Source organism: Scandinavium manionii (genome assembly GCF_024764775.1).
GTDB lineage: Bacteria > Pseudomonadota > Gammaproteobacteria > Enterobacterales > Enterobacteriaceae > Scandinavium > Scandinavium manionii.
Genome location: NZ_JALIGC010000039.1, coordinates 344550 through 402220 on the forward strand (window position 1 = coordinate 344550; position 57671 = coordinate 402220).

Below are 57671 nucleotides of genomic sequence, written 5' to 3' on the forward strand. Positions count from 1 at the left end.
GGTGCGTAAACAGCTTGGGCTGTACTGCTTCGTTGAACCGGATGTGCCACAGCAGTTGTCGGGTGACCCAATGCGTTTGCAGCAGGTGATTTCCAACTTGCTAAGCAATGCGATTAAGTTCACCGACGTCGGCTGCATTATTCTGCATCTGCGCCGCGATGAGGACTATCTGAGCATTAGCGTGCGTGATACCGGGGTGGGGATTCCGGCGAAAGAAGTGGTCCGTCTGTTTGACCCGTTCTTCCAGGTCGGAACCGGCGTGCAGCGTAATTTCCAGGGAACCGGGCTGGGGCTGGCGATTTGTGAGAAGCTCATCAACATGATGGACGGCGACATTTCGGTGGATACCGAGCCGGGCATGGGCAGCCAGTTCACCATTCGTATTCCGCTGTATGGTGCGCAAAACCTGAATCCTGCCGCCATTGATGGCCTGTCCGGCAAGCGCTGCTGGCTGGCGGTACGTAATGCGTCGCTGTCGCAATTTGTCGAATCCCTGCTGTCGCGCCACTGCGTGGAAGTGATGCGCTACGAGGGCCAGACGCCACAGGCTGACGATATGCTGATTTCCGACGACGAGCTGGCCCAGCCATGGGGCGGGCGTGGGGCGATTATATTCTGCCGTCGCCATATTGGTATTCCGCTGGAACGTGCGCCGGGCGAGTGGATCCACAGTGTGGCATCACCGCATGAACTGCTGGCGCTGCTGGGCCGAATTTACAGTATTGAAGTCGAAACTGCTGAAAACGGTGGAGCGCTGCCTTCGGTGGAAAACACCGCCGATACCAACGATGACATGATGATTCTGGTCGTCGACGATCATCCTATCAACCGCCGGTTGCTGGCCGATCAGCTCGGATCCCTTGGCTATCAGTGCAAAACCGCCAATGACGGCGTCGATGCGCTGAATGTGCTCAGCAAAAACCATATCGATATCGTGCTCAGCGACGTCAACATGCCAAATATGGACGGTTATCGTCTCACGCAGCGAATCCGTCAGTTGGGCTTAACGCTGCCGGTTGTGGGCGTGACGGCGAATGCGCTGGCGGAAGAGAAGCAGCGTTGTCTGGAATCAGGTATGGATAGCTGCCTGTCGAAACCGGTGACGCTGGATGTGATTAAGCAGACGCTGGCGGTCTATGCAGCACGGGTCCGAAAGGCAAGAAAGTAGAGTAGGGAGTAAGATTCCCCCGGTGAGCACCGGGGGATGAACAGCTTAGTCTTTGTCGGCCGCGCTCAGCGTGACGGAAGACAGATAGTTCAGCAGGGCGATATCATTTTCCACGCCCAGTTTCATCATCGCCGACTTCTTCTGGCTACTGATGGTTTTGATGCTGCGGTTCAGCTTCTTGGCAATTTCGGTAACCAGGAAACCTTCTGCGAACAGACGCAGCACTTCACTTTCTTTCGGTGACAGACGTTTGTCGCCATAACCGCCCGCGCTGATTTTTTCCAGCAGGCGAGAAACGCTTTCCGGGGTAAATTTCTTCCCTTTCTGCAGCGCCGCGAGGGCTTTCGGCAGATCGGTTGGTGCACCCTGTTTCAGGACAATCCCTTCAATATCCAGATCCAGAACGGCACTCAGAATGGCCGGGTTATTGTTCATGGTCAGAACAATAATAGAAATAGCCGGGAAATGACGTTTGATGTATTTGATAAGCGTAATGCCATCACCGTATTTGTCTCCAGGCATGGAGAGATCGGTAATCAGCACATGGGCGTCAAGTTTTGGCAGATTATTGATAAGCGCAGTGGAGTCTTCAAATTCGCCGACGACATTCACCCACTCGATTTGCTCAAGTGATTTGCGAATACCGAACAGTACAATCGGGTGATCATCGGCAATAATAACGTTCATATTGTTCATGTATTAGGCTACCTTGCTACATCAAGCTTTTGACGTAGGCGTCAATGTCGCTGATATATTTTTCTGTGCCGGGTGCATCCTTCTCACGAATGAGATGCTCCAGCGTTTCACATAACTGCTTGCCGGGTACCAGATTGAGCATGGCAAACACCCCTTTCAGGCGGTGAGCTGTCTGTGCCAGCGCAGCAAAGTCAGTTGTCGCTGACTCAGTATACAACCTCTTAACATCTTCCGGTACCGTATCAACAAACAGCGCATAATAACCGCTGGCATGGAGCTCGGCGTTTTCATTTACACCCGCGGGTGTTCCCAGCAACTCTCCCTGTGCCAGTTGTTCTTCTATAAGTTGTAGCACTGCTTCCTGCATGGCATTACTGATATTGAAGTTGACCCGTAGCTGACCTGGACCAATCTTACGAATACCGGCCTCATCATCGCTTAAAAGCAAGCCAGGCGCAGTAAGATTAGACGGATTATCAGTTAAAAACAGATCATATTCTTGACTTGTCAGGCGCTCATCCGGGGAAATGCAGCTCGCGCCCCAGTTTTCCAGCAGTCGAACGACCACGCTTCGCACTTCGTTGGACGTAATATCAATCATTGCAATGACGTCGTCGAGTAGCTTCTCTTGCGATTCGGTTTCTTCTTCACGTGGCGCCATTTTGACGTGCAGTGAGTAACGCGTGCCCAGCGATTCTCGGGCTTTAATATTCAGATGGCCGCCAAGTTTACGCGCCAGCTGATCGCACAGCCAGAAGGTGAGGGCGTTGGCTTTACCGAACCGGTCTTCCTGAGTGTCGTTCAGGAACGGGAAGTGAAGATTGTCGATTTCACTGTTCGAGACGCCGTTGCCGGTATCCAGAATACGGAAGGTGAGTCTGTCTTCCGCGGATTCATCTTTCCCGACTTCAAGCGTCACTTTGCCAATTTGAGTGGTTGTTACCGCATACTGGATAAGCAGCAGCAGGATCCGTTTGAGCCCTTCACGATCGCCATGACGCTGTTCGCTAGCCGCCAGATGGTTGTTGATCAGCAGTTGCAGGCCTTTACGCTTAATCACCGGTAAAACGTCCGGCACCACTTCGTCGATCAAATCCTGAATCGAGAACAGTGCGGATTGTCCCTTCCAGCCATCGCCTTCCAGCATATTCGCCAGTTGGATCTCGTCGACCAGACGCACCAGCGTATCGGCGTGCTGAGCGAGTTTCTGATTTTCATCACCCTTGAGTGCTGCGGCGTCTTCGGCCAGCGTTTTTACCGGCTGCTTCAACGCTTCGCCAATGTTCTGCATAAAGGCGATGCGGCCTTGCTGGTTTTTCTCATACAGACGCTGGGCCTGTTTAAGCTTTTTGTTCACCAGCACTTCTTTATCCTGGTCGCGAATAATGAAGATTTGCGTGCGCGGAGCCACCTGGCTGCGGAACTGGCGAATTTCGTACAATTCGTTATTGATAGTCGCCTGAATGACGCCCTGATGCTGGTCGGCCATGCTGGTGATATTTTGCAGATTCAGATGCGGCAGCAGGTGATCGGCAATTTTGTTGCTGATAACCGTGCGATTGGACTCCTGGTCATGCACCAGCAGCCCAAGCGGTAACACCGAGACAATCTCTTCATTAATAGCTTTCAGCACCCGCAGCTCATTGCTGGCAGCGCCTGGAGTGGCGTTATCCGTCTGCCGGCGGCCGGAATAATGACGGAAGGTGTTATAGCCAAACAGCGCCAGCGCCAGCAGGCCGATGTTCAGCAGCAGCGGCAGCAAAATGTTTTGCAAGGTATCGAGCAGCAGCGTACCGAATGGCACCTGCCACACAAGGCGCATGCCGGTGGAATTGACCGATGAGGCAATCTCAATGCGCGAACTGTTGAAATTGATGCTCACGCTGTCTACGGCTTCTTTATCCTGACTGCGCAGATTTTTCTGTTTAGGATCCGGCTCAAGGCGGAAACTGTCCAGCGTCATGCCCGGCGGGATAAGATCGTTAATCGGTAAATCGAAAGCCACGACAGTGGCCAGATGGCCCGGCTGATTGAAGGTCGTGCGCAGCGTAAAGTAGTGACCGTTCTGCCAGGCGAGACGGCGCAGAGCCGAAAAGGTTTCGCGCTCATCAAGCGTATTGGCTTGCTGCAACATTTCTGCCCGACGTGAATCGACGATACTGCCCACGCTGGACTCTTTGAAGCCAGCGGACAAGTCTTTCAATGGCAAGGTGGAGATGAGGATCAGGCTGTTATCCTGACCATTGAGATAGTACATCGACCAGGGTACGGTTTCCGCGCCCCACAGCGTATCAAGGTAGTTCGACATTTTTTGCGTCATGTCGAGGGTGGCACCGTCGTGAGAGCCGAAAATCAGCGCTTCTGTTTTTCGACGCGGTTTCTCGAGGTAATACACGTCTTGCTTCAGGCGAGTTTCCTGAAGGCCATCGCCGCCAGAGGCTGACGTCGCGGACGCAGCGATGTTGTCATAAATCTGCCAGGTGGCGTAGCGCCAGGTATCGATGCGTTTATGGATGGAATGTGTCATATCGACAATCTGGTAGCTTTTATCCTTCAGCCAGGCATTCACCGCACTCTGGGTAATCACGCCCATCGTCACCAGCAGCACGACAATTAGCAGCAGAAAGAAACGGTTAATGCTCCCTGGAATAAGGGAAAACTTGTTGGAGATAGTCGGGTCGGAATGACTCATTCGTGTGTGTAATCCATGATGACTGCACCAATTAACAGGCGTTGAAAGCGGGTTTGCTGCCTTTGGTGAAAAGCTGTTGCCGGTTTTCTGCTGGGTTTAGTTACGGCAACTCCAGCAGGCAGTATAAAGGGTAATGCGCCAATTTCCACATTCTCAGGTCGGTTGTTGACTTTGTGAACAATCTGCACAGTTGCCTCACAGAGATGTACATAGTTACATTTTTTGTACAAATATTTACGCTGAGATCCATAAGAATAGCACTAAATAACAAGCGAATATTTAACCCGTAGTACCTAAAGGGAATTTTTCCAGTGGGGTTGATTGCTTAATAGTCGTTATGATTTCGAGGGGGTAGCACACGGCTATTAATTTGCGTAAAGAAAGGTAAAAAAAAACCGGATGCGAAGCACCCGGTAGAAATATGAGTAAACAGACATTCAGAACTGAATGACGGTAATAAATAAAGTTAATGATGATAGCGTTGATTATTTTAGAGATCGTTGATGAATTTGTTTTGTCATTCAGTGCTATACGTGAAATGGCTTTATATGCATTGATTTGATTGAGTTTTTTATTTATTTTGATTTTTGATGCTATATTTTTTGGCTTTTCGTGGCATGAAAAAGTTCCGTGAAATTTACATGTTGAAACATCTAGTGGGTAATTTGAAACACCTTAAAAGTTCTCGTATCATTTTCTTGTTGGATATTTCTGGATTTTGCAGCACAATGGGTTTGCCGACTGATTAGAGGGTTAATCAGTAAGCAGTGGCATAAAAAAGGCATATAACAGAGGGTTAATAAAATGAAAGTTAAAGTACTGTCCCTCCTGGTACCAGCACTGCTGGTAGCGGGCGCAGCAAATGCGGCTGAAATTTATAACAAAGACGGCAACAAATTAGATCTGTACGGTAAAGTAGACGGCCTGCACTATTTTTCTGACGACAAGGGCGCTGACGGCGACCAGTCCTACATCCGTATGGGCTTCAAAGGCGAAACTCAGGTTAACGACCAGATCACCGGTTACGGCCAATGGGAATACAACGTTCAGGCGAATAACACCGAAGGTTCTGCTGATCAGGCATGGACTCGTGTAGGTTTCGCAGGTATTCGTGTTAAAGATGCCGGTTCTTTCGACTACGGTCGTAACTACGGCGTTGTTTATGACGTAACGTCCTGGACTGACGTCCTGCCAGAATTCGGCGGCGACACCTACGGTTCTGACAACTTCATGCAGCAGCGTGGTAACGGCTACGCGACTTACCGTAACACCGACTTCTTCGGTCTGGTTGACGGTCTGAACTTCGCTATCCAGTATCAGGGTAAAAACGGCAGCATCAGCGGCGAAGGCGCAACTGCCAATGGCCGTGGTGCTCTGAAACAGAACGGCGACGGAGTCGGCGGTTCCGTAACTTATGATCTGGGCGAAGGCTTCGGTCTGGGTGCTGCAATGTCCAGCTCCAAACGTACAACCGATCAGAACGATGCATTTACTGGTGCAAATGGCATTGTTTACGGTGAAGGCGATCGCGCTGAAACCTACACTGGCGGCCTGAAATATGACGCGAACAACGTCTACCTGGCAGCTCAGTACACCCAGACTTACAATGCAACCCGCATCGGTTCCCTGGGCTGGGCGAACAAAGCTCAGAACTTCGAAATGGTTGCTCAGTACCAGTTCGACTTCGGTCTGCGTCCATCCGTGGCTTACCTGCAGTCTAAAGGTAAGGACATCGAGAATGGTTACGGCGACCAGGACGTCCTGAAATATGTTGATGTTGGCGCGACTTACTACTTCAACAAAAATATGTCCACCTACGTTGACTACAAAATCAACCTGCTGGACGAAAACAACTTCACCCGTAACGCTGGCATCTCTACCGATGACATCGTAGCTCTGGGGCTGGTTTACCAGTTCTAATCGACTGCTAATCAGTAAAAAGGGTCCTTCGGGACCCTTTTTTTATCCTTTGTTTAAGCAGATTGGTGTACCCTTGCGCGCAAACATGAGGGGCATTACGTATGGATTTCACTTATTTCCGCGCGGCACTGATGGCCGTCGCTCTCGTTATTTCCGGCTGCGATAACAGCCCGCCGACACCACCTGCGCAAAAAGCGCCAGCGACCGTCCTTGAAGGCAAGACGATGGGGACATTCTGGCGGGTCAGCGTCATCAATCTCGACAGCAGCAAAGCAGAGGCCTTGCGACAGAAGGTGCAAAGCCAGCTGGACGCCGACGATCAGCTATTGTCCACGTGGAAAAACGATTCCGCGCTGATGCGATTCAACCATTCCACCAGTACCGCGCCGTGGCCGATCAACGAAGCGATGGCGGATATCGTCACCGAATCACTGCGTATAGGTGCGAAAACCCAGGGCGCCATGGACATTACCGTCGGGCCGCTGGTGAATCTGTGGGGCTTTGGCCCGGATAAACAGCCGGTAAAAACGCCGGATCAGGCGCAAATTGACGCCGCAAAAGTGCGTACTGGTCTGAAACATCTGACGGTGATTAACCAGTCTGGCAGCCAGTATTTACAAAAAGACATTCCCGACTTGTATGTTGATCTCTCGACCGTGGGCGAAGGCTACGCCGCCGATCATCTGGCGCGCTTAATGGAACAGGAAGGCATTGCCCGTTACCTGGTCTCCGTGGGCGGCGCGCTGTCGAGCCGTGGTATGAATGCCGAAGGCCAGCCGTGGCGGGTGGCGATTCAGAAACCGACGGATAAAGAAAATGCGGTGCAGGCGATTGTGGATATCAACGGCCACGGCATCAGCACCTCGGGCAGCTATCGTAACTACTACGAGCTTGACGGCAAACGTATCTCCCATGTAATCGATCCGCAAACCGGTGCACCTATCCAGCATAAACTGGTATCGGTCACGGTGATTTCACAGACTGCGCTGGAAGCCGACGGCTGGGATACTGGGCTGATGGTGCTCGGTCCGGATAAAGCCAAAGAAGTTGTGCGCGAGCAGGGGCTGGCGGTTTACATGATCATCAAAGATGGAGACGGCTTCAAAACGTGGATGTCTCCGCAGTTCGAAACCTTCCTGGTCAGCGGCAAAAATTAAAAAGCAAGAATGGCGGTTTTTTTAGCTGCCCTCTGCGCCAGACTCAGGCTACCCTGAATAGAGAGCCGGAGACTGTATGAAACGTAATGCTGCTATTAATGATGAGATCCGCTGGCAGGCGGTCCTCGACAGAGATTTGGCCGCCGATGGTCAGTTTGTTTTTGCGGTACTGACCACCGGGATCTACTGCCGTCCGTCCTGTCGCGCGCGCCATGCTCTACGCCAAAACGTCCGTTTCTACCCGAATACCAGCGCCGCCGAGGCTGCCGGTTTTCGGGCCTGCAAACGTTGCCAGCCTGATAAAGCTGACCCTCAACAACAGCGAATAGATAAAGTCGCCCAGGCTTGTCGATTGCTGGAGCAAGAGCGCACCCTGACGCTTGACGAACTGGCACGGGAAGTCGCCGTCAGTCCGTATCATTTCCATCGGCTGTTTAAATCCGTAACCGGTATGACGCCCCGCGCCTGGCAGCAGGCCTGGCGAGCGCAAACATTGCGTGACGCACTGAAAGAAAGCCCAACAGTCACCGATGCCGTACTGGCGGCTGGTTTTCCTGGCAGCAGCAGTTTCTATCGCCATGCAGACGACACGCTCGGCATGACGGCACGCCAGTTTCGTCGTGGCGGCGATGACCTGCGTGTGCGCTACACGCTTCAGCCGTGCCTGCTCGGACGTTGTCTGGTGGCGGCCAGTACTCGCGGTATTTGTGCCGTTTTGCCCGGAGATAAGGATGAAATGCTGATTGCCGAACTTGAGCAGATGTTTCCCCATGCCCAGCGGGAAGAAGCCGACGACGGATTCCGTCAGCAGGTCGCGCAGGTGATTGCTTTGTTAGACGGGCAGCGGGCAACGGTTTCGCTGCCGCTGGATATTCGCGGGACGGCGTTTCAGCAGTCGGTCTGGCAGGCGCTGCGTGATATTCCGACTGGTGAAACCCGTAGCTATCAGCAGGTAGCAGACAGCATCGGCAAACCGAAAGCGGTGCGCGCCGTGGCGAATGCCTGCGCGGCCAATAAACTGGCGCTGATCGTGCCTTGTCATCGTGTGTTGCGACAGAGCGGGGCGCTGTCTGGTTATCGTTGGGGTGAAGCGCTAAAAGCGGCTCTGCTGCTGCGCGAAGCAGGGCAGGAGAGATAACAATGCTGGATTTGTTTGCCGATACTCCGCCGTGGCAGGAGCCGCTCGCGCCGGGGGCGATTATTTTACGCCGCCGCGCGCTGGCCAATGCCGAAGAACTGCTCGCCGAAATCAATCGAGTGGCGGCCCAGTCTCCCTTCCGGCAAATGGTCACACCCGGTGGCTACACCATGTCGGTGGCGATGACCAACTGCGGGCACGTCGGCTGGACGACAAATCAGCACGGATATCTGTATGCCAGCCTTGATCCGCAAACCGGGCAGCGCTGGCCCGCCATGCCCGTGGCTTTTTTAACGCTGGCCCAGGCATGTGCGCAGGAAGCGGGCTATGCCGATTTTCAGCCGGACGCCTGTCTTATCAACCGATATTCGCCGGGGGCCAAACTCTCGCTGCATCAGGATAAAGATGAAAAAGACCTGCGCGCGCCGATTGTCTCGGTCTCGCTGGGCTCGCCTGCGGTGTTCCAGTTTGGCGGGCTGAAACGCAACGATCCGCTGCAACGCGTGCTGCTTGAGCACGGTGATGTAGTGGTGTGGGGAGGCGAATCGAGGCTGTTTTATCATGGCATTCAGCCGCTTAAAGAGGGCGATCATCCGGCAACCGGCGCATTCCGTTTCAATCTCACTTTCCGCCATACCTGAAACAGCAATAAAAATAAGAATTATTCTTGATGTAGAACGCAAGCCGTTTAAACTGCTGGCTGTTTTGGTCGTCCGGAATCGTTTTTATGCAGCTTCTTCTTCTGGTCTGGCGGCAGTACCGCTGGCCTTTCATCGCCGTCATGGTGCTGAGCCTGCTGAGCGCTGCGCTCGGTATTGGCCTGATTGCGTTTATTAACCTGCGCCTGATCGAAAGCGTCGATGCATCACTGACGGTGCTTCCGGAATTTCTCGGCCTGCTGGCGCTGCTGATGGCCGTCACGCTCGGCTCGCAGCTGGCGTTAACTGTGCTCGGGCACCACTTCGTCTATCGCCTGCGCAGTGAATTCATCAAACGTATTCTCGACACTCAAATTGAGCGGGTCGAAAAATTGGGCAGCGCCGCGCTGCTCGCCGGGCTAACCAGTGATGTTCGTGCCATTACCATTGCCTTCGTGCGTTTACCGGAGCTGGTGCAGGGCATCATTTTGACCTTTGGTTCGGCGGCGTATCTGTTCTTCCTGTCCGGCAAAATGCTAGTGATCACCGCGTTGTGGATGGCGTTGACCATCTGGGGCGGCTTCGTGCTGGTGGCGCGAGTGTACAAACACATGGCGACCCTGCGTGAAACGGAAGACAAGCTGTACCACGATTATCAGACCGTGCTGGAAGGGCGCAAAGAGCTGACCCTCAACCGCGAGCGCGCGGAGCACATCTTCAACACCCTGTATATTCCTGACGCCAAAGAGTATCGCCACCACATCATTCGCGCCGACACCTTCCATTTAAGCGCCGTGAACTGGTCGAATATCATGATGCTCGGGGCGATTGGTCTCGTGTTCTGGATGGCGAACAGCCTCGGTTGGGCAGACACCAACGTCGCCGCGACCTATTCACTGACGCTGCTGTTTCTGCGTACGCCGCTGCTTTCCGCCGTCGGCGCGTTGCCGACGCTGCTCAGTGCCCAGGTGGCGTTTAAAAAGCTGAACACTTTTTCGCTGGCACCGTATCGCACCGAGTTTCCAAAGCCGGAAGCCCATCCGCACTGGCAAACGCTGGAGCTGCGTGACGTGGAATTCCATTATCAGGACAACAACTTTGCCGTCGGGCCGATTAATCTGACGCTGAATCGCGGGGAACTGGTGTTTCTGATTGGCGGCAACGGTAGCGGGAAATCAACGCTGGCGATGCTGCTCACCGGGCTTTATCAACCGGTTTCCGGGACGATTCTGCTCGATGGTCAGCCGCTGGCGGTGGATAAACCGGAAGATTATCGCAAGCTGTTCTCGGCGGTGTTTACCGACGTGTGGCTGTTCGATCAGCTGCTCGGTCCGGAAGGGCATCAGGCGAATCAGACGCTAATCGACAAGTGGCTGGAACAGTTAAAAATGGGCCACAAGCTGAAGCTTGAGAACGGTAAAATTCTTGACCTGAAACTCTCCAAAGGGCAGAAAAAGCGCGTCGCGCTGCTGCTGGCGCTGGCCGAAGAACGTGACATCATTCTGCTGGATGAATGGGCCGCCGATCAGGACCCCCATTTCCGCCGCGAGTTTTATCAGGTTCTGCTGCCGCTGATGCAAGAAATGGGGAAAACCGTGTTTGCTATCAGCCATGACGATCACTACTTCATTCACGCCGACCGCCTGCTGGAAATGCGCAACGGTAAACTCAGTGAACTGACCGGGGAGGAGCGCGACGCCGCTTCCCGGGATGCCGTTGCCCGCACCGCGTAACCCTTTATGCCCCTGTTTCAGGGGCATTTGCTCTCTTTTTCACCGTTCCGGCCCTTCGTTTATTATTTTTTACATTGACTCGCGCTATGCTTAGAGGCTGGAAAACCGCCCCCGCTCAAGGATTGCCAACCGATGTCCGTGTTTCATAAAAACAGCGCCCGACTGCGTGACCAGGAACGTGCCCGACTTATCTGGCTGCTGACTACCGACAAAGCCATTACGTCCGCGCTAACTAACAAACTGACGCTGGCAGAACAGTATGACGAAGGGCAGCTGGCGGATGATATTGCCGAAGTGGGTGCGCTGGTGGCGCACCTGCCTGCGCCCGATCTGGCGGATACGCTGGAGGCACTGCCGTCCGATGAACGTCATGCGCTTTGGGGGCTGGTGGAAGACAGCAAGCGCGGCAACGTGTTGCTCGAAGCGTCCGAAGGCGTATATGAAGACCTGATCGAAGGAATGAGCGACAAGGCGCTGCTTGATGCGCTGGAAACTCTCGATATCGATGAAAAAATCTATCTGGTTCAGCACCTTCCGCGCAATCTGACCGGTCGTCTGTTGGCGACGCTTGCGCCAGCCGAACGCGACCGCGTGCGCCAGGTGATGAATTACGCCCACGACAGCGTGGGTGCGATCATGGAATTCGAGGTGATCACCATTCGCCCGGACGTCACGCTGGGCGCGGTGCAGCGCTACCTGCGCCGACTGGGAAAAATGCCGGAGAACACCGACAAACTGTTCGTCACCTCGCGCGATAAAACGCTGCTTGGCGAACTGGAACTGCAAACCATATTGCTCAATCCGGCGCAGCGCCGGGTAAACGACGTGATGGAAGCAGAGCCCGTTACCTTCCATCCTGAAGAAGATGCTGAAAAAGTTGCGCGTACCTTTGAACGTGATGACTTGCTGAGTGCCGCCGTGATTGACGCCGAAGGCAAACTGCTCGGGCGTCTGACCATCGATGAGATTGTTGACGTGGTGTACGAAGAAACCGACAACGATATTCGCCAGATGAGCGGTCTGAGTAACGATCAGGACGTATTCGCCCCGGTCAGCAAAGCGGTGAAAACGCGCTGGGCGTGGTTGGCGGTCAATCTGTGTACCGCATTTATCGCCTCAAGGGTGATTGATAGCTTCGAACACACCATTTCCCAGCTGGTGGCGCTGGCCTCGCTGATGCCCATCGTGGCGGGGATCGGCGGTAATACCGGCAACCAGACCATCACCATGATCGTTCGTGCGCTGGCGCTCCAGCATATTCAGCCGGGTAACTTTTCGTTCCTGATCCTGCGTGAAATGGGCGTGGCCTTGATTAACGGCCTGGTGTGGGGCGGCATAATGGGCGGAGTGACGTGGTGGCTGTACGATGACCTGCAGCTTGGCGGCGTGATGATGCTGGCGATGGTGCTTAACCTGCTGGTGGCGTCGTTGATGGGGGTACTGATCCCGATGATCATGACCAAGTTTGGCCGCGATCCGGCGGTAGGCTCCAGTGTGATGATCACCGCGATCACCGACACTGGCGGCTTCTTTATTTTTCTGGGGCTGGCGACGGTGTTTCTGCTTTAGCCGCGTGATGGCGGCGGATACGCTTCGGAATCAACACCAGCGCCACAATTCCGGCCAGCACACCAATGGCCAGATTGCCGGTGCTGACGGTCGCCGCGACGGTGACCAGCATCACCAGCGTCACCGACCACGGCGTTTGCTTCAGGGTGGCTGGCTGGATGCTGTGCCAGCTAAAGGTTTTGAACGCCACAATGGCCATGATTCCGGCGAGCACCGCCATGGGGATTTTGGCCATTACATTGCTCAGCCCGGTCACCAGTAACAGCAACACCAGGCCTGCCACCACGGTAGACAGGCGGCTGCGGCCTTTACCCATTTCCACATTGACGATGGTCTGACCGATCATCGCGCACCCGGCAATCCCGCCGAAAAAGCCTGCCATAATGTTGGCGATACCAAGCCCGGCGCTTTCACGCGCTTTGCTTGACGGCGTGGCGGTTAAGTCATCGACCAGTTTTGCCGTTAGCAGCGATTCCATCAGCCCGACAAAGGCGATACTTAGTGCGCAGGGCCAGATTATTTGTAATGTTTGCAGATTGAGCGGCACCAGCAACTGGGTCAGGCCGGGCAAACCGCCTGACATCGAGCCTTCATCGCCGACGGTCGGCAGAATCTGGCCGCTATAGACGGTGTACAACGTCAGAATAACGATAGCGAGCAGCGGCGAAGGCACGCTTTTAATTACTCGCGGTGCCCACAGTACAATCAGCAGCGTGGCGGCAAACAGCGCCAGAATCAGCGGCTCTTTGCTCCAAAAATGCGGCACCTGGGCAAAGAAAATAAGAATACCGAGCGCATTCACAAAGCCGGTCATTACCGCCTGCGGGATGAATCGCATCAGCCTCGCCATGCCGAACACACCAAATAAAATTTGAATCACGCCCGCCATCACCACTGCAGGCAGGATGTACGCTACGCCGTGCTGATGCACCATCGGGCCGATGACCAGCGCCACTGAACCCGCCGCCGCCGTAACCATCGCCGGACGCCCGCCGAGGAACGACATCGCCAGACACAGCACAACCGACGCAATCAGGCTCACTTTCGGGTCAACGCCTGCAATCACCGAAAAAGAAATCACTTCCGGAATCAGCGCCAGGGCGGTGATCACCCCGGCCAGCGACTCGCGCAGCAGCAGGGCAGGAGAGCGCACGATAGTGGCGAGCGCATTTTGTTCAGCAGTCGTTAACGATGAAGAGGTATCAGGCATAGAGAAATTAAGGTTATGGATGACCGGTTAATCATAAGCACGAGATGTGCTGTATGTCACAAAACGGGCGATATTACCGCGTTGCGTCACATTTCGCCAGTACCAATACTCATCCGTGTGACACATTTATTAAACATTTTTATAACAGTTATCAAAACAGGACTTAAAGATTAAACAATATTTAAATCTTTCACCGTCAGTGCTAACGTGGATTTCCCCGAATCGTTTCACCTGCGCTAAAACAAAAAACGCGAGTACAGTAAGGCTCATTACGATGACTAAAAAGATGGCCGTACGCAGCTCACAGGCAGTTGGTTTAGATGCCGAACCTCTGGCAGACCAGACCCACGCCCGTACCGAGCATGAGACGGATGTGTTGTTGATTGGCGGTGGCATCATGAGCGCCACGCTGGGAACCTGGCTTCAGGAACTGGAGCCGGATTGGTCTATTACCATGGTTGAACGTATGGAAAGCGTCGCCGAGGAGAGCTCCAACGGCTGGAATAACGCCGGTACCGGCCATGCCGCCCTGATGGAACTGAATTACACGCCGCAAAAAGCGGATGGTTCTGTCAGCATCGACAAAGCCATCGAGATTAACGAAGCCTTTCAGATCTCGCGCCAGTTCTGGGCGCACCAGGTGACACGCGGCGTTTTGCAACAGCCGAAGACCTTCATCAATACCGTACCGCACATGAGCTTTGTGTGGGGCGAAGATAACGTCAACTTCCTGCGCGCTCGTTATGCAGCACTTCAGCAGAACTCGCTGTTCCAGGGAATGCGTTATTCCGAAGATACCGAACAGATTAAGAAGTGGGCTCCGCTGGTGATGGAAGGGCGCGACCCGCAGCAGAAGGTCGCTGCGACGCGGACCGAAGTCGGCACCGATGTGAACTACGGTGAAATTACCCGTCAGCTGATTGCCGGCCTGCGTCGTCATGACAATTTCTCGTTGCAGCTCAACACCGTGGTACGCCGTTTTAAACGCAACGCGGATAACAGCTGGACGGTCACCGTTTCTGACGCCAATAACGCTAAAGTTCGTCGCATCATCCGGGCGAAATTTATCTTTATCGGCGCGGGCGGGGCGGCACTCAAACTGTTGCAACAGACCGGCATTCCACAGGCGAAAGAGTACGCGGGCTTCCCGGTCGGTGGCCAGTTCCTGGTGTGCGAAAATCCTGAGGTGGTGAATCATCATCTGGCGAAAGTGTATGGTCAGGCCTCCGTGGGCGCGCCGCCAATGTCGGTCCCGCACATTGACACCCGCATAATCGACGGTAAGCGCGCGGTGCTGTTTGGGCCGTTCGCGACGTTTTCGACCCGATTCCTGAAAAACGGTTCGCTGTGGGATTTGCTCGGCTCGACCAATAAATCAAACATTCTGCCGATGATTAACGTCGGACTGGATAACTTTAGTCTGGTGAAGTATCTGGTTGGGCAGGTGATGCAGAATGATAAAGACCGTCTGGCTGCACTGCAGGAATACTATCCGTTAGCGAAGAAAAGCGACTGGCGGTTGTGGCAGGCGGGTCAGCGCGTGCAAATCATCAAACGCGACGAAGACAAAGGCGGTGTACTGCGCTTAGGTACGGAAGTGGTCAGCGATGATGAAGGTACGGTTGCCGCACTGCTTGGCGCCTCGCCGGGCGCCTCAACGGCGGCACCGATCATGCTGCATTTGATGGAGCAGGTATTCAAAGAGAAAGTGAATTCGCCTGCATGGCAGGAAAAACTGCGCTCGGTGGTGCCGACTTACGGCAGCCGTCTGAGCGGTGACCCACAGGCCATTCAGCAGACGCTGGCGCACACCAGCGAAGTGCTTGGCCTGCGTTATGATGCCGACACGCCGGCCGATCCTGTACCGCAGGCGCAGTTCACGCCTCCGCGGGTGGAGCTGCAACCGGTGGCAGATATCGCCCTGTAACAAAAAAGCCCCGCTTAACATGAACTGTCCCACCGTATAGGGTCAGTCTATTAACGGGGCTTTTTTTAACGCTGAATTAGCGCTTTTCGGCGTTCTGCACTTTGTCTTCGGCTTTCCAGATGCGGTATTTCACGTCGATGTTAGCTGGCGTGTAAACCACAATTGGGAGCTTACTGTTGTAGCGCACCATCGCGTCGTCACCCAGATACGCGGTCACGAATTTCTGTGTTTTCTTGCCGTCCGGGCAGGCCATCATAGTGGACGCCGGGGACGTCACTTTATCGAAGACGTAGTAGTCGTAACCCCAGCCTTCCAGCGTTTTGCTTTCCAGTTCACCACCCAGGCGATGCTGGTTGCAGTCCACTTCCAGGGTTTGACCAATCAGTAGCTCCACTTTGTAACCAGACTCGTCTTTCTGCTGCGGAAGCGTAATGACCTGACGCTTCATCCCTTTTTCCGCCTGCGGGTAAGGGGCCACTTTTTCAAGCGGCGTATTGGCCGCGAAGGCACTGGCAGAAACACAGGCCAGAGAGAGCACGGCAGCAGCAAGTTTGGATGCGTTTTTCACTGTTAATCCTTTTGATCAGTTAGCAACAAGCAGATCGTACCATCACCACAGTTAATGGTAAGTGTTATTTACCAATATTTTAATTTTGTGTGGTGATATGTACTAAGGCCAATCGCCCGTGAAACTCAGGAACCCGGTGTGGCGTAGCCACCGATGATAAACCAGGCCAGGAAGGCGACCGCGACGATAAAACACAGGATAGGGAAGGCGATTCCAATGCGCATAAAACCTCTTGATGTCCTTAATCAGGAACTGATTTGCGTAATTCACGAAGCGAAGAGGATAACACATTGCTAACAATGAGCGCGGTTGTGTTTTTGCACAATGTCTACTCATTATAAAATGCAGTTATCGTTTAACTTTATGATTTTAGGTGTTTTTGTCGAGCGAGGCTGGTTATTGATTGAGCGTGGTGAGCGAGTAATATCGTTTCGGAAAATGATTTTGGTCGGCACGGAGAGATTTGAACTCTCGACCCTCGCCACCCCATGACGATGCGCTACCAGGCTGCGCTACGTGCCGACGCTGAAAAATAATACTACCTTTTTCAACGCCGGATGCAAGACGGTTTCCGCCAACTGATTTAAAAATAATCAATCAGTTAGCGATGAAACGTTTCTCTTCGGTCAGCACCTGGAGCAGCAGACTCAGCTGTGGCTTCTCGTTCTCCACTTTCTCATCGTCGCGATTCCACGTGTGGTAGTTACCGTTGTGATTCAGCACGACGGTCACCTTCGGCGTGGTTATCGCCAAGTCAGTATTGCTCGCGGCGGTGACCCAGTTATGGCGGCGCGTGGCGCTGAACAAGTCCTGCCCCTGAGAATATTCATTGGCAGGCGTGCTGACGTGCAGCAGGCGCTGCATCAGCGTGGTCATCACATCTTTATGGTTAGTCAGAGTGGTGATTTCCTGCGTTGGCGTACCCGGCCAGTGAACCACCAGTGGAACCTGAAGCTGCTCGCGAGACCAGTCGAAATTCGCGCCTTTTTTATCCAGTGATACGCCGTGCGCTGCCGTGATAATCACCACGGTTTTGTCGAACTTGCCGGACGCTTTCAGTGCGGTCAGCACGCGGTCAATCTGCTTATCAACATCCCCGGCAGCGCGGGAATAACGGCGGTTAAAGCCTTGCTTCTGGGTGTCGGCAAGGGTGGTTCCGTTGAGCGAAATCCAGGAGAACCAGCGGTTCTCTTCCTGCGCATAGCTCCCCAGCCAGTTGATCCACTGGGAAGCGGTATCCGCATCGCTCTGAGATTTGGACGGTGGCAGCGAGAAGTCTGACAGCAGCGCCTGGCGATACATTGGGCTGCTGAATCCGTCAGAGGAGAACAACCCAAGCTGATAACCCTGCTGATTCAGCGCGGAAATCAATGCCGCCGGAACGCGTGCGGACAACACGCCATCCATATAGCTTGGTGAAATCCCGTAGAACAGGCCGAAGATCCCGCTGTCGGCGGCATTACCGGCGCTCAAGTGCTGAGTAAAGTTAAGGTTTTGCTGCGCAAAACTGCCCAGGGCAGGCATCTGCTTCTCAAAACGGGAATAATTCAGGCTATCGACCGTAATCAGCAGAACGTTCTGTCCGGTGCCCATATCGCGGTAGCGCAAATCGCTCAGCGGATATTGCACGGAAACGGCTTCCGGATCGCCTTGCTCCACCAGACGGCGCTGATAATCCTGCGCGTCCAGCAGGCCGTGTTTCTCAAGGAAACGACGGGCGGTCATCGGATAGGAAAGTGGCAAATTCGCGCGCTGCATGGTTATCGGGCGATAGAAATTCGCATCGGCCCAGATGTACATCACATGCGTGGCGATAAATGCAGTAAACAGAAACCAGGCGACCGGGCGAGCATAGTGGCGGCGGCGCGTAAGGCTACGCAGCTTTTGCCAGCTCCAGGTAGCGAATAGCATCTCAATCAGCAGAATGACCGGCACGCTGATAAACATAAGCTGCCAGTCGCGGGCCATTTCGTTCTGATCGGGGTTAATCACCAACTCCCACACTACCGGATTAAGGTGCAAGTGGAAGCGAGTAAAGACTTCGCTGTCGATAAGCAACAGCGTCATGCCCACAGTGGCAAGAATGGCGGAGAAGAACCGCATCAGGCGCTGGGACATGACAACGAAGGTGAGCGGGAAGAGGATCAGCAGGTAGGTGGCGAACACCAGAAAGCTGAAATGCCCGACGAGGCTGATGTACGAGTACACGCGACCGGACAGCGTGGTCGGCCAGTCGGCGACAAACAGATAGCGGCTACCGAGAACTGCGGCCAGCAGAATGTTGAACAGGGCAAACCAGTGCCCCCAACTGACCATCTGGGACACTTTTTCTCGATAGGGCTGACGATGAGTCACCATAAACTGTTTGTCGTCTTCCTTTTGCGCTTAGTGCGCTGGGTCGTCGCTAACCGAGGATTGCAGCGCCTGAGCAAAGGAGCGGACAATCGCCTGGCGCTGTGCTGGCGCGACGCTTGTGTTAATCAGGTTAGTCACCATATTGCCCAACACCATCAGTGAAAGGTCAGTCGGTGCCTTGTGTTTTTCCAGCACGTTGGCAAGCTCAGTCAGCAGCTGTTCAACGTGTTCATCACTGTAGCGGGAGATTTGCGGCATAAATCCAGAATCTGTTTGTTCATGAAAGGGCAACATATTACCGTAGCAGCAGCTTTTTTTCCGCTTTTTTTCGCCTTTACACAGTTGCGTCCGCGATGGTTGAATACCGTCCGGTCTAAAAGGAGAGTTTAACATGAGTCTGGATATCAACCAGATTGCCCTGCACCAGATGATCAAGCGTGATGAAGAGAACCTTGAAGTGGTGCTGCGCGATACTTTGCTGGAGCCGACGGCAACGGTCGAAGAGATGATGGCTGAGCTGCATCGGGTCTATAGCGCAAAGAACAAAGCCTATGGCATGTTCAATGAAGAGAGCGAGCTGGCCCAGTCTCTGCGCCTGCATCGTCAGGGTGAGGAAGATTTCCTGGCCTTTAGCCGCGCAGCGACCGGTCGCCTGCGTGACGAACTGGCGAAATACCCGTTCGCTGACGGCGGCATCGTACTGTTTTGCCACTATCGCTATCTGGCGGTGGAGTATCTGCTGGTGGCGGTGCTCAACAATCTGAGCAGCATGCGCGTGAACGAGCAACTGGATATCAGCTCCACGCACTATCTCGATATCAATCATGCCGATATCGTGGCGCGTATTGATTTGACCGAATGGGAAACTAATCCGGACTCCAGCCGCTACCTGACTTTCCTGAAAGGGCGAGTCGGGCGCAAAGTGGCCGATTTCTTTATGGATTTCCTCGGGGCAAGCGAAGGGTTGAACGCCAAAGCGCAGAACCGGGGTTTGCTGCAGGCAGTTGACGATTTTACTGCCGAAGCGGAGCTCGATAAATCTGAGCGTCAGAACGTGCGCCAGCAGGTTTACACCTATTGCAACGAACAGCTGCAGGCCGGGGAAGAGATTGAACTGGAGTCGCTGTCCAAAGAGTTGTCGGGCGTCAGTGAAATGAGTTTCCACGAATTCACCGCCGACAAAGGCTACGAGCTGGAAGAGAGTTTCCCGGCCGACAGAAGCACGCTGCGCCAGCTGACCAAATACGCCGGAAGCGGCGGTGGGCTGACCATCAATTTTGATGCGCTGCTGCTGGGCGAACGTATTTTCTGGGATCCGGCCACCGATACGCTGACCATCAAAGGCACGCCACCCAACCTGCGTGACCAGTTACAGCGCCGCACCAGCGGCAAGTAACCTAAAATCAGCGATAAAAAAACCCCGCCGAGGCGGGGTTCTTCACAACTTGTCAGCGATTACGCGCGAACGAAGTCGATGTGAGTCAGTTTTGGCTTGAACGGGTGACGCTGAACAGCCTGAACCTTCACTTTCTCTTCTTTACCACCAGCAACCACGATGGTCAGAACTTCGGTGTAGAAACCTTCTTTAGTCTGCAGGTTCCACACTTTGTCGTGGTCCAGTTCCAGAGCTACTGGAGCAGCTTCGCCACCGTAGACGATTGCTGGGAACTGGTTAGCGGTACGCAGGCGGCGGCTCGCACCCTTACCCTGCTCTTTACGTACTTCTGCGTTTAAAGTAAACATTGATGTCTCTCTATATGTAATCCTGTTACAGGCGACCCAGCAACAGGCAAGTGATCTGCTTTGCACATGCAAAAGCGGGCGGGATTATAGCCTTCAATCCCCACAGGGGCAATTGGAAACTACATACCTGATACGGGCAATCGCCGGTCGGTACACGAAAATTGAGGGATTTTTCCCGCAATATTAGGGGGCGCTTAAGGGCGCTTGCGTTGATCGACTGCGGGGGCCGGGCTAGCGCAGCTCATTGGCGCGACGGAAACGGCCTTCATAATCAAAGATTTTTTCGCGCACCTGCCAGAATTGCCCTTTTTTACGCGCGACAACAAAATCCGGATGACGCAGTAAAACTTGCTGAGCAAGGATATCGGCAGGCGTTATCCAGCGCAGCGGCACGCCGGGCGTGCGAGTATGAGGGCGCATAAAAAGCTGCTCGAAGGCGGTTTTCAGTGCGGGCGTTTGCAGGCGGAAGCGCTCACTCACATCGGCCCCGTCTTCGTCGTGATAGGTGACTTTCAGCCACGGGCCTTTTTCGTCAGCGCCGTCCTGTAACGTCATGCCGCTACAGCGCAGCACCAGCGCATCTTTAAGCTTCAATGCCGCTTTCAGCATATCGTCCGGGTCAACCAGCACCGTGTCACATTCGCGGCAACGCCGCGCCGCGATATCATTTTCCGCATTACACTGCGGGCAGTTTTTAAAGCGGAAGCGGAAATCACACTGCTCGCGATGGCCATCGTCATCTTCAAACCAGCCCTGACAGCGGCGGCCAAAATGTTCGATAAGCGTGCCGTCCTGAGTTGTTTTTCCCCAGAACGTATTGGCGAAACCGCAGGCAGGGCAGAAAACCTGTACTGGTACGTTGTCACTTTTGCCTTTCGGCGCGCCGACTTCCGGGGCAAACAGGTCATGCGGGTTTCCGGCGTAGTCGAGTATCAGGCAATCGGTCTTGCCAGGCGACAGGCGCAGGCCGCGGCCGACAATTTGTTGATAAAGGCTGACGGATTCCGTCGGGCGCAGAATGGCAATCAGGTCGACGTGCGGCGCGTCAAATCCGGTGGTCAGCACCGCGACGTTCACCAGATAGCGAAACTGCTGGGCTTTGAACGCCTCAATCAGTCGGTCTCGTTCCGGCGTGGGTGTATCGCCGGTGATCAGTGCCGCCTCTGAGGCTGGTAGCAGGCCGGTGACTTCTTTGGCGTGCTCTACGGTTGAAGCGAAAATCATCACCCCTTTGCGATTCTGCGCAAATTCAACAATCTGGCTGATGATGTGCGGCGTTACGCGCTGCTGTTTTTTCAGCTCAACGTTAAGATCTGCCTCACTGAACAGGCCGTTGCTTTGCACCTGCAGGCGGCTGAAATCGTATTGAACCACCGGCATATCCAGTCGTTCCGGCGGCGTCAAAAAGCCGTGCTTAATCATGTAGCGCAGCGGCAGTTCATAAATGCAGTCGCGGAACAGCGCTTTTTCATCACCGCGTACCATGCCGTGATAATGAAAGCGATAAATCCAGCCTTTTCCCAGACGGAACGGCGTGGCAGTCAGCCCCAGCAGGCGTAAGTGAGGGTTCACCTTTTTAAGGTGATTAAGAATTTGCTGGTACTGGCTGTCATCGTCATCGCTGATGCGGTGGCATTCATCGACAATCAGCAGCGAAAACTCGGCCTGAAACAGCTCAAGGTTGCGCGCCACCGACTGCACGCTGCCGAAAACCACTTTGCCGTGGCTCTCTTTGCGCTTTAGTCCGGCGGCAAAAATATCGGCCTCAAGCCCTAACGCCCGGTACTTCGCGTGGTTCTGCGCCACCAGTTCTTTGACGTGAGCAAGCACCAACACACGCCCACGCGCCAGGCGAGCAAGCTCGGCTATCACCAGGCTTTTCCCGGCGCCGGTGGGCAACACAATCACCGCGGGCTGCTGGTGTTGACGAAAGTGGGAGAGGGTGGCGTCCACCGCTTCCTGTTGATAAGGGCGAAGTGTAAAGGTCATGGTTCCAGCGTCATTATTTCCAGGCAAATAGTATGCCATGAATCTTTTCGCTTGAGTGGCTTGGCAGGGCCGTTATACTTGACCCTTAGTACAGCTTCATTTTCGGGCCACGCCCGATACCCGCACAATTACAGGCTAAAAATACTTCATGCGACTCGAAAAGTTTATCGCCCAGCAACTCGGCGTCAGCCGTGCCATTGCCGGGCGTGAAATTCGCGCCAGCCGCGTTACCGTGGATGGCGAGATTGTCAAACTCAGCGCGTTTAAGGTCCTGCCGGAACACACTGTGGAATATGACGGAAACCCGTTGATTCAACCGACTGGCCCACGCTACTTCATGCTCAACAAGCCTCAGGGTTATGTGTGCTCAACGGATGACCCGGATCATCCGACGGTGCTTTATTTTCTCGATGAGCCACTGGCGCACAAGCTGCACGCCGCAGGGCGTCTCGATATCGACACCACCGGCCTGGTACTGATGACCGACGACGGCCAATGGTCGCACCGCGTCACTTCCCCGCGTCACCACTGCGAGAAAACCTATCTGGTGACGCTGGAATCACCGGTGTCCGATGACACAGCTGAACAATTCACCAAAGGCGTTCAGCTGCATAATGAAAAAGATCTGACCAAACCCGCACAGCTGGACGTGCTGACCCCGACTGAAGTCCGTTTGACCATCAGTGAAGGGCGCTATCACCAGGTGAAACGCATGTTTGCGGCGGTAGGCAACCACGTTGTGGGCCTGCATCGCGAACGGATTGGTGAGATTAAACTTGATGACGATTTGGCACCAGGTGAATACCGGGCGCTGACGGAAGACGAAATCGCCAGCGTTGGCTTATCGCCGCGCTAACTTCAGGAGTAGATTAGTGACCACCAGGCAGCACTCCTCGCTGGGTATAGTATTCATCCTTGGCCTCCTGGCCATGCTGATGCCGCTTTCAATTGATATGTATCTCCCGGCGCTGCCGGTCATTTCTGCGCAGTTCGGCGTCCCGGCGGGCAGTGCGCAGATGACGCTCAGCACCTACATTCTGGGCTTTGCCCTCGGTCAGTTGCTGTATGGCCCAATGGCTGACAGCATTGGTCGTAAGCCGGTTATTCTCGGTGGCACGCTAGTGTTCGCGGCAGCTGCAGTAGCGTGTGCGCTGTCGCAGACCATCGATCATCTGATCATTATGCGCTTCTTCCACGGCCTGGCCGCGGCGGCTGCAAGCGTGGTGATCAACGCCCTGATGCGTGACATTTACCCGAAAGAAGAGTTCTCCCGCATGATGTCGTTCGTCATGCTGGTGACGACCATTGCGCCGCTGGTGGCGCCCATGGTCGGCGGGGCGGTGCTGGTGTGGTTTAGCTGGCATGCGATTTTCTGGATCCTCGCTATTGCTGCACTTCTGGCCTCAACGATGATCTTCTTCTTTATCGATGAGACCTTGCCGCCGGAGCGCCGTCAGAAGTTTCATATCCGCACCACGATGGGGAACTTCGCCTCGCTGTTCCGCCATAAGCGCGTACTGAGCTACATGCTGGCCAGCGGCTTCAGCTTCGCTGGCATGTTCTCGTTCCTCAGCGCCGGGCCGTTTGTTTACATCGAACTGAACCACGTTTCACCGCAGCATTTCGGTTATTACTTCGCGCTGAATATCGTATTCCTGTTTATCATGACCATCATCAACAGCCGCTTTGTGCGCAAAGTCGGTGCGCTGAACATGTTCCGCGCCGGGCTGTGGATCCAGTTCGCGATGGCCGTTTGGATGGTGGTGTGCGCACTGCTTGGCGTGGGCTTCTGGTCTCTGGTGCTTGGTGTAGCGGCGTTTGTGGGCTGCGTATCGATGGTTTCTTCCAACGCGATGGCGGTTATTCTCGACGAATTCCCGCACATGGCGGGCACGGCGTCGTCGCTGGCGGGAACTTTCCGCTTCGGGATTGGTGCGATTGTGGGGGCGTTGCTGTCGATGGCGACCTTTACCACCGCGTGGCCGATGCTGTTTTCCATCGCATTTTGCGCCAGTTGTTCGATTTTGTTCTCTCTCTACGCCAGCCGTCCTCGTAAAAACCCGCGCTAATACACATCTGTTTAACAAAAAGGGGCTGAAATCAGCCTCTTTTTGATGCATATCAACCGCTAAGCGTTTTGTACTGCCCGATCATGTTTATTTTATGTAAAATCAATTGGTATAAAAAGTCACATCACTGTAGATAAAAAGGTTGTTTTAGATCACAGAAACGGGTACATATAGCGCCGTTATGCCGGTTTGGCATACGAGTGACGATAAAAACGTACGTACCCTTGGCTGGATGCAGGACGATTTGTCAACGATGTGTTAATATGGATGTGAAATATTTGTGAAGCATTTTGCTTCCGGGGAAAAAGACGTGAATACACAACAGCTTTCTATCGTACACCGACTGCCCCAGAGCTATCGCTGGTCTGCCGGTTTTGCAGGTTCAAGAGTTGAACCGATTCCGCAAAATGGTAACGAAGATGATAATTGCCTGGTGGCCCTGAAATTACTGAGTCCTGACGGCGATACCGCATGGCCCGTGATGCAGAAGCTGAGTCAGGCGTTAACCGATATCGAATTGCCAAGCTCCGTACTGGAATGCGAAGGCGAGCCGTGCCTGTTCGTGAACATGCAAGATGAGTTCGCGGCAACCTGCCGACTGAAAAATTTCGGCGTGGCTATCGCTGAGCCTTTCTCTGGTAACAACCCTTTCTGAGCGTTAGCTTAGCGTAATCAGCTGGCGAGTATACTCCTGCGCCGGTGCGGCAAACACGCGCTGACAGACACCTTGCTCAACCACTTCTCCCTGACGCAGTACAATCACCTGATGACACAGCGAACGCACCACATGCAGGTCATGGCTGATAAAGATATAAGCCAGCTGATGCTTTTGCTGAAGTGATTTCAGCAGGGCGAGGATTTGCGCCTGTACGGTCCGATCGAGCGATGATGTGGGTTCGTCCAGCACGATAAGCTGCGGTTTGAGGATTAACGCCCGGGCGATGGCGATGCGTTGGCGCTGACCGCCGGAAAATTCAGCCGGGTAACGCCAGCGGGTTTCCGGATCGAGCCCCACTTCTTTCATCACGCTAATCACTTGGTTTTCACGCGCGTTACTGCTCAACGCGGGCTGATGAACGCGTAAACCTTCTTCGATAATTTGCAGCACGTTCAGGCGCGGGTTCAGCGATGAGTTCGGATCCTGAAAAACCACCTGGATCCGGTGACGCAGCGGCAGCATCTGCTTGCGCGAACGGCCCTGAATTTTATGCCCATCAAACGTAATATTGCCCGCCGAGGCGATTAGACGCAGCAGCGCCAGACCGGTGGTGCTTTTCCCCGATCCAGATTCTCCCACCAGACCCAGCGTTTCACCGGTATTCAGGGTAAAACTGATATTGTTGACCACTCTGTTTTCGTCAACTACCCGGCGAAACACGCCTTTGCGAACGGGAAATGCGACCTGCAGGTTTTCTACCTGCAACAGCGGCGCACTTTCTGGCGGCAGTGACACGGGCTCACCCGCGGGTTCGCTGTCGAGCAGTTTGATGGTGTAAGGATGCTCAGGTTGGCGGAACAGAGACAGGGCGCCGCGCTGTTCCACGCAGCGGCCGTTCTGCATCACCGCCACGTTGTCCGCCAGCTTACGTACGATGCTCAGGTTATGGGTGATAAACAGCAAGCCCATGTTCAGTTCCTGGCGCAACTCGCGCAGCAGTTGCAGAATTTGCGCCTGCACGGACACGTCCAGCGCGGTGGTGGGTTCGTCGGCAATCAACAGTTCCGGGCGCGTCAACAACGCCATGGCAATCATCACGCGCTGACGTTCGCCGCCGGAAAGCTGATGCGGATAATTGTCCAGCCGTTGGCGAGCATTGCGGATCCCGACGCGATCCAGGCAGGTCAGGATCTCGCCGCGCGCCGCTTCTTTACGCATTCCCCGGTGCAGGGACAGCACTTCGTACAGCTGTTTTTCCAGAGAATGCAGCGGGTTGAGCGATACCATCGGTTCCTGGAAAATCATCGCGATGCGATTCCCACGGATCCCCCGCAGCACGCGCTCATTGGCATGCAGCAGGGATTCACCGTGAAAGCGGATGTCACCGGCCGGATAACTCACCGGCGGCGTGGGCAGCAGGCGCAGAACGGACAGCGCCGACACGCTTTTGCCAGAACCGGATTCCCCGACCAGCGCCAGCGTTTCCCCGGCTTCCACCTTCAGCGACAGCTCACTCACCACCGTGCGGATTTCTTCCCTGGCGCTGAATGCGATGGAGAGATTATCGATCTCTAATAATGGTTTCGTCATCTCATACCACCTTGCTGGGGTCGAAGGCGTCGCGCACGGCTTCCCCTATGAAAATCAGCAGCGACAGCAGCACCGCCACCGATAAAAACGCGGTGATCCCAAGCCACGGTGCCTGTAAGTTATTTTTGCCCTGCAGCAGCAGTTCGCCCAGCGAAGGCGAACCCAACGGCAATCCAAAACCGAGGAAATCGAGTGAGGTGAGTGTGGTAATCGAACTGCACAAGATAAACGGCAGGAAGGTCAGTGTCGCGACCATCGCGTTGGGCAGCATATGGCGGAAGATAATGCCGCGGTCGCTAACGCCTAGCGCCTGTGCGGCGCGGATATAGTCAAAATTACGCGCACGCAGAAACTCAGCGCGAACCACGCCGACCAGCGTCATCCAGCCGAACAGCACGGTTATTGCCAGCAGCCACCAGAAATTAGGCTGAATGACGCTGGAAAGCAGGATAATTAAAAACAGCGTCGGCATTCCGGACCACACTTCGATAAAGCGCTGACCCCACAAATCGATTTTCCCGCCGTAATAGCCCTGCAACGCACCCGCCAGTACGCCCATTACGCTTGAACACAGTGTCAGCATCAGGCCAAACAGCAGCGAAATACGGGTGCCGTAAAGAATGCGCGCCAGCACGTCGCCGCCGTTGGCGTCAGTGCCGAGCCAGTTTTGTGCCGACGGTGGGGCTGGGAAGGGGCGGTCGGTGGAAAAGTTAATCGAGTTAGCGCCAAAGCGAATCGGCGCCCACAGCACGCGGCCGTGATCGCTCAATTGCTTTTGCAGCCACGGATCCTGAAAATCGGCGGCGGTGGCAAACTGCCCGCCGAAGTCTTTCTCACTGTAGGTTTTCAGCGCCGGGAAATAGATGTCACCGTGATACTGCACCACGAGTGGCCTGTCGTTGGCGATAAGCTCTGAACACAGACTGCAGGCAAAAATAATCAGGAACAGCATCAGCGACCAGTAGCCGCGGCGGTTATGGCGAAAGCGTGCCCAGCGGGCCTGATTGACGGAGCTTAAACGTGGCATCAGCGGCCCTCAAAATCAATGCGCGGATCGACCAGCGTATAGCTGATATCGCTGATGATATTCAGCAGGAGGCCAATCAGGGTGAAAATATACAGCGTGCCAAACATCACCGGATAGTCGCGGGAAACGGTCGCTTCATAGCCGAGCAGGCCTAGCCCGTTGAGCGAGAACATCACTTCAATCAGCAGCGATCCGGTGAAAAACATGCTAATAAACGTTGCCGGGAACCCTGCTATGACCAGCAGCATGGCATTGCGGAAGATGTGTTTCCAGAGGATGTTTTTCTCGCTAACCCCTTTGGCGCGGGCGGTGACCACGTACTGCTTACGAATCTCATCCATAAACGAGTTTTTGGTCAGCATCGTCAGCGCCGCAAAGCCGCCAATCACCGTCGCCAGCACCGGCAGGGTAATGTGCCACAGATAATCGGTGATTTTTTGATACCACGGCAGGGTATCGAAATTGGCAGATACCAGCCCGCGCAGCGGGAAGAGGTCGTAATAGCTGCCGCCTGCAAACAGCACAATCAGCACGATGGCGAACAGGAAGGCGGGAATAGCGTAGCCGATGATGATGAAAGCGCTGCTCCAGGTGTCGAACCGCGTGCCGTTATGGACCGCTTTACGGATGCCCAGCGGAATCGACACGAGGTAGATTATTAGCGTGCTCCATAACCCCAGCGTTATCGAAACCGGGAGGCTTGCTTTGATCAACTGTAAGACCGAAGCACTGCGGAACAGGCTGTCGCCGAAGTCGAAACGCACGTAGTTCCACAGCATGGTGAAATAGCGCTCGTGCATCGGTTTGTCGAAACCATAACGGTGGGTTATTTCGGCGATCACTTCAGGGTCTAGACCACGCCCGCCACGATACTGGCTTTCATTGATATTGCCCACGCCTGTACGGGCATGTGTTGCGCCCATACCTTCTGCTCCGCTGCCCGGCATGCCACCTTTGGTGCCAAATTCAATGGCTGCAATCGCCTGATCGACAGGGCCGCCGGGGGCAATCTGCACGATGAAAAAGTTGATGGTAATGATGGCCCACAGCGTGGGGATAACCAACAACAGTCGGCGAATCAGGTAAGCGCCCATCTTTGCTCCTTAACGCCGTGCTTCGGGCAGTTTTGCCGCTTTATTGACGTCGTACCACCAGTTATCGAAGCCCAGAGAATAGATGGGACGAACCGCCGGATGCGAGAATTTATCCCAGTACGCCATACGGTCTGAGGCCATGAACCACATCGGCAGCTGGTAGTAATTCCAGGTTAGCACGCGGTCCAGCGCGCGCCCAAGTGGCAAAAGTTTCTGTTTGTTACCTTCCCAGTGAATCATCTGTTTAATCAGATTATCAATCACCGGGCTGCTGACGCCGGGACCGTTATAGCTGGAGTTGATGTATTCCGACGACCAGGAAATTTGCAGGTCGCTGCCGCTCGGCCACGGCATTGCTCGCCACGGGCGCGGCATCATGTCGTAATCGCGGGTGCGCATCCGGTTAGTGAGTTGTGACAAATCGACCTGACGAACGTCCATCATCACCCCGAGGCGCTTCAAATTGTGCTGGAACGGCATTACCCACTGATTGTTGCCCGCTGACGGCAGCAGCAGTTCGAATTGCAGTGGTTTGCCGGTTTTGGCATTCACGCGCTGCTGGCCTTTTAGCACCCAACCGGCGTCGGTCAGCAGTTTGTCGGCCTTTAGCAAGTTAGCTCTGTCGAAACCGTTTCCGTTGGATTTCGGCGGCGAATAAATTGAGGTGAAGACTTCCGGCGGTAAGTCTTTTTTCATTGGGGCCAGCAATACCAACTCGTCGGCGTCGGGATGGCCACGCGCTGCATACTCGGTGTTCTGGAAATAGCTGTTTGTCCGGCTGTAGGCCCCATAAAACAGTGCTTTATTCATCCATTCAAAATCAAACGCCAGGCCAATGGCTTCGCGCACGGTGCGATCGGCAAACACCGGACGTTGGGTATTGAACGTCAGCCAGCGAGTGTCCTGCGCGGAGTTGTTTTTCTCTTCTTCTTTGACGATGAAATGGTTGCTGAAGTTTTTGCCGATGTAGCGCGTGGCCCAGTTTTTCGGGCTGGTTTCGGTGCGGAAATCAAAAGCCCCGGCCTTGAAGGCTTCGAAAGCCACGTTATCGTCGAGATAATAGTCGTAGCGAATCGTGTCGAAATTCCAGCGTCCGCGATTCACCGGTAAATCTGCCGCCCAATAGTCTTTCACCCGGGAATAGACCACGTACTGGCCCATCTTCCATGCCGTAATTTTATACGGACCGTTGGCCAGCGGCGGAGTGGAGAGCGGATCGCTGAGCTTATGGTTACGCCAGAATTTTTCCGGCATCACCGGCAGCGTAAACAGGCTCAGCATGTCCTCTTTGCTTGGTTTCGCAAGCTCAATGCGTACGGTCAGCGGCGCGATGGCTTTCACCGTGGTGCCTTTGTAAATTAGCCGAAACTGTGGCACGCCCTCGGTCATAAACTTGTGAAAGGTGAAGGCGACATCTTCTGCGGTGACTTTGCTGCCGTCATGAAAGCGGGCGCGGGGATTGATGGTCACTTCGGCCCAGGAAAAGTCGCCAGCATAGCGGGCCATATCCGCAATCAGCGGGTAATAGCTCCCGGGTTCGTCGTCGGAGGTGGTAAACAGGGCGTCGTACAGCGCATCGGTACGCTCGGCGGCATTGCCACGTAGCGCAAAACGGTTGAAGTTGTCGAAGGTGCCCAGGGCTGACAGCGTGACCGCGCCGCCTTTCGGTGCCGCCGGATTTACGTAGTCGTAATGGCTAAAGTTAAAAGCGTACTTCGGTTCGCCAATCACGGCGAACGCGTAGCTTTCCTTTATGGTTTGCGCCTGCGCCGCCGTGAGGGCCAGCAGCGTAAGCATCAATAAACCCATGCGCACAACAATCACTGATATTTATTCCTTCTGCGGTCATTCGGGCAATTCACTCATCTTGTTGAATCATAAGTGACGCTCAGACCGTTGTGAAATAATTCTCTGGTTTTGCATGGGCTTCGAGCAGCTTTTCGAGCGTCAGCGGGCGGCTTACCCAGTATCCTTGCAGGAAGTTGACGCCGTGTTCGCGCAGCCAGTTCGCCTGTTCCTGGGTTTCCACGCCTTCTGCCACGGTGACCAGATTCATTTTTTTAGCCAGCGATAACACGGCGTCCAGAACCGGAGAGGTTACCGTTTCGGTGCCGATGGCGTTGATAAAGCCGCGATCGATTTTTAGGTAGTCGAAGGAGTAACGCTCCAGATAGATAAGCGCGCTGTGGCCGGTACCGAAATCATCGATCGCAATTTCATAACCTTCATTATGCAGCCATTCAAACAGCTTCATTGCCTGGCGTTGATTGAGCATGTCACGCTCGGTGATTTCCAGCACCAGCTGGAAGTCGTTCGGTGGCAGCATAGCGCTGAGATCCCGCAGATCCTGCTGGAAACTATCTGCCAGCAAATGGGCCGGGGCGATGTTGATCCCAAGCTTTGCGCCCGGCGGGAGTATGCTTTGCAACATCGGCGCGTCTTTGGCTATCAGTTCAAACAGATGACGGGTCAGTGGCACAATGAGCTGCTGGGCTTCGGCGAAGCTGATGAACGCGTCAGGAGGAATTTCACCCGCAGCAGGGTGCTTCCAGCGCATTAACACTTCCACTCCGCGAATCTGCATATCCTGGGCATCCACCACGGGTTGATAGACCACCGAGAACTGGTTGCGCTTAATGGCGGTAGTAATTTCCCTGCCCGGGCGCAAACGGATGGTGAGTACGTAATAGCAAAGCAGGCCAGAAAGCAGGCCGCACATCACGCCCATTAGCAGCGAATATTGTAGATTCTCGACGGCCCACGCATCGCCATAGACGTTTACCGTCAGCGGCAGATTGTTGATTTGCGCGCTGCGAATAGGCGTGCCTTTCAGCTCGCTGACCAGCAACGGATGGGGGCTGAAGGTAGAAATAGCGGTGTTATTGGCGATTATCGAAATGCCACTGAACTGATTCTGGCGTGAGGAGTAGAGGATCCACGGCATCAGGCTGGCGTTAATCGAGGTGAAAACACCGCGATTCTCCAGCAATGGGCTGCGCACCCAGAGGGCAAACGCGGGGCGCTGCGGTAGCATCGGCGTGCCGGGAAGGATTTCGATATCCAGAGATTTAGTGAAATCCACCTGCGGCACTAGCTGTTTCATCGGCACGTTCATTTCGCCGGTGGCCGAAGAGCAGGTGGCGTTATTGTTGTTCACCAACAGAAAGGCGCGGACGTTGAGGCTAAAGGCGGCTCGGGACGTCAGCTCGGGCGCAACGTCCGTGCAGCGGCTCAGGGTGAGCGGCTGAAGCTTATCAACCGTATTCAGCAGTTCGCCAAAATAGCCGTTCAGGTATTTCTGCAAATCGTGAATGACGATATCGAATTGTTCAGCACGTTTATGATGGAAAATCATTAGCTGCGCACTGCCGGCCAGTAAAGCAATCACCACGCCCAGCAACAGACTGGAGAAGAGGATCTTGCGGCCGAGCGAGAAGTAACGCGTGAACATAGCTTTCTTTATCCGTGATATTTGAAACGGTAATTCAATGCGTTGTGACGCAGGGCTGCGTCTTTCCAGCATAGTCTATTTCGCCATCCTGGCAGGCAGAGACGGAAGAAGAAAAAAAAAAGCACTGCTAAGCAGTGCTTTTTCTGATTCTCGCTGTCAGCCAAGGGAAAACCGACAGCAAGAAGAACATCAGGAACGGCTCAGAACACGTCGCGCTTCGTTATAGCGCTTGTTCCAGTAAGGCTCACTCATGTTTGAAATCGTCACACCACTGCTGGTGGATGCATGAACGAACTGGTTGTTGCCAATGTAAATGCCTACATGGCGACCCGTCGACCCGGCGCGGAACAGCACTAAATCACCAGTGCGCAGCTGAGTGCGTTTAATCGACTTGCCCATTTCCTGCTGCTCGTAAGTAGAGCGGGGCAGATCCATACCAAATTGTTCACGGAAGGTACGCTGGACGAAAGCGGAACAATCGATACCACGTTTCGTTTCGCCACCGAGGCGATAGCGTACGCCTTTCCAGCTGGCGTACTGATCCATCAGGCGTGACTTAACGTCAAGATTACGCACCATGGATTCAAATTCATCCTGAGAGGCTTGCAGTGACGAAGGATCTTCGTTACCCACAGCATGCGTCTCAGAATGCATATTCTTTGCGGTGTTTGTCGTACTACATGCAGAAAGCAGGACCGCGACTGCTACCGCGGGTATTGCCCGCAGGATGTATCTCAAAATTGGTTGAGATTTGACCATGTGATTTATTTTCCCTTGAAGTCCTTAACGATAAAAACCGTTATAAAAATGCCAACCGTGACGAGACTAAATACCTGTCATCAATGAGACAATTCCCGAAGTGTGAAACTGTGCAGTACTGCACAAATTTATTCACTTCCTGAATTATTTATCTCTGGAAAGACAAAACGAGATTGAGATTACCCTATCAAAACCAGGCTGGCTAGCGCTTTTACGGGATTTTTAATAAGAAATTGTGATAGGCAAAGAGAGGATTCTGCTAACGCGAAAAATAGCGGAAAAGCTGCATGTTAAATAGGCAATTAGCTCATTTTTAAGCAAAATCTGATGACAGGAAAATGATGAGATTGAATATTTTTTCTTCAACTCATCATCAGGGAGCGAAAGCGATCCCTGATGATGATGAATAATTTTAGTTAGGAACTTGTTTTGTTTTTGTTATTTGAACCGGGTAAATGGCGATCAAACAGGGCAATTGTTTTATCACTGAGCGATGTGAGCAGGATCCACGGCATGCCAATCAGGACCGCTGTCAGTGAGCCGACGGCAATATCGGTGAACCAATGAGCGCCAATCATTACGCGCGGGAATGCAAAAACCACAAAAATAATCAGGGCTACGGCACCCGCTTTACGGCCAAAATATCGCCACATAAAGGTGGAGAATATCAGCAGCATCATCCCATGATCGCCAGGGAAGCTGTCTTTTGATGCGTCCTTAGTCGAAATATGCAGCAGGGAGCTGACCCGATAGCTGTCAGGGAAAAACAGCGACGGGCTGGCGCGTTTGACCGGCATTATATGTTGGGCGAGTTGGTTAACCACGACTGCCGCCAGCAGCATCACCAGGCCAATAATAATAATTTTACGGCGACCCTGTGGCGCTTCTTTCCGCCAGAAGCTGAGCATCACGCAACCCATCGCCAATAGCGAGCAGGCATCAAAGGCCCGATTGTTGGTGATGGCGAGGAACCACACATAAATGTGGCTGTCGGCAAGACCCTGATTAAAGAAGTGGAAAATACCGGAGTCCAGCGGGAACCAGAACCCGTGATTAGCGGGTAAAAACCAGCTCATAAAGAGGGCCAGACCAGCGATGTTCAGCAGTAATATAAGGGGAATTCGAGTTTTCATAATAGAGTCTTCAAAGCAGGTAAAACACGCGCAACATACCGACGTTAACTTAAACGAAGCTTCAACAAGGTTGACTGTAGTGCATTCCAGTCAGTCTCGCTGTCATTGATAAGCTCAATACGACTGTCGGGCGGCGCAACGGATTGGGTTTCAATTTGCAGGTCAGCACCCTGACGATTAATACGGACTAATCCTTCCGCAATACGCATCACGCCTTTCACCCGCGAAACCGGCGCCAGACGGGCCCATTCCAGCAGGCCAATGGTGTCAAACTGGGTGTCAGCATCAAAAATCCAGCCACAGGCCTGATGGCCCTGACCGCTGTTAATGCTGCGACGCCAGCGCTGATGTTCAGGCAAATTCAACGCCGCCAGACCTTTGTTCGAGGCATGGCTATGCGAATGCGCCACGCTCTCGGGCAGAGCCGCCAGATTCCTGCGTGGTAAATCTAACAATGCGCCGTCGATTGCACCCTGAGTGGCTTGCACATATTGGCGATCACCGCCGTAGGTTTGCCACCAGCTATCGAACGCCTGTTGGCTTTCCGGCGTTGTGCGATCGCTTTTGTTCGCCACAATGATATCGGCCGCCGCGAGTTGATCGCGGAAGTTCTCATTGGCGACCGCTTTTTCATCGAGCAGCTGACGCGGATCGAGCACGCACAGCGTGGCACGCAAATCGATCCACGGTTCATAAACGGGCGCGGTGAGGATATCAAGTATTTGCTTCGGATGGCCGAGGCCGGTTGGTTCAATCAACAGGCGATCCGGTTTGCCCTGACGCAGCAGGGTGTTGAGTCCAACCTGCATCGGCAACCCATTGACGCAACACATGCAGCCGCCGGGGATCTCTTTGAGCAGCGCTCCACTGTCAGCCAGCAGCGCACCGTCGATACCGACTTCGCCGAATTCATTGACCAGCACCGCCCACTTTTCATCAGCCGGTTTATGCGCCAGTAAATGGAGAATGGAGGTCGTTTTACCGCTGCCGAGAAAGCCGGTAATCAGGTTCGTTAGCGTCACGTTGGCTCCAGAATGAACATCTGTAATAAAGTCACAGGTGCGCAATATCCTGGCGAAAAATGACGTAAAAGAGAAGACTTAGGGCGGACAGACAACATATCTGTCCGCTAAATAGCAGGATCTGTTAAAGATTCACGGTGGAAATGATTGCCTGACGCGCGCCTTCGGTTGTCAGTCGATGCCAGGCGTGCTGGATTTGGCTGACGAACGCGGCGTTTTGCGGAAGGTCGGTACCGAAAATTTCGCTCAGCGTGAGCAGGGCGGTCACGCGGTCATTTTCATTGCTACTGGCAACGATAGACTGAATTTTTTCGACCAGTGGGTCACGTACATCAATGGCATTCCCGCGTTCATCTGTGCCGCTGACATAGCGCATCCAGCCTGCTACGCCGAGTGCCAGCAGTGGCCAGTCACTTTCACGTTGCAGGTGCAGGCGAATACCTTCCAGCATGCGCTGAGGCAGTTTCTGGCTGCCGTCCATCGCGATTTGCCAGGTGCGGTGCTTTAATGCCGGATTGGTGAAGCGGTCGATCAGGCTGTCGGCGTAACCCTGCAAGTCCACGCCGGTGATGCGCAGCGTAGGAGCCTGTTCTTGCATCATCAAACGCAGCGCTGCACGGCGAAAATCAGCGTCCTGCATACAATCGCTGATGTGCTCGTAGCCTGCCAGATAGCCGAGGTAGGCGAGGAAAGAGTGGCTGCCGTTCAGCATCCGCAGTTTCATCTGTTCCCACGGCAGCACGTCACTCACAAGCTGCACGCCCGCAATCTCCCAATCAGGACGTCCCGCCACAAAATGGTCTTCTACCACCCATTGAATGAAGGGTTCAGAACTGATGGCACATGGATCGTTAACGCCAATCGCCGCTTCAATTTCCGCCAACGACTCTTCCGTCGCCGCCGGAACGATGCGATCGACCATAGTGCCCGGGAAGCTAACGTGTTCCGCTATCCACTGTGCCAGCTCTGGTGAGCGCTTGTTGGCCATGCCCAGCACCGCGTTTTTTACCACGTGGCCGTTGTCCGGAATATTATCGCAGGAAAGCACGGTGAACGGCGCCAGCCCGCGCTCGCGGCGACGGTGCAGGGCTTCGACCAGAATGCCCGGAGCGGAATGTGGTTCAGACGGATTCTCCAGATCGTGAACGATCCGTGGCTGCGACACATCCAGACGACCGGTGGCCGGGTCGATGCAGTAACCTTTTTCGGTGATGGTCAGGGAAACAATCGCCACCTGCGGCTCACAGAATTTCTCAATAATCGCTGCCAGGGAATCGAGTTTAGCGTTCAGGCATTCATTCACCGCGCCGATAATAATCGGCTGATTACCGTCCACACCTTTCTCCAGCACGGTATAAAGGTGGTCCTGGGCGCGCAGCTGGCTCATCAGCACATCGCCGCTGAATAAGCTTATTTCACACAATCCCCAGTCACCGCCTTTCGCGTTCAGCACCCGGTCCGTTAGCAGCGCCTGGTGTGCGCGATGAAATGCGCCAAAGCCGAAGTGGACAATCCGCGAACGGAGCTGTTGTCGGTCATACTGAGGCAACTGCACGTTGTCGGGCAGCGTGGCGGTGGCGATCGTCTTCATTATATAAACACCTACTTAACCATTAATTAACAATGGGTAGTGTAAAGTTATATGACAGCAAATTGAATTGGTGTGCCGTATTTATCCGGGGAATGTGAGCTGGATCAATCAAAGCCGGGGCGGAAATTGACCCTTCCAGAGAAACATGTATGGTAGTCGTCATCTGTATTATTAATATTGGTATAACAACTTAAGAGGGTGAAGCAATGGAACAAACCTGGCGTTGGTATGGACCGAATGATCCGGTTTCTCTTGATGATGTGCGCCAGGCTGGCGCCACCGGCGTTGTAACCGCATTGCACCATATTCCAAACGGTCAGGTCTGGCCGGTTGATGAAATTAAAGCGCGTCAGGCGCTGTTAGCTGAAAAAGGGCTGACCTGGTCCGTCGTGGAAAGTATTCCTGTTCACGAAGACATTAAAACTCAGTCCGGTGAATGCAAAACCTGGATTGCGAACTACCAGCAGAGCATCCGTAACCTCGCGGCTTGCGGCATAGATACCGTTTGCTACAACTTCATGCCGATTCTCGACTGGACCCGTACCGATCTCGAATACACCCTGCCGGACGGTTCCAAAGCCCTGCGTTTCGACCAGATCGCCTTTGCGGCGTTCGAGCTGCACATCCTCAAGCGCCCAGGCGCTGAAGCGGATTACAGCGCGGAAGAGCAGCAGCAGGCGAAAGACTATTTTCATGCGATGAGCGCGGCAGAAGTCGAAAAACTGACTCGCAACATCATTGCTGGACTGCCGGGCGCGGAAGAGGGGTACACCCTGGACCAGTTCCGCAAACGTCTGTCTGAGTACGATCACATCAGTAAAGACAACCTGCGTGAAAATATGGCGGTGTTCCTGCGCGCTATCGTTCCGGTGGCAGAAGAAGCAGGCGTGCGCCTGGCGGTACACCCGGACGATCCACCGCGTCCCATTCTCGGTCTGCCGCGTATCGTTTCGACCATCGAAGATATGCAGTGGCTGAAAGAGACCGTCGACAGCATCTATAACGGTTTCACCATGTGTACCGGTTCGTATGGCGTTCGCGCCGACAACGACCTGGTCAAAATGATTGAAACCTTCGGTGACCGTATTCACTTCACTCACCTGCGCGCAACGTGCCGTGAAGCCAATCCGAAAACGTTCCATGAAGGTTCGCATCTGAACGGTGACGTGAATATGGTGGCGGTGGTTGACGCGATTCTGTCTGAAGAGTTACGCCGCAAGAAAGCGGGCGACCTGCGTCCTATCCCGTTCCGTCCGGACCACGGGCATCAGATGCTGGACGATCTGAAGAAGAAAACCAATCCGGGTTATTCGGCAATTGGTCGTCTGAAAGGGATGGCTGAAGTGCGCGGCGTAGAGCTGACGCTGAAAATGACCAAATACCCGGAACTGCTGTAATTGCGGTTAAACTGCTAGCCTGTTTGCCCGATGGCGTTGACGCTTATCGGGCATACAACATCTGAACCGTAAGCCCGGCAAGTGCAACGCCGCCGGGCGTTCACATCAAAAAATTAATCAGCGCGGCCCATATAGCGGCACTCTTCGATATGAATGCGGATTTTCTCGCCGGTCGTCAGGTATTCAGGCACCTGAATCACCAGGCCAGTGTTCAGCGTCGCCGGTTTAGTACGGGAGCTGGCGGATGCACCTTTGATGCCCGGTGCGGTTTCCACAATTTCCAGATCAACGGTTTGCGGCAGCTCAAGGCCCAGCAGCTGGCTGTCCCACAGCAGAACTTGCATGTCCGGCATCCCGCCTTCTGGAATAAACTGAATCTCTTCTTCAATCTGATCTTTATTGAAGGTGTACGGCGTGTAGTCTTCTTTATCCATGAACACATATTCGTTGCCGTCGATGTAAGAGAAGTCAACGAAACGGCGGGTCAGGGTCACGGTATCGACAATATCGTCGCCTTTAAAACGCTCTTCAACTTTGGTGCCGGTACGCACATCGGCAAAGCGCATTTTGTACAGCGTTGCTGCGCCACGGGCGCTCGGTGACTGAATATCAATATTTTTTACAATCAGCAGTTTGCCGTTGTAATTCAGCACCATACCTTTTTTGATTTCATTCGCTCTTGGCATTGCAATAATCCTGTTTCAGGGAAGTCTAAAATATCGCGTAAAAGTACTCGTGCCGCGGCTTTCAGGCAAGTGGAATTCGCTGGTTTTGTGAAAAGGTGATAAGGTGCGTTTCCAGATAAATGAGAGAGTGAAAGATGGATTGCCGACCGGACTGTGGCGCGTGTTGTACTGCGCCTTCGATTTCCAGCCCAATCCCGGGAATGCCCCACGGCAAACCTGCTAACACGCCCTGCATTCAGCTTGATGAGCGACTGCGCTGCAAAATCTTTGGCTCGCCGCTGCGCCCGAAAGTGTGCGCCGGGCTTAAACCTTCCGCAGAAATGTGTGGAGCAACGTCACAGCAGGCGATGAGGTATCTCATTCATCTGGAAGCGTTAACCGCACCCTAAACGTCTTTAATCCGCCACAGGCCAAATGTGGTGATGATGCACATCCCCAGCGCAATCCAGAACACCGCATGATAACTCCAGATTTCAGCCACTACGCCTGCCATTGAACCAGCAATAATCCAGCCGACGCGCGTGGTGTTACTGTACAGCGTCGTTGCCGCACCAGCCTGACCAGGCATCAAATCCTGAAAATAGAGCATGCCAATCCCTGCGAGAATGCCGATGTAAATGGCGTTCAACAGTTGCATCGCCAGCAGCAGCGCAGGGGAGTGAACGGTCAGCATCCCGATGTAGAAAAATACCCCCGCCACTACCGCAACACGCATCAGAAAACGCTTACCAAAACGTTTGGCGTAATAGCCCGCAATCAACATGGTCGGAATTTCCAGTCCGGCCGCGGTGCCCATCATCAGCCCAGCGAGTTTCTCCGGCAGATGCAGTTCATCGATAATGAACAGCGGCATATTAATGATGTACAGGCTGTTAGTGCCCCACATCATCGTACAGATGACGAACAGTAGCAGGGCGTCACGACGGTTGGTACGCGGCGCTTCAATGCGCGTGCCTGCGGCCGGGCGCACTTTGCGCATGCTGGGCAACAGCATCCAGACAACCGCGCCACAAATCACATAAGCCACTGCAGCGGACAGGTACATGGTGGTAAAACCAAAGCCCATCGCCAGCGCATAGGCCACGGGCGGGCCAATCACCCACGCCAGTGAAACCTGCGCCCGGAGAATAGAACTGAACATCACCGCCTCACGGCCAGTTTTATCGGCGTGTTCACGCGCAAGGGCAAACATCTGCGGGTTGGACGTCGAGCCGAAGCTGCTAAGGAAGACGCCAACAAACAGCAGGATGAAGTAGTTACGGTTCCATGCGAACAGCACGCAGGCCATCATCCCGAGCAAACAGCAAAAGACAATCAGTGACTTACGATCACCCTGACGATCTGAACGACCGGCGAGAAATTGACTCACCAGGATGCCAATCACCGCGCTGCCGGTAAAGAAGAAGCCGACCATCGCCGGGCGGACGTGGACTTCGTTGGTCAGAAACAGGCTCAGGGTTGGCGTCTGCAGTGCGCCAGCAATGCCAGTCAGAAACGCGACCAGAAGGAAGGCGGATGAGGTCAGATCAAATCCCCGGCGCGGGGTAGCAACGGTCGTATTAGACATTTTGGGTTATCAAAAAACAGGAAGAGGCCGAAGTTTACGCTGGCTGTCAGAAAATAAACAGTGGGTGCGTCAACGAATGCACAAAAAATCAAAATGGCATTTCATAATGAGAATCACTCCTGGCTGACGCGGCTGAACGCAGTGGCTGACGAAGCGGGAGAGCGTCAGCAAATGTGGCAGGAATGATAACGAAATGTGCAGTAGCTCTAAATTCTGTAATCCAGAAATAAACTTTTCTTGCGCATTGTACAAGGCTGACACAGACTCATTGAAACGTTTCAGCGTCATCTTTTCATCTTACAAGAAGCAGGGTGACGTATTTTTTCTCAAGTTAGCTGAAACGATTCAATTCAGCGAGAGAGGAGAACCATGTTCCAGTTATCAGCTCAGGATATTCATCCCGGTCAGCAGGCCGGTAATAAAGAAGAGGCGATTCGCCAGATTGCGTCAGCTCTGGTCAGCGCCGGCAACGTTGCGAACGGTTACGTCGACGGAATGCTGGCTCGCGAGCAGCAGACCTCGACGTTTCTTGGCAACGGTATCGCCATCCCTCACGGCACCACCGATACCCGCGATCAGGTTCTGAAAACCGGCGTTCAGGTTTATCAGTTCCCACAGGGCATTACCTGGGGCGAAGGGCAGACCGCGTATGTCGCGATCGGCATCGCCGCCAGCTCCGACGAACACCTCGGCCTGCTGCGTCAGCTGACGCACGTGCTGAGCGATGATGACGTGGCTGAACAGCTGAAATCCGCGACCACCGCGGAAGAGCTGCGCGCGCTACTGATGGGCGAAAAACAGAGTGATGCGCTGAAACTCGATAACGACACCCTCACGCTGGACGTCGATGCGAGCAGTCTGGTGACGTTGCAGGCGCTAAATGCTGCGCGTCTGAAAGAAGCGGGTGCCGCGGATGCCGGGTTTGTTGCACATGTCATTAATGACCAGCCGCTGAATCTGGGGCAGGGCATCTGGCTGAACGACAGTGCTGAAGGCAACCTGAAAAGCGCCGTTGCGGTGAGCCGGGCTAAAGCGCCGTTTACCGTTGATGGGCACTCCGCCGCGCTGCTGGTGACCGTCGCCATGGCCGATGAACAGCCAACTGCGGTGCTGAGCCGTCTGAGTGCATTGCTGCTCGACAATAAAGCTGAACGCCTGCTGAACGCCGATGCAGCAACGCTGTTAGCGTTGCTGACCAGCGACGATTCTCCTGCGGAAGATGTACTGAGTGCGGAATTTGTTGTCCGCAATGAACACGGACTCCACGCGCGTCCAGGAACCATGCTGGTGAACACTATCAAACAATTTAGCAGTGACATTACCGTCACCAATCTCGACGGCAGCGGAAAACCGGCTAACGGTCGCAGCCTGATGAAAGTCGTAGCGCTTGGCGTGAAAAAAGGCCATCGCCTGCGCTTTACCGCCCAGGGTGATGATGCGCAGGTGGCACTGAATGCCATTGGCGAAGCCATCGCTTCCGGTCTTGGGGAGGGCGCGTAATGAGCAGACGTGTTGCCACAATCACCCTCAATCCGGCCTACGATCTCGTAGGGTTTACCCCGGAAGTTGAACGCGGCGAAGTGAACCTGGTGCGTACCACCGGTCTGCATGCGGCGGGTAAGGGCATTAACGTTGCGAAGGTCCTGAAAGATCTCGGCATTGATGTGACCGTCGGCGGCTTCCTTGGTAAAGACAACCAGGATGGCTTCCAACAACTGTTCAGCGAACTCGGTATTGCCAACCGCTTCCAGGTGGTTCAGGGCCGTACCCGTATTAACGTCAAACTGACAGAAAAAGACGGTGAAGTGACCGACTTTAACTTCTCCGGTTTCGACGTCACGGCAGGCGACTGGGAGCGTTTTGTGAATGATTCCCTGAGCTGGCTGGGTCAGTTCGATATGGTGTGCGTCAGCGGTAGTCTGCCTGCGGGTGTCAGCCCGGAAGCCTTCACTGACTGGATGACGCGCCTGCGCAGCCAGTGTCCGTGTATCATTTTCGACAGCAGCCGTGAAGCACTGGTGGCCGGTCTGAAAGCTGCACCGTGGCTGGTTAAACCTAACCGTCGCGAGCTGGAAATCTGGGCCGGTCGCAAACTGCCGGAAATGAAAGATGTGATTGAAGCTGCGCACGCATTGCGCGAGCAGGGCATTGCACATGTGGTGATTTCACTGGGTGCTGAAGGCGCGCTGTGGGTCAACGCATCCGGTGAGTGGATTGCAAAACCGCCGTCCGTAGAGGTGGTGAGCACCGTTGGTGCCGGGGATTCGATGGTGGGTGGCCTGATTTACGGCCTTCTGATGCGCGAATCCAGTGAACATACGTTACGCCTGGCGACCGCCGTTGCTGCACTGGCCGTCAGTCAGAGTAACGTAGGGATTACCGATCGTACCCAGTTGGCCGCGATGATGGCGCGTGTTGACTTACAACCCTTCAATTGACAGCAGGAGAGGCATAATGAAAACGCTGCTGATTATCGATTCCGGACTCGGACAGGCGCGCGCCTATATGGCGAAAACCCTTCTGAGCGCGGCGGCCCAAAAAGCCCATTTAGACATTATCGACAACCCGAACGACGCTGAGCTGGCTATTGTGTTGGGTTCTGCACTGCCAGCGGATAGCGCGCTGAACGGCAAACAGGTTTACCTCGGCGATGTGAATCGCGCGGTGGCACACCCGGAGCTGTTCCTGAGCGAAGCTAAATCTCACGCAGCGCCGTACGTGACGCCTGCGGCGATTGCGCCAGTGGCGAAAAGTGGTGCCAAACGCATCGTGGCCGTTACGGCTTGTCCGACCGGGGTGGCTCACACCTTTATGGCCGCAGAGGCGATTGAAACCGAAGCCAAAAAACGCGGCTGGTGGGTGAAAGTTGAAACCCGCGGTTCCGTTGGGGCGGGCAATGCGATTACCCCAGAAGAAGTGGCGGAAGCAGACCTGGTTATCGTCGCGGCAGATATCGAAGTAGACCTGGCGAAATTTGCCGGCAAACCAATGTATCGCACGTCTACCGGTCTGGCGCTGAAGAAAACGGCTCAGGAACTGGACAAAGCGGTGGTTGAAGCTGAACCGTATCTGCCGAAAGGCAACGTACAGTCGGCTCAGGAAGGTAAGAAGAAAGGCGGCGGGGCGTACAGCCACCTGCTGACCGGCGTATCTTACATGCTGCCGATGGTGGTAGCGGGCGGTCTGTGTATCGCGCTCTCCTTCGCATTCGGCATTACCGCGTTCAAAGAAGAAGGCACACTGGCGGCGGCACTGATGCAAATCGGCGGCGGCTCAGCCTTCGCGCTGATGGTTCCGGTGTTAGCGGGTTATATCGCCTTCTCTATCGCAGACCGTCCGGGCCTGACCCCAGGTCTTATTGGCGGTATGCTGGCAGTCAGCACCGGGGCGGGCTTCATCGGCGGTATCATTGCGGGTTTCCTTGCCGGTTACGTCGCGAAAATGATCAGCACCAAAGTGAAGCTCCCACCTAGCATGGAAGCGCTGAAACCGATTCTGATAATCCCGCTGTTTTCCAGCCTGATTGTCGGTCTGGCGATGATTTACCTGATTGGTAAACCGGTTTCTGGCATCCTCGCGGGTCTGACGCACTGGCTGCAAACCATGGGTACCGCGAACGCGGTTCTGCTCGGCGCCATCCTGGGTGCGATGATGTGTACCGATATGGGTGGCCCGGTGAACAAAGCGGCATATGCGTTTGGTGTCGGGTTGCTGAGTACGCAGACTTATGCGCCGATGGCCGCGATTATGGCGGCAGGCATGGTACCACCGCTGGGGCTTGGTCTGGCAACGATTGTGGCACGTCGTAAGTTCGATAAAGCGCAGCAGGAAGGGGGCAAAGCCGCTCTGGTACTGGGTTTGTGCTTCATTACCGAAGGCGCGATTCCGTTTGCAGCCCGTGACCCAATGCGCGTTCTGCCTTGCTGTATCATCGGTGGCGCGGTAACAGGCGCAATGTCGATGGCGGTCGGTGCGAAACTGATGGCGCCGCACGGCGGTCTGTTTGTCCTGCTTATCCCAGGCGCAATCACCCCGGTTCTGGGTTACCTGATGGCGATTATCGCCGGTACGCTGGTTGCGGGTATCTCTTACGCGGTGTTGAAACGCCCGGAAGCAGAGGCAGTTGCTAAAGCAGCGTAAACCACCGTCTCGTTCTAAAAGGCAGAGCTCGCTCTGCCTTTTTTATGTCAGCAACCCACTAAAATTTCTCTCCGGATCCATCGCCAGCGCGAGGGTGAACAATGCCTGTTTGTTGCTGATGGCATATCCCGTTTTCTTTTTTTGCAGTAATCCATCCCGGGTAAATTGCGCAATTACGTACAGCAAGTGACGATATGATACGCCCATATATTCTGCGGCCTGCGTATGTTTTTCCTGATAAAGCTCGCCATGTTGGGTCAGCAAAATAAACGCCGCCAGTCGGTTTGTCAGCGGAAATGACTGGTTTTGCGTCAAAGAGACAATGTTCCGATAGTTCTTACGGCTAAGCGCAATGCAGAGGTTGCGTAAAAATGTCACATCATTGAGCAACTGCGGACGGAACGATTTCATGGGGAGTGTGAGGCACCAGCACTCCTCAATGGCCTGTACAGCGCGTGGCTCGTGGCTGGTATCCACCAGCTCGATTTCACCGATAAAGCAGGGCGCGCCGAAAAAATCGATCAATGAAACGCGGCCATTAGGCAGTGTGGCATAAAGTTTGGCCCTTCCGCGGACCAGATAAAACAACCAGACGGGCTGCGCGCCTTCCTCAACAATGTAGTCTCCGGCAGCGATGTGAAACAGATGCGTCGCTCGCTCAACGGCCACGGAAAACCGCCCGAGGTAGCCTGATTCACGGATCAGCTGCTTTTTGAGATCCTCGTTATAGATTTCTTTCATCGCCCTTTCCCGGTATGAGATTTCTCATATCCAGCATACGTTTTGCGTTGTTACGATTCAATCATCACTCTGGTTTACATTTCATCATCGAAATGAAAATAACGCTGTCGTTAATCACCGAGGAAATAAAAATGGAAAAGAGAAAAATCATTCTTGATTGTGATCCGGGTCACGATGATGCCATTGCGATTATGATGGCGGCGAAACATCCAGCCATTGATTTGTTGGGTATTACTATCGTCGCCGGAAATCAGACGCTGGATAAAACACTCGTGAATGGTCTAAATGTTTGTCAGTATCTGGATATAAATGTACCGGTATATGCGGGTATGCCAAAGCCGATTATGCGTGAGCAAATTGTGGCAGATAATATTCATGGGGAATCGGGGCTTGATGGTCCTGTTTTTGCGCCGCTGACACGCAAAGCCGAAAATACGCATGCTGTTAAGTATATTATTGATACCCTGATGGCGAGTGAAGGTGATATTACGCTAGTGCCCGTCGGGCCACTCAGTAATATTGCAGTCGCAATGCGCATGCAGCCTGCTATTTTGCCTAAAATACGTGAAATCGTTCTGATGGGCGGGGCGTACGGCACGGGTAATTTTACCCCGTCGGCAGAATTCAATATCTTCGCCGATCCAGAAGCTGCCCGGGTTGTCTTCACTTCCGGCGTGCCGCTGGTAATGATGGGACTCGACTTAACTAACCAGACTGTCTGTACAGCAGAGGTGATCGCGCGGATGGAAAAAGTCGGGGGCGCGGCTGGAAAATTGTTCAGCGATATCATGAATTTCACGCTCAAAACTCAGTTTGAAAATTACGGACTGGCGGGCGGACCGGTACACGATGCCACCTGCATAGGCTATCTCATTAACCCTTCACAGATTCACACTCAGGACATGTACGTCGAAATCGATGTGAACAGCGGCCCATGTTATGGACGTACCGTCTGTGATGAGTTGGGCGTGCTGGGCAAGCCCGCAAATGTCAAAGTGGGGATGAGTATCGACACCCATCAATTTTGGGATTTAGTGGAAGAGTGTGTGGGCATGTACCGTTTGGCTAAATAACGGCATCTGAATCCAGGCATGTTCCACCTGACATGCCTGAAACTCTTCCTGGGCAGCAAGCGGTCGCCCTTAAAAATCAGACCTGGCACAAGAGATGATCATTATGGATATAATGAGAAGTTTTCTGGGTATGGTAGTTTTACTGGCAATTGCGTTTTTACTGTCGGTAAATAAGAAAAATATTCGCTTGCGCACTATTGGTGCGGCATTGTTATTACAGATTGTTATTGGTGGTATTGTGCTTTATTTCCCTCCGGGAAAATGGCTAGCTGAACAGGCGGCCTTAGGCATTCATAAAGTTATGTCTTACAGCGATGCCGGAAGTGCTTTTATTTTTGGTTCTTTAGTCGGGCCAAAAATGGATGTGGTATTTAATGGTGCTGGTTTTATTTTTGCTTTTCGCGTATTACCAGCCATTATCTTCATCACAGCGTTAGTTAGTTTGCTGTATTACATTGGCATAATGGGGAGCTTGATCCGAATTTTGGGGGGGATTTTCCAGAAAGCCCTGGATATCAGCAAGATCGAATCTTTTGTTGCCGTAACAACCATCTTTCTCGGGCAAAACGAAATCCCGGCAATTGTGAAGCCGTTTATGGATAAGCTCAATCGCAACGAACTGTTCACTGCGATTTGCAGCGGGATGGCCTCCATTGCCGGTTCAACGATGATCGGTTATGCAGCGCTTGGCGTGCCGATTGATTATCTGCTGGCAGCTTCATTGATGGCAATCCCCGGCGGTATTCTGTTTGCCCGGATGCTGAGCCCAGCCACAGAGGCTTCTCAGGTCTCGTTCAATAATTTGTCTTTCACAGAAACACCGGCAAAAAGCGTGATTGAGGCGGCGGCCGCAGGCGCAATGACCGGGCTGAAAATTGCCGCAGGCGTCGCGACGGTGGTAATGGCTTTCGTGGCTATTATTGCCTTACTGAACGGTATTATTGGTGGCGTTGGCGGCTGGTTTGGTTTTGGTCACGCCACGCTTGAAGGTATTTTCGGTTATCTGCTTGCGCCACTGGCATGGTTAATGGGGGTGGATTGGGGCGATGCTAACCTTGCGGGGAGTTTGATAGGGCAAAAACTGGCGATCAACGAGTTTGTGGCATACCTGCATTTTTCGCCTTATCTGCAAGCAGGCAGCAGCCTGGATGTGAAAACTATCGCCATTATCTCTTTTGCACTGTGTGGATTCGCCAACTTTGGCTCCATTGGCGTCGTGGTCGGGGCATTTTCAGCCATTGCACCGCAGCGTGCGCCGGAGATTGCACAACTTGGCTTTCGGGCGTTACTTGCGGCCACGCTCTCCAATCTGATGAGCGCGACCATTGCCGGTTTCTTTATCGCTCTGGCGTGATACCGATGAGCACAGTGGATGTGCTCGTTTTACGCCGCCGCAACTTCATTCTGCTGCGCTTTCAGCCATGCGATTTCTTCAGCCCAGATATCTGGATTAACGGTTTCCAGCACCATCGGGATGCCGTCGAAGCGGTTGTCCTGCATTATCCAGCGGAACGCATCGTGGCCGATATTGCCTTCACCGAGGCTGTGATGGCGGTCAACGCGGCTGCCGAAAGCGCTCTTGGCGTCGTTCAGGTGCATTCCGCGCAGGTAGTTAAAGCCAACGATACGTTCGAATTCTGCGAAGGTTTTTTCACACTCTTCAGCGCTGCGTAAGTCGTAGCCTGCGGCGAAGGCGTGGCAGGTATCGATGCACACGCCGACGCGAGATTTATCTTCCACGCCGTCGATGATGGCCGCCAGGTGTTCGAACTCAAAGCCCAGGTTGCTGCCCTGACCTGCGGTGTTTTCGATAACCGCGGTGACGCCTTCGGTTTGTGCCAGTGCGATGTTGATCGACTCGGCGATGCGCGCCAGACAATCATCGACCGGGATTTGCATCAGGTGGCTACCAGGGTGGAAGTTCAGCAGCGTCAGCCCTAACTGCTGACAGCGGGTGAGTTCGTCGACGAAGGCTTCACGGGATTTTTCCAGCGCATCGGTGACGGGATGGCCGAGGTTAATCAGGTAGCTGTCGTGCGGCAGGATTTGCGCAGGAGAGAAATGGTATTTTTCGCAGGCGGCTTTGAAATCGTCGATGACCTCGCTGGTCAGCGGGGCCGCGCGCCACTGGCGCTGGTTCTTGGTGAACAGGGCGAATGCAGTGGCCTCAAGTTCCGCAGCGCGAATCGCGGCATTGGCGACACCGCCGGAGGCGCTGACATGTGCTCCGATAAATTTCATAAAAAACTCCTGTTAAACCCGCCTAAAAGGAAATGCATAGCAAAGGCTAATCATAGCGGGTTAACAGGAGAGTGATACAGTGCTTTATGCCATCAGGGCATGAACTGCAACGTTAATCATGCCGCCGCCGATGATGAGCCAGACGAACAACACCAGTGCCATCAACAGCGGTTTCGCTCCGGCTTTTTTCAGTGCGCTGACATGGGTGGTTAAGCCCAGAGCCGCCATCGCCATCGCTAACAGTACGGTGTCGAGGGTTACCAGCACGTCTACAACCGCTTTAGGTAACAGGTGGAACGAGTTGAAAATCGCCACCACGATGAACAGGATCGCAAACCACGGAATGGTGATTTTGCTTTTTTCACCGCTACCCGCCGGTGCCAGTTGTTTAACGCGAGCGGCCAGGATAATCAGGAACGGTGCCAGCATCATCACGCGCAGCATTTTGGCAATCACAGCCGCGTTTTCAGCATCCGGGCTGACGGCGTGTCCTGCCGCCACAACCTGTGCAACTTCATGCATGGTTGAACCCATGTAAATCCCGTAGGTTTCCGGAGTAAACCAGTGGGCCAGTACCGGGTACATCGCCGGGTAGAGGAAAATGGCAATGGTCCCGAAAATCACAACCGTCGCAACCGCCACGGTGACTTTGCTGGATTCGGCTTTCAGTACCGGTTCTGTCGCCAGTACGGCCGCCGCGCCACAGATACTGCTGCCCGCGCCAATTAACCAACTGGTCTGTTTATCAAGGCCAAACACTTTCTGGCCGAGGAAAGACGCCAGTAAAAAAGTGCTGGAGAGCGTCAGCACGTCGATGGCGATCCCGCTGAAACCTACGTCAGCAATTTGCGAAAACGTCAGGCGAAAGCCATAAAGAATGATGCCCAGACGCAGCAAATGCTGCTTGGCGAACAACACACCGCCGTCGCAGCGCTGCCAGATTTTTGGGTAAACCGTGTTGCCGACGACCATCCCAAGCAGAATAGCCATCGTCAGTGCGCTAAAGCCCGCGCCGGCAATCGCCGGAATGCTTCCGGTCCACAGTGCAACGCCGGTAATCAAGGCGGTAAGCGCCAGACCCGGGACAAAATGCCCGAGCGAATGTCGGTGTCTGTTAAGCGTGAGTGTTGTCATAACCTTCTCCTTTATCTGGATTAAAGGTTACGTGCCGCTGGCTTAAAAATAAAATTGATTATATGTTTATAATCAATCTGAATAACTGGTATGCCCGACATACTTCAAGCCACCGTTGCGTTGGCTGCAACTCGAATTATGTAGGGTATATAAATGAAGGTTCTCTATGCATATCACCTTACGTCAGCTTGAAGTGTTTGCCGAAGTGCTAAAAAGCGGTTCGACAACCCAGGCCTCGCAAATGCTGTCGTTATCGCAGTCGGCGGTCAGCGCGGCGCTTACCGATCTGGAAGGTCAGCTCGGCGTGCAGCTGTTCGACCGGGTCGGGAAACGACTGGTGGTGAACGAACATGGCCGTCTGTTGTATCCGCGCGCGCTGGCGACGCTGGAACAGGCAACCGAAATCGAGCAGCTGTTTCGTGAAGATAACGGCGCTATCCGTGTTTTCGCCAGCAGCACCATCGGTAATTACATTCTGCCGGAAATCATCGCCCGCTATCGCCGTGATTTTCCGTCGCTGCCGCTGGAGCTCAGCGTCGGTAACAGTCAGGACGTGATCAACGCCGTCAGCGATTTCCGCGTGGATATCGGACTCATCGAAGGCCCATGCCACGCCGCAGAAATTATTGCCGAACCCTGGCTGGAAGATGAGCTGGTGGTGTTCGCCGCACCTGGCTCGGCGTTACTGACAGGGGAGGTGACGCTGGCGAGGCTGGCCGAAGCGCCGTGGATCCTTCGCGAGCGCGGTTCCGGTACGCGTGAAATCGTTGATTACCTGCTGTTGTCCCATTTGCCGGAATTTCATCTCGGGATGGAGCTTGGTAACTCTGAGGCCATCAAGCACGCGGTGCGCCACGGCCTGGGCATCAGCTGTCTGTCACGGCGCGTGATTGCCGAACAGCTCGACAGCGGCACGCTGGTCGAACTTCCCGTCCCGCTGCCGCGCCTGACGCGCAAGCTCTGGCGCATCCATCACCGGCAAAAACACCTTTCAAATGCGCTGCGGCGTTTCCTGCGATATTGCGATATTTGATGGCATGGCGAAACGGCAGAAAAAGGGCTTTACTTATAATTTGTGCTTCATCATGAAGCTCTCTTATAAGTGCGCATTTGTGCCGGAAGGAACAGCGATCGTCTGCTACAATCGCGCCTCATTTTTTGGAAGGACAGCATTTTCCTATGGTTTCCGAAACTAAAACCACAGAAGCGCCCGCGCTCCGTCGCGAACTTAAGGCGCGTCACCTGACGATGATCGCTATTGGTGGTTCAATCGGTACAGGGTTGTTTGTTGCCTCAGGGGCAACCATTTCGCAGGCGGGCCCAGGCGGCGCACTGCTTTCTTACATTCTTATTGGTCTGATGGTGTACTTCCTGATGACAAGCCTTGGCGAACTGGCAGCATTTATGCCGGTGTCAGGCTCGTTTGCGACCTATGGTCAGAACTATGTAGAAGAAGGTTTCGGCTTCGCGCTGGGCTGGAACTACTGGTACAACTGGGCGGTAACTATCGCCGTCGACCTTGTCGCCTCACAGCTGGTCATGAATTATTGGTTCCCGGACACGCCGGGCTGGATCTGGAGCGCACTGTTCCTCGGCATTATGTTCCTGCTGAACTGGATCTCGGTCAAAGGTTTCGGTGAAGCGGAATACTGGTTCTCGCTGATTAAAGTGACTACCGTCATCATCTTTATCGGTGTTGGCGTGCTGATGATTTTCGGCATCTTTAAAGGCGCGCAACCGGTAGGCTGGAGCAACTGGACAACCGGCGATGCGCCGTTTGCTGGCGGTTTTGCGGCGATGATTGGCGTGGCGATGATTGTCGGCTTCTCCTTCCAGGGTACCGAACTTATCGGTATCGCGGCGGGTGAATCCGAAGATCCAGAGAAGAACATTCCACGCGCGGTGCGTCAGGTGTTCTGGCGTATCCTGCTGTTCTATGTGTTCGCAATCCTGATTATCAGCTTGATCATTCCTTATACCGATCCGAGCCTGCTGCGTAACGACGTGAAAGACATTTCCGTCAGCCCGTTCACGCTGGTGTTCCAGCATGCTGGCCTGCTGTCTGCGGCGGCGGTAATGAATGCGGTTATCCTGACGGCAGTGCTGTCTGCCGGTAACTCCGGGATGTATGCCTCGACTCGTATGCTTTACACCCTGGCCTGTGACGGTAAAGCCCCGCGTATTTTCTCTAAGCTTTCCAAAGGCGGCGTGCCGCGTAACGCACTGTATGCGACCACCGTGGTGGCGGGGCTGTGCTTCCTGACTTCTATGTTCGGCAACCAGACCGTTTACCTTTGGCTGCTGAATACTTCAGGAATGACCGGGTTTATCGCCTGGCTCGGGATTGCTATCAGCCATTACCGTTTCCGTCGCGGTTACGTGATGCAGGGGCATGATCTGAATAATCTGCCGTACCGTTCGGGCTTCTTCCCGATTGGGCCAATCTTTGCATTCGTCCTGTGTCTGATTATCACGCTCGGCCAGAACTACGAAGCCTTCCTGAAAGATACCATTGACTGGGGCGGTGTAGCGGCAACCTACATCGGTATCCCGCTGTTCCTGGTTATCTGGTTTGGCTACAAGCTCTCGAAGGGCAGTCGCTTCGTACGCTACAGCGAAATGACATTCCCGGAACGCTTCAAACAGTAAGTGATTATTCCCCTATGAAAGCCCTCCAGTCGGAGGGTTTTTTTTTGCCAGGCAGCTCTGCGCTTGCGTGGGCCTATGGATTTTGTAGATACGGCAAGCGTAGCACCAACGGGCATCTTGATGCCTTTGCTATATCCGTCAGACATAATTTCTCACAATTGAATTGATAATTGTTATCATTCTTCTTATCATCTACGCACTTTCAGGATGAAGCCACTCCCCGCATCTTGTCCGAGGACGTAACCGGACCAGGGTGACCAGCCACATCTGCACTTTTTTTGGTTGTTGTTGTTTACCTCATGGAGAAAGGAAATGTTCAGGTTAAATCCTCTTGTTCGGGGCGGGTTGTGCGCATCCGCATTCGCGCTGGCGATGCCAGTAATGGCTGAAAACGACGATGAAACCCTGGTGGTCACGGCCTCCGCGACGGAGCAGAGCGTGAAAGATGCGCCAGCCAGCATCAGCGTGATTACCCAGCAGGATCTTCAGCGTCGTCCGGTGCAGAATCTGAAAGACGTATTACAGGACGTCCCGGGCGTGCAGCTCACCAACGAAGGGGATAATCGCAAGGGCGTCAGTTTGCGTGGACTCGACAGCAGCTACACCTTGATTCTGGTCGACGGCAAACGCGTTAACTCGCGCAACGCCGTGTTCCGCCATAACGATTTTGATCTCAACTGGATCCCCGTGGACGCCATCGAACGCATCGAAGTGGTGCGTGGCCCGATGTCGTCGTTGTACGGTTCCGATGCGTTAGGCGGTGTGGTGAACATCATCACCAAAAAAATCGGCCAGAAATGGCACGGTACGCTGACCGCCGATACCACGATTCAGGAACATCGTGACCGCGGCGACACCTACAATGGGCAGTTCTTTACCAGCGGCCCGCTAATTGACGGCGTGCTGGGGTTGAAAGCCTACGGCAACCTGTCCAAACGTGAAAAAGACGAACAGCAGAAATCTTCGACGGCGGCCAGTGGTGAATCCCCGCGCATTGAAGGCTACACCAGCCGTGACGGTAACGTAGAGTTTGCCTGGACGCCAAATGACAACCACGATTTTACCGCCGGATACGGCTTCGACCGTCAGGACCGTGATTCTGATTCCCTCGATAAAAACCGCCTGGAACGCCAGAACTATTCCTTAAGCCACAACGGCCGTTGGGACGTGGGCAACAGTGAACTGAAGTTCTATGGCGAAAAAGTGGATAACAAAAATCCGGAAGCGGCTGGCGTTATCACTTCTGAAAGTAATTCGATTGACGGCAAATACGTGCTGCCACTGGACGCCATCAATCAGTTGCTGACGGTGGGCGGCGAATGGCGTCACGATAAGCTTAAAGACCCGGTCAATTTACAGGGCAGCGGCAACACATCCGCCAGCCAGTACGCGCTGTTTATCGAAGACGAATGGCGGATTTTCGAGCCGCTGGCGCTGACCACCGGCGTGCGTATGGACGATCACGAAACCTACGGCGATCACTGGAGCCCGCGTGCGTATCTGGTGTACACCGCCACCGACACCGTGACGGTGAAAGGCGGCTGGGCAAATGCCTTCAAAGCGCCATCATTACTGCAGCTCAGCCCGGACTGGACCACCGGTTCCTGCCGTGGCGCCTGTGAGATTGTGGGTAGCCCGGACCTGAAACCGGAAACAAGTGAAAGCTATGAGCTCGGTATTTATTACGCCGGAGAAGAAGGCTGGCTGGAAGGCGTACAGGGCAGCATCACGACTTTCCAGAACGACGTCGATGACCGCATCAGCATCAGCCGTACCGCTAACGTCGATCAGGCGAAAGACTACCCGAACTACGTGGGTCTGAATGCCGACGGCGAACCGATTTTCCGTTATTACAACGTCAACAAAGCGCGTATCCGCGGCGTAGAAACCGAGCTGAAATTCCCACTGGCGGAAGACTGGAAAGTCACGCTGAACTACACCTACAACGACGGTCGAGACCTGAGTAACGGCGGCAACAAACCGCTGTCCGAGCTGCCTTACCACACGGCGAACGGTGTGGTGGACTGGCAGGCGACGCAGGACTGGTCATTCTATATGCAGGCGAACTACAGCGGCGAGAAACGCGCCATGACCACAAACGGCGCAACCCCGGGCGGATACGTCATCTGGAACACCGGCGGCGCATGGCAGGCGACGAAGAACGTTAAGCTGCGTGCGGGCGTGCTGAACCTGACCGATAAAGATCTTAGCCGCGACGATTACAGTTACAACGAGGACGGACGTCGCTACTTTATGGCAGTGGATTACCGCTTCTGATGGGCATTGTCAGGCAGCGGCGGGAGCGGCTGCCTGATGATGATTTACAAGCGATGAAGTCTGGAGAGTAAAGCCAGGGAGAGCGTCGTTAATAATATGGCGATCACCGCATACATATACACCCCCGACCATGCCCAGCTATTTTTAATCAGAATAACCGGCACACCGGCCATTGCGGCGCCGACGTAGCTAAACAGTCCTCTGAAGCCGGTGACAGAACCCGCGGCATTTTTGTGTGTTACGTCGAGACACCCGACGGCAAAGAGCATGTGCGGCCCGTACAGGGCAAATCCCATAATCGTGAAGAGGACGGCGGTCATGGTGTAGGAGGTATCCTGCACCAGAGGAATAAGCGCAATACACACACATAACATCAGGGCAAAAATCAGACCGGTCATCCAGCGGTTACTTTTAAACATGAAATCTGACAAATATCCCGCCAGCAATCCCCCTGCAAGCCCACCTCCTTCGAACCAGGAGATAATGGAGTTCGCTTTAATCAGACTCCAGCCATGAACCTGAGAATAGTAAATCTGTGGCCAGTCATTGAGGATCGTGCGAGCAACATAGACTGACATATCGCCAATGATAATGATCCATACCAACGGGTTAGTGAGAATATATTTTACGAAAACCTGCCAAAAGCTCAGATTAACGGGGCTGGCGTTGACTTGCGCGAGTTCCGTGGGATCATTTCGCCACACGCCGACGGCGGGTAATCCTAACGTGCCTGGACGATCCTTAATGGTATACAAGGCGACGACCCCCATTAACAGCGAGATCACGCCGGGAACATAAAAGCCCATTTTCCAGCTTCCGCTAAAGGCAATGGCGAAGCTGGTAATCAGTGGGGCAAGACTACCGCCAATATTGTGTGCCGCTTCGACGATCGCCCACCAGCGACCACGTTCATTTTTAGAAAACCAGCAGGCCATAATTTTCGCCATTGGCGGAAAGCTGGTGCCCTGAAGGATCGCGTTAAGGCTATAGAGCACATAAAATGCTGCCACACTGTCAGAGAAGCCAAACAGAATATTGACAATACCGACCCCGATAAGCACCGGTCCGGTCATCGCTTTGGGGTTAATTTTATCGACCAACATACCGCCGACAAATTTCATTGAGCCATAAAGAATGTAAAAAAGCGAAGACATGATGGCGAAGTCTTCTGCTGTCAGCGAGGTGTCCGTCAGCATCGCTGGCATCGCCGATGCGAAGTTTTTTCGGGTTAAATAAAATACCGCGTAAGAGATAAATACGGATGCAATGATTTCTGCCCTGAATTTTTTATAAACAGGGTCGATCTCTTTCTTTTCTTTGACAACGGGAAGGTCTTCCTGACTGAAAATAAATTTTTTTATGCTCATGTTGAATTTCTCTTCCAGCAATACAGGGGAGTTATAAACCGTCTTCGAGCAAAAATAGTAACGATTCGAATCCATTAAAATTAATTTGCTGGTGAATATGTTCTTTCACCAGGGGTTTGGCTTTCCACGCAAGACCTGTTCCTGCCTGAAGTAGCATTGGGAGGTCGTTAGCGCCATCACCACAGGCGATGACATTCGATAACGAAATATTCAAATCTGCTGCCAGATTAATCAGCGTCTGCTTTTTATTCTCAGCATTGATTATCGGATGCGTGATATTTCCGGTTAAGACGCCATTCTTCATTTCAACGGTGTTGGAGAACGCGAAATCGAGTTGATATCGTTTTTTTAGCCGTTGAGCAAAGAGGTCTAATCCGCCGGAGATAATCGCTGTTTTGAATCCTTTTGCTTTAAGAATGGGGAGGATAATGTCAAGCCCTAGCGACAGGGTCATCCGGTTGCAGACATCATCCAGTACCGCGTTATGTGTCCCGTTAAGCATTGCGATACGCCGGGTAAAACTGGTATCGAAATCGAGTTTTCCTTCCATCGCTTGCTGAGTCAGCGCCGTAATTTTCTCAGATATGCCCAGTGTTCGGGCGATTTCATCCACGCCTTCCTCTTCGATAAACGTCGAGTCCATATCAAACACAATAAGTCCATTGGCAGGGATGACGGCGGGTTTGTAGAAAAAATCAAATTGCATTTCCAGAGCAGCACGGCGTAATGGCTGGTAAAAATGGCCCCCGACGACATCGCCTGAAATAACGAGTTTGAGGTAGTCTCTGTTTATCATTGGAGAATGATGTTTGGTTAACATGTACAGCGTGTTGCCTGACGGGTTATTCATGAGATGCTGATGTAACCATGAGGTAATAGGTTCAGACGTATTGTGCGTAATAAAGTAAAGGGTTTTCATCTTACCGCTCCTTTGTGTCTGGCGGCATTATAATGGAGCGCTGTTTTGCCCGGCATCACTCACTATCACAGTTGTGAATACGTATAAAAAATTAAAAAGTATTGTTTTTGATACCGCTAATTCATGCGGTGCGAAAGGTGTCATTTTTGATACGCTAATCACATCATAAAAGCGATGACAATGTAGGCTAAAACTTTCAGGAAGAGGGTAAGACAGAAATGGAAAGCGCTATCAATATATTTAAAATTGTGATTGGTCCATCCAGTTCACGGACTGCGGGGCCAATGCGAGCGGCATTTAACTTTATGTCGCAATTAAAGCAGCATAATTCGTTCCCACTGCTCAGAAAAATTGAGGTCGAGCTGTATGGCGCCTTGTCGTTAAGCCGGAATTGCCACAATGTCGATATTGCTCTGTATCTTGGGTTGCTGGGGAATCTGCCGGACAGCGTAGATTTAGCTGGACAACTGAGTGCAATAAAGCGCGCAGAAACAGAAGGCATACGGGTATTTTCGCCCTCTGTTACGGTGGCCGTGACCATCATTGCTAATCATCAGGCCCATCCGGGCCATCCTTATGCCAT

Annotated in this window: 48 protein-coding genes and 1 tRNA gene (2 of these 49 cut by a window edge); 23 read left to right on the forward strand and 26 right to left on the reverse strand. The window is 53.7% G+C overall.

Going from position 1 to position 57671, the window contains the following annotated elements:
• Positions 1-1168 carry the 3' end of a two-component system sensor histidine kinase RcsC gene (gene rcsC, locus MUU51_RS16075; protein WP_258968116.1) on the forward strand. It extends 1679 nt beyond the left edge of the window, so 1168 of the gene's 2847 nt are visible here — the last part of the coding sequence; the start codon falls outside the window, past its left edge; the stop codon is at positions 1166-1168.
• 45 nt (positions 1169-1213) lie between these two features.
• Here the strand turns inward: rcsC and rcsB are convergent, their stop codons facing one another.
• Together rcsB and rcsD are read right to left on the reverse strand one after the other, a co-directional pair.
• Positions 1214-1864 carry a response regulator transcription factor RcsB gene (gene rcsB / locus MUU51_RS16080; RefSeq protein WP_159770332.1) on the reverse strand — a complete coding sequence of 217 codons (651 nt, stop codon included), beginning with the start codon at positions 1862-1864 and terminating at the stop codon, positions 1214-1216.
• A gap of 16 nt (positions 1865-1880) precedes the next feature.
• Positions 1881-4556 carry a phosphotransferase RcsD gene (gene rcsD, locus MUU51_RS16085; RefSeq protein ID WP_258968117.1) on the reverse strand — a complete coding sequence of 892 codons (2676 nt, stop codon included), beginning with the start codon at positions 4554-4556 and terminating at the stop codon, positions 1881-1883.
• Between the two features lie 804 nt (positions 4557-5360).
• On the opposite strand from rcsD, the gene MUU51_RS16090 reads away from it, so the two are divergent.
• From MUU51_RS16090 to mgtE, 6 genes are all read left to right on the forward strand, one after another.
• Positions 5361-6476 carry a porin OmpC gene (locus MUU51_RS16090; protein WP_258968118.1) on the forward strand — a complete coding sequence of 372 codons (1116 nt, stop codon included), beginning with the start codon at positions 5361-5363 and terminating at the stop codon, positions 6474-6476.
• A gap of 101 nt (positions 6477-6577) precedes the next feature.
• Positions 6578-7633, forward strand: a complete 1056-nt coding sequence (apbE, locus tag MUU51_RS16095; protein ID WP_159770341.1) for an FAD:protein FMN transferase ApbE — start codon at positions 6578-6580, stop codon at positions 7631-7633.
• Between the two features lie 76 nt (positions 7634-7709).
• The gene (gene ada, locus MUU51_RS16100; protein ID WP_258968119.1) at positions 7710-8771 is read left to right on the forward strand and encodes a bifunctional DNA-binding transcriptional regulator/O6-methylguanine-DNA methyltransferase Ada; all 1062 of its coding nucleotides are present in this window, start codon (positions 7710-7712) and stop codon (positions 8769-8771) included.
• A 2-nt stretch (positions 8772-8773) separates the two neighbouring features.
• Entirely contained in the window at positions 8774-9412 is a 639-nt protein-coding gene (gene alkB / locus MUU51_RS16105; protein ID WP_159770347.1) for a DNA oxidative demethylase AlkB, read from the forward strand.
• An 86-nt stretch (positions 9413-9498) separates the two neighbouring features.
• Positions 9499-11142 carry a multidrug ABC transporter permease/ATP-binding protein gene (locus MUU51_RS16110; RefSeq protein WP_258968120.1) on the forward strand — a complete coding sequence of 548 codons (1644 nt, stop codon included), beginning with the start codon at positions 9499-9501 and terminating at the stop codon, positions 11140-11142.
• A 132-nt stretch (positions 11143-11274) separates the two neighbouring features.
• Complete coding sequence (gene mgtE, locus MUU51_RS16115; RefSeq protein WP_258968121.1) at positions 11275-12711, forward strand: magnesium transporter; 1437 nt, start codon at positions 11275-11277, stop codon at positions 12709-12711.
• Here mgtE and MUU51_RS16120 read toward each other — a convergent pair.
• Positions 12674-13921, reverse strand: a complete 1248-nt coding sequence (locus tag MUU51_RS16120; protein ID WP_258968122.1) for a SulP family inorganic anion transporter — start codon at positions 13919-13921, stop codon at positions 12674-12676. The two genes, mgtE and MUU51_RS16120, sit on opposite strands and share 38 nt — an antisense overlap.
• A gap of 274 nt (positions 13922-14195) precedes the next feature.
• Between MUU51_RS16120 and mqo the strand changes: the two genes are divergently transcribed.
• The gene (gene mqo / locus MUU51_RS16125; protein WP_159770356.1) at positions 14196-15848 is read left to right on the forward strand and encodes a malate dehydrogenase (quinone); all 1653 of its coding nucleotides are present in this window, start codon (positions 14196-14198) and stop codon (positions 15846-15848) included.
• Positions 15849-15924: 76 nt separating this feature from the next.
• Here mqo and eco read toward each other — a convergent pair whose 3' ends face one another.
• The 5 genes from eco to MUU51_RS16150 all read right to left on the reverse strand — a co-directional run bounded on the left by eco (position 15925) and on the right by MUU51_RS16150 (position 19029).
• Positions 15925-16416 carry a serine protease inhibitor ecotin gene (gene eco / locus MUU51_RS16130; protein ID WP_258968123.1) on the reverse strand — a complete coding sequence of 164 codons (492 nt, stop codon included), beginning with the start codon at positions 16414-16416 and terminating at the stop codon, positions 15925-15927.
• 125 nt (positions 16417-16541) lie between these two features.
• The gene (locus tag MUU51_RS16135; protein ID WP_146220051.1) at positions 16542-16640 is read right to left on the reverse strand and encodes a YoaK family small membrane protein; all 99 of its coding nucleotides are present in this window, start codon (positions 16638-16640) and stop codon (positions 16542-16544) included.
• A gap of 221 nt (positions 16641-16861) precedes the next feature.
• Positions 16862-16938: transfer RNA gene (locus tag MUU51_RS16140), tRNA-Pro, on the reverse strand.
• Between the two features lie 75 nt (positions 16939-17013).
• On the reverse strand, positions 17014-18774 hold the full coding sequence (yejM, locus tag MUU51_RS16145; RefSeq protein ID WP_258968124.1) for an LPS biosynthesis-modulating metalloenzyme YejM: 1761 nt from the start codon (positions 18772-18774) through the stop codon (positions 17014-17016).
• A gap of 27 nt (positions 18775-18801) precedes the next feature.
• A complete protein-coding gene (locus MUU51_RS16150) occupies positions 18802-19029 on the reverse strand; it encodes a YejL family protein (RefSeq protein ID WP_159770401.1) in 228 nt (75 codons plus the stop codon).
• Positions 19030-19162: 133 nt separating this feature from the next.
• Here MUU51_RS16150 and yejK point away from each other — a divergent pair, with 133 nt between their 5' ends.
• Positions 19163-20167, forward strand: a complete 1005-nt coding sequence (yejK, locus tag MUU51_RS16155) for a nucleoid-associated protein YejK (RefSeq protein ID WP_159770404.1) — start codon at positions 19163-19165, stop codon at positions 20165-20167.
• 59 nt (positions 20168-20226) lie between these two features.
• Here the strand turns inward: yejK and rplY are convergent, their stop codons facing one another.
• Both rplY and radD read right to left on the reverse strand, forming a co-directional pair.
• Positions 20227-20514 (reverse strand): 50S ribosomal protein L25, encoded by a 288-nt coding sequence (gene rplY, locus MUU51_RS16160; RefSeq protein WP_110509351.1) that lies wholly within the window; start codon positions 20512-20514, stop codon positions 20227-20229.
• Between the two features lie 231 nt (positions 20515-20745).
• Positions 20746-22503 (reverse strand): DNA repair helicase RadD, encoded by a 1758-nt coding sequence (radD, locus tag MUU51_RS16165; RefSeq protein WP_258968125.1) that lies wholly within the window; start codon positions 22501-22503, stop codon positions 20746-20748.
• A 148-nt stretch (positions 22504-22651) separates the two neighbouring features.
• Between radD and rsuA the strand changes: the two genes are divergently transcribed.
• The 3 genes from rsuA to MUU51_RS16180 all read left to right on the forward strand — a co-directional run bounded on the left by rsuA (position 22652) and on the right by MUU51_RS16180 (position 25227).
• Positions 22652-23359, forward strand: coding sequence for a 16S rRNA pseudouridine(516) synthase RsuA (gene rsuA, locus MUU51_RS16170; RefSeq protein ID WP_159770410.1), 708 nt, complete (start codon positions 22652-22654; stop codon positions 23357-23359).
• A 16-nt stretch (positions 23360-23375) separates the two neighbouring features.
• Positions 23376-24572, forward strand: coding sequence for a Bcr/CflA family multidrug efflux MFS transporter (locus MUU51_RS16175; RefSeq protein ID WP_159770413.1), 1197 nt, complete (start codon positions 23376-23378; stop codon positions 24570-24572).
• 310 nt (positions 24573-24882) lie between these two features.
• Positions 24883-25227 (forward strand): YejG family protein, encoded by a 345-nt coding sequence (locus MUU51_RS16180; protein WP_258968126.1) that lies wholly within the window; start codon positions 24883-24885, stop codon positions 25225-25227.
• Positions 25228-25230: 3 nt separating this feature from the next.
• Here the strand turns inward: MUU51_RS16180 and yejF are convergent, their stop codons facing one another.
• The 9 genes from yejF to MUU51_RS16225 form a co-directional block, all read right to left on the reverse strand.
• Positions 25231-26820 carry a microcin C ABC transporter ATP-binding protein YejF gene (gene yejF, locus MUU51_RS16185; protein WP_258968127.1) on the reverse strand — a complete coding sequence of 530 codons (1590 nt, stop codon included), beginning with the start codon at positions 26818-26820 and terminating at the stop codon, positions 25231-25233.
• Between the two features lies 1 nt (position 26821).
• The gene (locus tag MUU51_RS16190) at positions 26822-27847 is read right to left on the reverse strand and encodes a microcin C ABC transporter permease (RefSeq protein WP_258968128.1); all 1026 of its coding nucleotides are present in this window, start codon (positions 27845-27847) and stop codon (positions 26822-26824) included.
• Positions 27847-28941: a microcin C ABC transporter permease YejB gene (locus MUU51_RS16195; protein ID WP_159770422.1), complete on the reverse strand. Its 1095-nt coding sequence runs from the start codon at positions 28939-28941 to the stop codon at positions 27847-27849. Before MUU51_RS16195 ends, MUU51_RS16190 begins: the two co-directional genes overlap by 1 nt.
• A 9-nt stretch (positions 28942-28950) precedes the next feature.
• Positions 28951-30762 carry an extracellular solute-binding protein gene (locus MUU51_RS16200; RefSeq protein ID WP_258968248.1) on the reverse strand — a complete coding sequence of 604 codons (1812 nt, stop codon included), beginning with the start codon at positions 30760-30762 and terminating at the stop codon, positions 28951-28953.
• Positions 30763-30829: 67 nt separating this feature from the next.
• On the reverse strand, positions 30830-32392 hold the full coding sequence (gene pdeN, locus MUU51_RS16205; RefSeq protein WP_159770425.1) for a cyclic di-3',5'-guanosine monophosphate phosphodiesterase PdeN: 1563 nt from the start codon (positions 32390-32392) through the stop codon (positions 30830-30832).
• 189 nt (positions 32393-32581) lie between these two features.
• Complete coding sequence (gene mepS / locus MUU51_RS16210) at positions 32582-33151, reverse strand: bifunctional murein DD-endopeptidase/murein LD-carboxypeptidase (protein ID WP_159770428.1); 570 nt, start codon at positions 33149-33151, stop codon at positions 32582-32584.
• A gap of 416 nt (positions 33152-33567) precedes the next feature.
• The gene (locus MUU51_RS16215; RefSeq protein ID WP_200849674.1) at positions 33568-34284 is read right to left on the reverse strand and encodes a phosphatase PAP2 family protein; all 717 of its coding nucleotides are present in this window, start codon (positions 34282-34284) and stop codon (positions 33568-33570) included.
• A gap of 44 nt (positions 34285-34328) precedes the next feature.
• Complete coding sequence (locus MUU51_RS16220; RefSeq protein WP_159770431.1) at positions 34329-35306, reverse strand: CobW family GTP-binding protein; 978 nt, start codon at positions 35304-35306, stop codon at positions 34329-34331.
• 124 nt (positions 35307-35430) lie between these two features.
• Positions 35431-36897 (reverse strand): mannitol dehydrogenase family protein, encoded by a 1467-nt coding sequence (locus MUU51_RS16225; RefSeq protein WP_258968129.1) that lies wholly within the window; start codon positions 36895-36897, stop codon positions 35431-35433.
• Between the two features lie 206 nt (positions 36898-37103).
• On the opposite strand from MUU51_RS16225, the gene uxuA reads away from it, so the two are divergent.
• Positions 37104-38294, forward strand: a complete 1191-nt coding sequence (gene uxuA, locus MUU51_RS16230) for a mannonate dehydratase (protein ID WP_159770437.1) — start codon at positions 37104-37106, stop codon at positions 38292-38294.
• Positions 38295-38407: 113 nt separating this feature from the next.
• Here the strand turns inward: uxuA and yeiP are convergent, their stop codons facing one another.
• Complete coding sequence (gene yeiP / locus MUU51_RS16235) at positions 38408-38980, reverse strand: elongation factor P-like protein YeiP (RefSeq protein WP_110509382.1); 573 nt, start codon at positions 38978-38980, stop codon at positions 38408-38410.
• A gap of 134 nt (positions 38981-39114) precedes the next feature.
• On the opposite strand from yeiP, the gene MUU51_RS16240 reads away from it, so the two are divergent.
• Positions 39115-39369: a YkgJ family cysteine cluster protein gene (locus tag MUU51_RS16240; protein ID WP_159770440.1), complete on the forward strand. Its 255-nt coding sequence runs from the start codon at positions 39115-39117 to the stop codon at positions 39367-39369.
• Here the strand turns inward: MUU51_RS16240 and setB are convergent.
• Positions 39366-40547, reverse strand: a complete 1182-nt coding sequence (setB, locus tag MUU51_RS16245) for a sugar efflux transporter SetB (protein WP_258968130.1) — start codon at positions 40545-40547, stop codon at positions 39366-39368. The genes MUU51_RS16240 and setB overlap by 4 nt on opposite strands.
• Before the next feature lie 369 nt (positions 40548-40916).
• On the opposite strand from setB, the gene fruB reads away from it, so the two are divergent.
• Genes fruB through fruA form a run of 3 tightly spaced genes read left to right on the forward strand, consistent with a single transcriptional unit; the run spans position 40917 to position 44687 of the window.
• Entirely contained in the window at positions 40917-42047 is a 1131-nt protein-coding gene (fruB, locus tag MUU51_RS16250; protein WP_258968131.1) for a fused PTS fructose transporter subunit IIA/HPr protein, read from the forward strand.
• Positions 42047-42985 (forward strand): 1-phosphofructokinase, encoded by a 939-nt coding sequence (fruK, locus tag MUU51_RS16255; protein WP_110509390.1) that lies wholly within the window; start codon positions 42047-42049, stop codon positions 42983-42985. Before fruB ends, fruK begins: the two co-directional genes overlap by 1 nt.
• A gap of 16 nt (positions 42986-43001) precedes the next feature.
• On the forward strand, positions 43002-44687 hold the full coding sequence (gene fruA / locus MUU51_RS16260; RefSeq protein ID WP_258968132.1) for a PTS fructose transporter subunit IIBC: 1686 nt from the start codon (positions 43002-43004) through the stop codon (positions 44685-44687).
• Positions 44688-44729: 42 nt separating this feature from the next.
• Here fruA and MUU51_RS16265 read toward each other — a convergent pair whose 3' ends face one another.
• Positions 44730-45428: a transcriptional regulator YeiL gene (locus MUU51_RS16265; RefSeq protein ID WP_159770450.1), complete on the reverse strand. Its 699-nt coding sequence runs from the start codon at positions 45426-45428 to the stop codon at positions 44730-44732.
• A 131-nt stretch (positions 45429-45559) separates the two neighbouring features.
• Between MUU51_RS16265 and rihB the strand changes: the two genes are divergently transcribed.
• The gene (gene rihB / locus MUU51_RS16270; protein ID WP_159770807.1) at positions 45560-46501 is read left to right on the forward strand and encodes a ribosylpyrimidine nucleosidase; all 942 of its coding nucleotides are present in this window, start codon (positions 45560-45562) and stop codon (positions 46499-46501) included.
• Positions 46502-46604: 103 nt separating this feature from the next.
• Entirely contained in the window at positions 46605-47855 is a 1251-nt protein-coding gene (locus MUU51_RS16275; RefSeq protein WP_258968249.1) for a NupC/NupG family nucleoside CNT transporter, read from the forward strand.
• Positions 47856-47884: 29 nt separating this feature from the next.
• On the opposite strand, the gene nfo is transcribed toward MUU51_RS16275, so the two are convergent.
• Both nfo and MUU51_RS16285 read right to left on the reverse strand, forming a co-directional pair.
• Complete coding sequence (nfo, locus tag MUU51_RS16280) at positions 47885-48742, reverse strand: deoxyribonuclease IV (RefSeq protein ID WP_258968133.1); 858 nt, start codon at positions 48740-48742, stop codon at positions 47885-47887.
• Positions 48743-48826: 84 nt separating this feature from the next.
• Positions 48827-49876 carry a YeiH family protein gene (locus MUU51_RS16285; RefSeq protein ID WP_258968134.1) on the reverse strand — a complete coding sequence of 350 codons (1050 nt, stop codon included), beginning with the start codon at positions 49874-49876 and terminating at the stop codon, positions 48827-48829.
• A 166-nt stretch (positions 49877-50042) separates the two neighbouring features.
• Here MUU51_RS16285 and yieE point away from each other — a divergent pair, with 166 nt between their 5' ends.
• The 3 genes from yieE (at position 50043) to cirA (ending at position 54802) form a co-directional block, all read left to right on the forward strand.
• The gene (gene yieE / locus MUU51_RS16290) at positions 50043-50909 is read left to right on the forward strand and encodes a DNA-binding transcriptional regulator YeiE (RefSeq protein WP_159770456.1); all 867 of its coding nucleotides are present in this window, start codon (positions 50043-50045) and stop codon (positions 50907-50909) included.
• 146 nt (positions 50910-51055) lie between these two features.
• A complete protein-coding gene (locus tag MUU51_RS16295) occupies positions 51056-52525 on the forward strand; it encodes an amino acid permease (RefSeq protein ID WP_159770458.1) in 1470 nt (489 codons plus the stop codon).
• A 312-nt stretch (positions 52526-52837) separates the two neighbouring features.
• Positions 52838-54802, forward strand: coding sequence for a catecholate siderophore receptor CirA (gene cirA, locus MUU51_RS16300; protein WP_159770460.1), 1965 nt, complete (start codon positions 52838-52840; stop codon positions 54800-54802).
• Between the two features lie 44 nt (positions 54803-54846).
• Here the strand turns inward: cirA and MUU51_RS16305 are convergent, their stop codons facing one another.
• Both MUU51_RS16305 and serB read right to left on the reverse strand, forming a co-directional pair.
• Positions 54847-56169 carry an MFS transporter gene (locus MUU51_RS16305; RefSeq protein ID WP_159770462.1) on the reverse strand — a complete coding sequence of 441 codons (1323 nt, stop codon included), beginning with the start codon at positions 56167-56169 and terminating at the stop codon, positions 54847-54849.
• 31 nt (positions 56170-56200) lie between these two features.
• Entirely contained in the window at positions 56201-57088 is an 888-nt protein-coding gene (gene serB / locus MUU51_RS16310) for a phosphoserine phosphatase SerB (protein WP_374684793.1), read from the reverse strand.
• 218 nt (positions 57089-57306) lie between these two features.
• Here serB and MUU51_RS16315 point away from each other — a divergent pair, with 218 nt between their 5' ends.
• Positions 57307-57671 carry the beginning of an L-serine ammonia-lyase gene (locus MUU51_RS16315; protein WP_159770466.1) on the forward strand. The gene runs 1006 nt beyond the window's last position, so only the first 365 of its 1371 coding nucleotides appear in the window; the start codon lies at positions 57307-57309; the stop codon falls past the right edge of the window.

Bases quoted from the DNA above. Each gene is read 5' to 3' on its own strand.
- radD (WP_258968125.1), bottom strand. From the start codon at position 22,503: ATGACCTTTACACTTCGCCCTTATCAACAGGAAGCGGTGGACGCCACC.
- nfo (WP_258968133.1), bottom strand. From the start codon at position 48,742: ATGAAATTTATCGGAGCACATGTCAGCGCCTCCGGCGGTGTCGCCAAT.
- mepS (WP_159770428.1), bottom strand. From the start codon at position 33,151: ATGGTCAAATCTCAACCAATTTTGAGATACATCCTGCGGGCAATACCC.
- MUU51_RS16195 (WP_159770422.1), bottom strand. From the start codon at position 28,941: ATGGGCGCTTACCTGATTCGCCGACTGTTGTTGGTTATCCCCACGCTG.
- yejM (WP_258968124.1), bottom strand. From the start codon at position 18,774: ATGGTGACTCATCGTCAGCCCTATCGAGAAAAAGTGTCCCAGATGGTC.
- ada (WP_258968119.1), top strand. From the start codon at position 7,710: ATGAAACGTAATGCTGCTATTAATGATGAGATCCGCTGGCAGGCGGTC.
- serB (WP_374684793.1), bottom strand. From the start codon at position 57,088: ATGAAAACCCTTTACTTTATTACGCACAATACGTCTGAACCTATTACC.
- MUU51_RS16090 (WP_258968118.1), top strand. From the start codon at position 5,361: ATGAAAGTTAAAGTACTGTCCCTCCTGGTACCAGCACTGCTGGTAGCG.
- MUU51_RS16110 (WP_258968120.1), top strand. From the start codon at position 9,499: ATGCAGCTTCTTCTTCTGGTCTGGCGGCAGTACCGCTGGCCTTTCATC.
- pdeN (WP_159770425.1), bottom strand. From the start codon at position 32,392: ATGTTCACGCGTTACTTCTCGCTCGGCCGCAAGATCCTCTTCTCCAGT.
- yejK (WP_159770404.1), top strand. From the start codon at position 19,163: ATGAGTCTGGATATCAACCAGATTGCCCTGCACCAGATGATCAAGCGT.
- MUU51_RS16295 (WP_159770458.1), top strand. From the start codon at position 51,056: ATGGTTTCCGAAACTAAAACCACAGAAGCGCCCGCGCTCCGTCGCGAA.
- apbE (WP_159770341.1), top strand. From the start codon at position 6,578: ATGGATTTCACTTATTTCCGCGCGGCACTGATGGCCGTCGCTCTCGTT.
- rcsD (WP_258968117.1), bottom strand. From the start codon at position 4,556: ATGAGTCATTCCGACCCGACTATCTCCAACAAGTTTTCCCTTATTCCA.
- yieE (WP_159770456.1), top strand. From the start codon at position 50,043: ATGCATATCACCTTACGTCAGCTTGAAGTGTTTGCCGAAGTGCTAAAA.
- fruB (WP_258968131.1), top strand. From the start codon at position 40,917: ATGTTCCAGTTATCAGCTCAGGATATTCATCCCGGTCAGCAGGCCGGT.
- MUU51_RS16215 (WP_200849674.1), bottom strand. From the start codon at position 34,284: ATGAAAACTCGAATTCCCCTTATATTACTGCTGAACATCGCTGGTCTG.
- MUU51_RS16150 (WP_159770401.1), bottom strand. From the start codon at position 19,029: ATGCCGCAAATCTCCCGCTACAGTGATGAACACGTTGAACAGCTGCTG.
- setB (WP_258968130.1), bottom strand. From the start codon at position 40,547: ATGTCTAATACGACCGTTGCTACCCCGCGCCGGGGATTTGATCTGACC.
- MUU51_RS16190 (WP_258968128.1), bottom strand. From the start codon at position 27,847: ATGCCACGTTTAAGCTCCGTCAATCAGGCCCGCTGGGCACGCTTTCGC.
- MUU51_RS16120 (WP_258968122.1), bottom strand. From the start codon at position 13,921: ATGCCTGATACCTCTTCATCGTTAACGACTGCTGAACAAAATGCGCTC.
- MUU51_RS16240 (WP_159770440.1), top strand. From the start codon at position 39,115: ATGGATTGCCGACCGGACTGTGGCGCGTGTTGTACTGCGCCTTCGATT.
- alkB (WP_159770347.1), top strand. From the start codon at position 8,774: ATGCTGGATTTGTTTGCCGATACTCCGCCGTGGCAGGAGCCGCTCGCG.
- MUU51_RS16275 (WP_258968249.1), top strand. From the start codon at position 46,605: ATGGATATAATGAGAAGTTTTCTGGGTATGGTAGTTTTACTGGCAATT.
- cirA (WP_159770460.1), top strand. From the start codon at position 52,838: ATGTTCAGGTTAAATCCTCTTGTTCGGGGCGGGTTGTGCGCATCCGCA.
- MUU51_RS16225 (WP_258968129.1), bottom strand. From the start codon at position 36,897: ATGAAGACGATCGCCACCGCCACGCTGCCCGACAACGTGCAGTTGCCT.
- mgtE (WP_258968121.1), top strand. From the start codon at position 11,275: ATGTCCGTGTTTCATAAAAACAGCGCCCGACTGCGTGACCAGGAACGT.
- rplY (WP_110509351.1), bottom strand. From the start codon at position 20,514: ATGTTTACTTTAAACGCAGAAGTACGTAAAGAGCAGGGTAAGGGTGCG.
- uxuA (WP_159770437.1), top strand. From the start codon at position 37,104: ATGGAACAAACCTGGCGTTGGTATGGACCGAATGATCCGGTTTCTCTT.
- rihB (WP_159770807.1), top strand. From the start codon at position 45,560: ATGGAAAAGAGAAAAATCATTCTTGATTGTGATCCGGGTCACGATGAT.
- rcsB (WP_159770332.1), bottom strand. From the start codon at position 1,864: ATGAACAATATGAACGTTATTATTGCCGATGATCACCCGATTGTACTG.
- MUU51_RS16285 (WP_258968134.1), bottom strand. From the start codon at position 49,876: ATGACAACACTCACGCTTAACAGACACCGACATTCGCTCGGGCATTTT.
- fruK (WP_110509390.1), top strand. From the start codon at position 42,047: ATGAGCAGACGTGTTGCCACAATCACCCTCAATCCGGCCTACGATCTC.
- fruA (WP_258968132.1), top strand. From the start codon at position 43,002: ATGAAAACGCTGCTGATTATCGATTCCGGACTCGGACAGGCGCGCGCC.
- MUU51_RS16135 (WP_146220051.1), bottom strand. From the start codon at position 16,640: ATGCGCATTGGAATCGCCTTCCCTATCCTGTGTTTTATCGTCGCGGTC.
- MUU51_RS16305 (WP_159770462.1), bottom strand. From the start codon at position 56,169: ATGAGCATAAAAAAATTTATTTTCAGTCAGGAAGACCTTCCCGTTGTC.
- rsuA (WP_159770410.1), top strand. From the start codon at position 22,652: ATGCGACTCGAAAAGTTTATCGCCCAGCAACTCGGCGTCAGCCGTGCC.
- MUU51_RS16265 (WP_159770450.1), bottom strand. From the start codon at position 45,428: ATGAAAGAAATCTATAACGAGGATCTCAAAAAGCAGCTGATCCGTGAA.
- yejF (WP_258968127.1), bottom strand. From the start codon at position 26,820: ATGACGAAACCATTATTAGAGATCGATAATCTCTCCATCGCATTCAGC.
- mqo (WP_159770356.1), top strand. From the start codon at position 14,196: ATGACTAAAAAGATGGCCGTACGCAGCTCACAGGCAGTTGGTTTAGAT.
- yeiP (WP_110509382.1), bottom strand. From the start codon at position 38,980: ATGCCAAGAGCGAATGAAATCAAAAAAGGTATGGTGCTGAATTACAAC.